We start from the raw sequence: 57,671 nt of genomic DNA on the forward strand, positions 1-57,671 counted from the left end.
CAGTAGTTGAAGTATATTTTGCTGTTTCTTCATCGTGGCTTCATAGATGGTCACGCTTTTTCGCTCACATAAGTCCCGTATGATTCTTCCGATACTTACTTTGTATCTACCGTAAATGAGCTGACGACGATACTTGGGGGACGAAAACAATATGATATTACAATTCCACTTGGTATATGATAAGCTTTCATTAGCCTCTCTCATGGACTACCTCTTTTGTGATAGTTAGTAGTGGCAGGAAAACCACTTCTATCTTAGCATTTTAGGAGGTTCTTTTCTTACCACGATAAAAGCTATCCGGAACTACTAGCACAGCTAGTGGTTTGCAAGAGACAATAATGCAAGAGAGGACGAAGTTCGTCCTCTCTTGATGTTAACTGATATCAAACTTACTACAGTTGACAATGAGCCATTTTTGTATTTTAAACTTATTCTGGCTTTTGCTCTTCCATTTGGGATTTCACTTCATCATAACTCAAAGCATGCGAAGAACTTACACTTGGTTCATCAGGCATTTCGCCAGTTTCATACAATGATTTAATTTGATGACTATCAAGTGTTTCGTATTTAAGAAGAGCTTCTGCAATCAATTTATGCTTTTCACGATTGGATTGGATAATTTCTGCTGCTTTGTTGCGCGCTTCATTAAGCAAATTACGTACTTCCTCATCAATTTCATATGCAGTCTGCTCGGAAATTGATTTTTGTGGACTTGCAGCACCAAACATTGCATGGTTTCCTTCATATTGAACTGGACCGAGTTTTTCACTCATACCATACTCTGTTACCATGGCACGTGCCATTTGTGTAGCTTGCTCAAAGTCATTTGAAGCACCTGTAGTTTGGACATTGAAAATAATTTCCTCAGCAACACGTCCTCCCATCAATCCTGCAAGTTGTTCCTTCATATCTTCTTTAGATAAAAGAGTTTGATCTTCTTTCGGGAGAGCAATCATATATCCACCCGCACGACCACGAGGTACAATAGTTACCTTGTGCACAACACGTGCATTTGATAAAACAAGCCCAACAATTGTATGTCCTGCTTCATGATACGCAACAATTTGACGATCACGTTGTGAAACTGTCTTATCTTTTTTGGACGGTCCTGCGATAACTCGGTCCTCTGCTTCATCAATATCAGAAGCATCAATAACTTTTTTATTCCGACGTGCTGCAACAAGAGCCGCTTCATTTAAGACATTTTCCAAGTCAGCACCAACAAAACCAGGCGTTTGTTGAGCAACTAGTTTTAAGTCAACATCTTCTGCAAGAGGTTTATTTCTAGCATGAACACGCAGAATAGCTTCACGACCCTTCACATCTGGTTGACCAACAAGAACCTTACGATCAAAACGACCAGGACGCAAAAGAGCTGGATCCAAAACGTCACTTCGGTTAGTAGCAGCTATGACGATAATCCCTTCATTCCCCTCAAAACCATCCATCTCAATCAAGAGTTGGTTAAGAGTTTGTTCACGTTCATCATTACCTCCACCAAGACCAACACCACGTTGGCGACCGACAGCATCGATTTCATCAATAAAAATAATAGCTGGAGCTGCCTTTTTGGCATCTTCAAAAAGTGAGCGAACGCGGCTAGCACCAACACCAACAAACATTTCAACAAAATCGGAACCTGAAATACTAAAGAATGGAACACCTGCTTCTCCAGCAACAGCTTTAGCAAGAAGGGTTTTACCAGTTCCTGGAGGACCTTCAAGAAGAACACCAGCTGGTATACGAGCCCCTAGTTTTGTATAACGTTTAGGATCTTTTAAAAATTCAACAACTTCAACTAATTCTTGTTTTTCTTCTTCCGCACCTGCTACATCAGAAAAGCGAACCTTTATATCTTCTTTATTTGTCGCACGAGCTTTATTACGTCCAAAACTCATAGCTCCACGCGCTCCGCCGCCTCCGCCTTGGTTCATCATAGAAAACAGGAAGAAAGCAAAGATAGCAAATGGCACCAGAGTAGTCAACACCTGAATCCACACACCACTTGAACTTTCACGTTTAATAGTGATTTCAGTTCCCTTAGCTGAAGCTAATTTTTGTAATTCAGATACTGTTAAATCTGAAGGCAAAATAACACTAGTAAAGCGACTTACAGATGTAGAAGAGGGAGTAAAAAACTGAATACCCGTGTTATCTTTTACTTTCTTTTCTTTCTTATAAGTACCTGCAACTTCAATAACACTACCATTTGGTTGATAGCTAATATCCTTTACATTTCCATTTTTAATTTCTTTAACTAGCTCAGTATAGTTAATTTGTTGACTACGACCTACAGAACTTCCAGCTGAAAAATACTGAAAACCTGTAATAACAACAACAATAATTAAAATATATAAGAAAGGATTTTTTATAAAACCATTATTTTGTTTATTTTTCATCTATCTATCAATATACCTTTTTATTTTGTATAAACTTCTTCTTTTAAAACACCTACATAGGGAAGATTCCGATAATTTTCATCAAAATCAAGACCATAGCCGACTACAAATTCATTTGGAATCGTAAAGCATGTGTAATCTGCTTCAATATTAACTTTTCGCCCTTCAGGCTTATCCAAAAGTGTGGCAATTTTAACAGATGCAGCCTTTTTTTCTTTAAATAATTCACAAAGACTTTTCAATGTTTTTCCTGTATCGATAATATCCTCAACAAAAAGAATATGACGTCCAGTAACATCTTGATCAATGTCTTTTATGATATTAATCACACCACTACTAGCAGTTCCGCCATGATAGCTTGACACTAACATAAAATCCATTTCAATGTGGGTATCAACATGCTTTATCAGTTCTGCCATAAAAGGAACAGAGCCCTTGAGAATTCCTACAAAAATAGGATTTTGCCCCTCATAATCACTAGTTAATTGAGCCCCTAGTTTTTGGGCTGCTGTTACGATCTCATCATGTGAAACCAAAACTTTCTTAATGTTTTGTTCTAGCATCTCTTTTACCTATCTAAATTTTGTATATAAAGTTTGTTATACATTATATCATTTTTTTGACTCTTACTCAAATCACTTGTTACGATTCCAGCAATTGCTAAAATTTTTCCATTTTGCTCAATAATAATAGCATTTTTTCTTTGATCTATAGGGATTTTTTGATTAATAAAATAACGACGAAGCTTTTTATGGTGTTGGTTCAAAATAATTTCATCTTGTTCTTTTCTATGTCGAAGTAAAACTTCTGTTTCACGTGAAACAAACACTTCTTGGATTTCTTTTCCACGAAGTTCTTTTCCAAAAGAAAAGCGATAATGACCATATTCCACAATGTCGTTATATTTTAACAAAATTGAATCTTCTTTTAAATCAGACTGTGGACTGATTTTACGAATCTCAAAATAATCATAATTTTTATATAATTCATAATCTGATTTAATCAATTGAGAATAGTTAGATTTTTTATTCAAAATAGTTAAAAGATCAGCAAACTGTGCTTTGCTTACTTGTAAATCAGGAAATTTCTTTAAATAAGTCTGTAGCAAAAAACTTTGTACACAATAAGGTTGGTATTGGAATTCCTTTACATTTGTTAATTCAATATTCTTCGTTAAATATGCTAATGCATCTTGCATTTGAGAAATCTCTGTTCCCAATTCTATTAAATGTTTTTTTAGTTGTGGATTTTCTTTTTCCAAAATTGGGAAATAATCGTTTCGAATCCGATTGCGCAAGTAATGATTCTCTTGATTTGTCCAATCTTCAAAGTGAAAAATAGTAGGGAAATCTGATTTTTGAAAAGAAAGCAACGGTCGTATCAATTCTCCATTTGCAAATTTTTGTTTTTCTTTCATTCCTGAAATATGAAATAAACGACTGCCACGCAAAATTCTCATAAAAATTGTTTCTGCTTGGTCATCAGCATGATGTGCTGTTACTAATGCCGTACATTGTTCCTCTTTCATGATTTTTTTGAAAAAAGTATACCGAAAGTCACGTGCTTTTTGTTCTGAAAATGGACCAGAAAAACTCGATGTAAAAATCTTTACACCAAGTTTCTTTGCTATTTTTTTTAGTTCTTCTTCCTCAAAATCAGATTCTTTTCTCACTCCATGATTAATATGAGCAAGTAAAATTTCTATTTCTAATTTTTCACGATACTTATAAAGCCAGTCAAACAAGGTCATAGAGTCTAGTCCACCAGAAATAGCAAGTAAAATTCTTCTATGATATTTAAAATAGCCTTTTTTTTGCACCAATTGAAAAAATCGTTGTTCCATCATTTCAAAACCTCATAAACATCATCTGCTATTTGAGAAATGGTATCATAATCAGAATGATTTGTAAAAATAGACAGAACAAAAGGAGAGCTGGCATAAACAAGAGCAACATCATGCTTAAAATCATAAGCATCCCCAATTTTATGGGCAACTTTTACATTTATATTTTTAGAAATACGCTGCTCATCAAAATTTGTTTGCGATAATGCATTGATAATATCACCATTTTGTTCATAGATAGCTTCCATCACATTTCCTGCCATCTTTGCTGAAGCATTGCGTTTTTCCACATCCCATTTTTTCCCAGCAATTTGCTTAATTGTTGTTTGATAAGTACTGTCTGATTGATTAGTAATATAATATCCTAAAATATTTGTAGCTGCATTATCTGATTCTTTTGCAATATGGTTCATCAAATCTTGAATGCTGTAGTCCTTATTATCTGATTTTTTAGAAATGCTTCCACTACCTTCGGTATCATAAGCACCTGAATAGTCATTTACAGCAGGGATATATTTTAAACCAGAGGATAGCCTATATTTTCCTTCATTTAATTGCTTCTGAGCATAATAAAGAATAAGAAGTTTTGCTACACTAGCAGAATACATTTCCACGTCTGGGTTAATACCAGCAGTTTTTCCAGAATTTAGTTGTTTTACATAGATAGAATAGTCTGTTTTATTGTACTTACTTCTTAAAATTTCTTGAACTTTATCCATACGATTGTCTGTATCAGACAGATATTTCATATCAATCCAACCTTTGCCTTCAACATAAGCATACTTTCCCGATGCTGTCTCAGCCAGTTGAGTAATTTTCACTGAATGATAAGGTAGCAGATTTGTCTTAACTTCTTTTGTTCCGTTTACAAAAGCTTGATTATAAACTACAAATGACGGCTTGAGCCACATTGTTTGAAAAACAGCTATGCTTGATTGAACAACATCATCATAAATCATTCGTTTATCAGCAGGAACGAATTTTCCATCAGCGAGTTTAAATACTGGAATACCTTGTTCATTGACCTGTAATTCAGAAAGTTTAATTGATGTATTCGGAGTTAAATTCCCAGCTACTTTTTCCAATTTTAATGATGTATAAGTTGGAATTTGCTCATAAACATTTGGATTTGTTGGAAGATCAGTATAATAGTTACTGTATATCGTACTAGTGATTTCATACTGTTGCTTTGCAGTCAGTTCTACATCTTGTTCTGTACTTACTACTATGTTTGCAGTGAAGAATGTCGGCAACAATAATAGAAATAATAACTTACGCATAATCTCCCCCTTCCTTTTTGAACTCTTCTAATTTCAAAGCTTGATTCTTTTTGGACAACTCTTCTAATTTTTCATCTGAAAACTCCAAAAATTGTTCAACTGTTTGTAATAAATTTTCCATTTTTACTGTGGCAACAATCCTGGGATTGTATAAACACGTTCTCCTTGCTTAGAATAATAGTATTTGGCGCGTGCATACTTAGCAGCATATTCTTCATCTTTTAATTTATTAGCAAAAGCTTTTTGAGATTCTTTTTCGTTACTTATTTCTTCATATTTCTTTTGCAAATGTGTCAATTGTGATCGACGTTCTAGTAAATTTTGATAACTTTGAATCAAATTAAATGTCGGTAAAATAAACAATAAGATGACTAAAATCAATACCCAACCCATAAAGCGATTCTGTTTTCTTCTTTCCTGCTCTAAATAACGGCGATGTTGATTTTCATCTCGTATATAGCGATTATTTAATTGAATAATATTTCTAGCCATCTACTTCTACCTTTGTTTCTTTTATAATGTCATACATTTTAGCGGCGTCTTCTTTTTTCGTGCTATCTTTCATTTCCAGAACACGGACTAATAAAATTTTATTTCCAAAACGAATCTCTATTTCATCATTGATTTTTAAATTTGCTGAACTTTTAGCTAAAATTCCATTTACTTTGATTCTTCCCTTATCGGCTACTTCTTTAGCGACAGGACGACGTTTTATAATACGGGATACTTTCAAATATTTATCTAATCTCATAAAGTTACCTCAATTTATTATTTTACCATTTTTTAAAAAAATATTATAGATGAAAGTGAAACTTTACAGAATTGTAAAGTTAGCAATCTTTCTTTTGATTTTTAATTTCTACTAATTTTTCAGAAAATTGCAGAAGTTCTTCTAAAATTTTATAATCTTTTTTATTTTTTACATTAAATATAACTTCAATCAATCCTTTATTTTCTGAAATTCTTGCTTGTAAATCTGTTACGGAAAGGGCTTCAAAATAATCTTGAGTTAAGAAAAAACGTTGAGAAATTTTTTCAAACCGAACCACTACAGATTGTTGTTTTCTCTCAATGAGTTGCACAAAAACTTGATCTAAATAAAATTTTATAAGACCAATTTCCAATAGAAAGGCAACAACATCTGGATATTCTCCAAAACGATCAATCAACTCATTCTGTAATTCTTCATAATTTACACGACTGTCAATCTCATGAATCCGTTTGTAAATTTCAATTTTTTGCCTTTCATCAGCAATATAATCACTAGGAAGATAGGCATCAATTTGTAAATTAATTTCAGCATTTCCTTTTTTCCTTTTTGTCTCTTTTCCTTGTCTCTTAGCAATAGCTTCCTCCAGCAATTGAGAATACATTTCAAATCCAACAGAATCAATAAAGCCAGATTGTGAACTTCCTAAAATATTTCCTGCACCACGAATGGATAAATCACGCATAGCAATTTTAAAACCAGAACCCAATTCTGTAAAACCTTTTATAGTTTCTAAACGTTTTTCAGAAACTTCTGTTAAAGACTTGTCAGGATGATACATGAGATAAGCATATGCAATACGATTACTACGACCAATACGCCCTCGCAATTGATATAAAGTTGATAATCCCATGTGATCTGCATTTTCAATAAAAAGAGTATTAACATTAGGAATATCAACACCAGTTTCAATAATCGTCGTTGTTACTAGAAGATCATATTCCCCATTGATAAAATCAAGTAAAGTACTTTCAAGAAGAATTTCACTCATTTGACCATGCACATATCCAATAGAAGCCTCTGGAATCAGTTCTTTCAATTCTGAAACTTTTTGCTCCATTGTGTCAACTTTATTGTAAAGATAGTAAATCTGCCCCCCTCGACCTATTTCTCTTAAAACTGCATCTCTAATGACTGTTACATTATTTTCTAAAACATAGGTTTGAACTGGATAGCGATTTGTTGGAGGAGTTTCAATAACTGATAAATCACGTATACCTAACATAGACATGTGAAGCGTACGAGGAATAGGGGTCGCCGTCAAGGTTAAAACATCAACTTTCGTTTTCAACTCTTTTAATTTTTCTTTATGTTTAACTCCAAAGCGTTGTTCCTCATCGATAACAATGAGTCCCAAATCAGCAAATACAATATCTTTTGACAGGAGGCGATGTGTTCCAATAATAATATCCACCTGCCCTTTTTTTAGTTTTTCTAAAATTATTGTTTGTTCTGATTTACTTTTAAAACGACTTAATACTTCAATATTAATAGGAAAATCATTGAAACGTTCCTTAAAATTCGTATAATGTTGTTGTGCTAAAACCGTAGTGGGAACTAAAATTGCCACTTGTTTATGATCGTTTACTGCTTTAAAAGCAGCTCTCATAGCTACTTCCGTCTTTCCAAAACCAACATCCCCCACTAAAAGACGATCCATAGGATGATCACTTTCCATATCTTTTTTAACTTCTTTTATAGAACGCAGTTGATCTTCTGTTTCTACATAAGGAAAATCATTATCAAATTCTTGCTGATAAATATCATCACTAGAAAACGCAAATCCCTTTAGTTGACTTCTTTCTGCGTAAAGTTTGATTAAATCCTCAGCAATATTTTCGACCTGATGTTGCACTCTCTGTTTATTTTTTTGAAAACGCCCATCATTTAATTTATTAAGCTTAGGCGCTTTACCATCACTCGCAACATATTTAGATAGTAAGTGAATCTGATCAACAGGAATAGAAATACGATCTGCATTTTGATATTGAATAGTAAGATAATCACGATGAATTCCTGAAATTTCAATCGTTTCAATTCCTAAATATCGACCGATTCCATGAACATTATGAACAACATAATCTCCTTTTTCCAGCTCATTATAATTTTTCAAACGTTCAGCATTAGAAATATTTTGCCTGCGAATTTTTCGTTTTACTTTTTTTTGCAGAATATCATATTCAGTGATCAAAACGATTTTTTCGTCTACAAAATTAAATCCTTGAATTAAACGTCCTTCTACTAATTGAACAGCATGTTTATGAATTTTAGTATCATTAACATAATCAAGTGGAATTTCATATTCTTGTAAATTTTTATGTAAACTTTGTAAAGTCAATAAAGAATTTGATTGTATAATAACTGTATAGTTAGATTTTTTATATCGACTAATTTCCTCTTTCAAAAGCTGAAATTGACTAAAAAATTCCTGCATAGGATACTCATTAAACTGATAAAGAGAATCAAATTTTAAATTTCCTAATCCTTTATGAAAATTTGAAAAGAGGGTAGCTGGTTTATACTTTCTAAATATTGAATATGTATCTGCAAAATAAGATTGATTTGCAACAGCTTTGCTTTTTTGTAAACTTTCTGTCAATAAATTTGTTGCTTCTAATTGAAATTGAGCATTCTTATTCATGATCTTTTGAAAGTCATCAAAGAAAATTGGGCTATGTTTTGGAAGATAATCAAGAATTGTCCATTCATTTTGATAAAAATAAGACAATAATTTTCTAATATCAGCATGTTGAGTCTGTTCTTTTATACTAGTTAAAATTTCCTCTAAATAGGATTTCAACGTCAAATCTACAGTTTTTTCTATAAGATTTTCTATTTTTTTCTGTGCATTTCTATAATTTACTTTAGTAAATATGATATCTGTAGCAGGATGAATACGCACATGTTCTACATTTTGAATAGAAATTTGATTTTCAGGATTAAATAGACGAATACCATCAACTTCATCACCAAAAAATTCAATTCGAAAAGGCATTTGACTAGAGCGCTCAAAAATATCTAAAATATCACCTCGAAGACTGAACTCTCCTTGATTCAATACTTGTGATACTTGTTTATAACCTGAATTTGACAATTGATGAATCAAATCTTTTAATTCATATTCACTTCCTATTTTCAAATTAATATAAGCCGAATTAAAGTTAATGGGATTAGGTAAAAATAGTTGACTAGCAGCCACATTAACTATTAAAAATCCTGATTGTTGAGAATCTAATAAGAAATCTAGAGCTTCTAGACGAGCAAAAATCTTTTCTTGAGAAGAGAAGACAAACTCAGCTAATGGAGTATCATCTGCAAGAAATGTATATACTTTTTCCTCTCCCAACAATTCAATCAAATCACTAGAAAGTTTCTCCGCTTCACTATAACTAGACGTTAAAATCAGAATTTTATGATTCTCCTCTACACAAGAGGCCATGGTGATAGCCTTACTTGAAGATGACAATCCCATCAATAGTTGTCGAGTTGATTTATTTAGATTTTTTTGCCAATCAGCTATTTGTTTATTTTGATTAAAAAACTCAATAATATCCATTTTTTATCCATTGTATTGTTGCATTGTTTGTTCAAAATCATTAGACTGTAAATAATACTTTACAGCATCGTCAACCTTGTCAAGTGTATTTAAAATTATAGCATAATCTTCTTTTGCAAATTTTCCTAACACATGGTGAATAATTGTCATATTATTTTTGGGACGACCAATACCAATTTTAATTCGTTTAAATTCTTGAGTTCCAATATGTTTAATAATTGATTTGATACCATTATGCCCACCAGCAGATCCTTTCGTCCTAAGTCGTATTTTTCCTACTTCCATATCTAAATCATCGTAGATAACTACTAAATCCTCAATATCTAATCCATAATAGGATAAAAGAGCATGAACAGCCCTTCCACTCTCATTCATAAAAGTTGTCGGTTTTACAAAATACACTTTCTCACCATTAAAAAAGGTAGAAGCTAGTTCTGCTTGAAAAATTTTATCAACTGTAAATGTTAATTGTTTTTCTTTACATAGTTTGTCAACCATCATAAATCCGATATTATGTTTTGTCTCAAAATATTTTTCTCCAGGATTTCCTAACCCTACAAACATCTTTACCATTTTTTACCTCCAAAAAGACCAAAAGGGCTGGAAAAGTTTTTCCAACCTTATTTATATTTAATTTACATTACTTTACACATTAAATCTAAATTCCATAATATCGCCATCTTGAACGATATATTCTTTTCCTTCTTCGCGTAGCCGTCCTGCTTCCTTGACTGCTTTTTCACTCCCATATTTTACTAAATCATCATAAGACATGGTTACAGCACGAATGAAGCCTTTCTCAAAGTCTGAGTGAATAATTCCAGCTGCTTGTGGTGCTTTTATGCCACGTTTAAATGTCCAAGCTCGAACTTCCTTTTCTCCTGCTGTAAAATAAGTTCCAAGTCCTAATAAATGATAAGCTGCTCTGGTTAATTTATCAACTCCAGATTCATCTAAGCCCATTGCTTCTAAAAATTCCACCCTATCTTCATCATCAAGTTCAGAAATTTCTTCTTCAGCACGCGCAGATATGACAACTACCTCTGCATTTTCAGTTGCTGCAAATTCGCGAATTTGTTGAACATAATCAATATTATCAGGATCTGCTACCTCATCTTCACCAACATTAGCAACATAAAGCACTGGTTTTGTGGTCAATAAAAATAATTTTTTGACAATCTTTTGTTCTTCCTCATCAAATTCAATGGTACGAGCTGATAAACCATTTTCCAAAACTGGCTTAATTTTTTGCAAAACATGAAACTCAGCTACTGAATCTTTATCTTTTTGGGTTCGAGCAACTTTTTCCACACGTGCATAGCGTTTGTTGATACTTTCCAAATCTGCTAAAATCAACTCAAGATTAATTGTTTCAATATCAGCCATTGGGTCAACAAAACTCGACTCACGTCCTTGCTCACGCATAACATTTTCATCATCAAAAGCCCGCACTACATGAACGATAGCATCTACTTCACGAATATTAGCTAAAAATTTATTACCAAGGCCTTCACCCTTCGACGCTCCCTTGACAATACCTGCAATATCTGTAAACTCAAACGTTGTTGGTACAGTCTTTTTAGGAACAATAAGTTCTGTCAACTTCTGTAAACGGACATCTGGTACTTCAACCATACCAACATTAGGGTCTATCGTCGCAAAGGGATAGTTAGCTGCTTCTGCTCCCGCTTTTGTAATTGCATTAAATAAAGTGGATTTTCCAACATTAGGCAATCCCACAATTCCTGCTGTTAAAGCCATTTCGCGCTTCCTTTCATCTTTTCAATTCAATAAATCATTATACCATATTTACAGCCATTTGACTTACAACTTAATCATTTTAATAAAATATTGCATTTACCTCATAAAAATATTATAATTTTATTAAGCTATAGGAGGTAAATACCATGAAAAAAAGTTATTTTAAACAATTGTTACTTGGCTTTGTTACAATTGTTTCACTAATTATCCTTGGAGCATGTGGAGCCCAAGAAAAAACAATGTCATTCCAAAGAATTGATCAAAATTTACAATATGACTTACGATTAACTTATTATTATAAAGGAGATATTGTCACAAAACAAACTACTGATTCATTTTGGTCTTATAAAACATTAGGAGCTACTAAAAAAGAAGATGTTAAAGATAGAATTGATAAAGCTTCACAAATGTATCAAAATATTAAGGGGATTAAAGAAAAAGTTGTTTATGAAGATAAAGGAGTTAGAGAAAGTTTAGAAATTAACTTCAATAAAGTAGACTTTGATAAATTAGTAAACTTACCTGGAATGTACACAGATAAAAATACAAGAAAATCTAAAAAAGTTAGCATGAAAGCTAGTAAAAAGTTCTTAACAAGTAAAGGTTTTAAAGAAGTTACAGATGGTAAATTTGAAAAATTAAAATAAAATCAAAACGGGTGGTTTATTTGTCTTGCACCTTACGGAGCGAGATGGACTGAAAGTCACATAATTATGAAAAAAGTTCTAGGAAATTAATTTCCTAGAACTTTTTTCAATTTTCGTCCAAAATCATATCGGCTCATCATCACAATATGTTGACAATTTGTACAGCGAATTTTAATATCTGCACCTACTCGAATAATTTCCCAACGATTTGCTTTTTTGCCTGTGGATTTAATGATACAAGCATGTGGTTTTTTCATTTCAACAAAATTTCCTACATTATACATTAATTTGTTCTCACTGGTGTAATCAATTGAATAAAGTTTTCTGTGTCATCATTTGGTACCAAAGTGAATGGGCGAACAGCTGAAATAAAGCTGATTGTAACTTTTTCACTGTCAATAGCTTTTAAAGAATCAATTAAATAAGTTGGATTGAAACTAATGGTTAAATCTTGACCTGAAATACTTTCAGTATCAATTTCTTCATTCACACGTCCAACTTCAGGGGAGTTAACATGTGCACTAACTACACCATTTATAATTTCTAATTTTACTGTTCCATTTTGAGTCGCATTTGAAAGAAGACGTGCACGTTCCATTGCATAACGAAGATTGTTAGTATCAAAAGTAATTATGTTATTAAAATCAGTTGGAATTAAACGATCGGTATCAGGATAGTTTCCTTCAAGAAGCCGTGTATAAAAGCTAATATTTTCACTTCTAAAGAGCAATTGATTATTTGTGAAGTAAATTTCTACTGTTTCAATATCATCCGTAAAAACGGCTGAAAATTCACGTAAAGAACGACTAGGAATAACAACATCAAAGTTATCTCCATTTTTTTCTAAAATAATTTGCTTTTGACTCATCCGATGAGAATCTGTTGCAACTGTCTTTAAATTTTTATTTTCTGTTAAGACAAAATGAACTCCTGTTAAAATCGGACGACTTTCTTGTGTACTAGCTGCAAAAGCTGTCTCATTAATGATATTTTTAAGAACACTTGTTTCAAGAACCAAGGGATTACTTGCTGAAATTTCTTGAATACGAGGATATTGATCTGCATCTTTTCCTTTTAAAGTGATTTCTGATTTTCCACTTGTTAGGACAATCTGCTTTTGATCAATTTCTTTAAAATCAAGTGTTATATCAGGAAGACTTGATACTACATTGATGAAAAAAGTTGCTTCAAGTAAAATAGAGCCCGAAGAAGTTACTAAAAGCCCTGCATTTTCGTTTTTAATTGAAATAAAATTTTCAATAGAAATTTGACCATTAGAGCCAATCAATGTAATCCCTTCATTTGTGACATCAATTTTTACTGTAGAAAGAATTGGTATAGCATTTTTGTGACTAATAGCCCGCTTGGTGGTATTTAAAGCTTGTAAAAATAAATTTTTATTGATTGAAAAGTTAATCATAGAAACTCCTTTTATTATTTTATGATTATTAAGTTAGTAGTAATAGTAGTTTGTGTGAAACTTGTGGAAAAGTTTTCAAATTAGTGTTCGAGTGCAGAAATAAACTTGTTTATAAATTGTGAATAACTTTAACTCTTTTTCTACGGTTATACACAATTATTTGATTTTATTCTTTATATTTTCTATTTCTAAGCGAAGATTATCATCTGTTTCGAGCATTGTTTTAATTTTTCCATGAGCATGTATAACTGTTGTATGATCTTTGCCGCCAAATTCTCTTCCAATTTTTGGAAGGCTATTATCAGTTAACTCACGAGCAAGATACATAGCTACTTGTCTAGCAAGAACAATATTTTGAATACGACGACTTCCTTTCATTTCTTTAACGCTAACGCCATAGAAATTTCCAACTTCTGTTTGGATTTTATCAATTGGAATAACTAACATTTGACTTGCATCTTGTTTTCGAGCTCGAATAGCTTCAGCAGCAACATCAATTGTAATTTCTTTAAGATTTTTCACTCTGGCCATGAGAGAAATATCATTTAAGGCACCTTCTAAATCTCGAACATTTGAATCAAATTGACCTGCTAAGTATTCCAAAGTATCATTTGGAAAAATATAGTCTAAATCTTCTATTTTATTGCGTAAAATGGCAACTCTTGTTTCGAAATCTGGTGGGGTAATATTTTGAGTTAATCCCCATTTAAAGCGCGTGACTAAACGTTCTTCGAGATTATCCAGATGGTCAGGACTACGGTCACTTGTGAGCACAATTTGTTTATTGTCCCCATGCAAAGCATTAAAAGTATTAAAAAATTCTTCTTGAGTGGAAACCTTCTTTCCTCCCAAAGACTGAATATCATCAATCAATAAGAGATCAAGGCTTCGATAAGTTCTCTTAAAGCTTTCCATTTCACCTAATCGAAGGTGTTCTAAAAAGTCGTTGATAAAAGTCTCAGCAGGAATGTATTTTACTCTGGCATCTGGTATATTTTCTAAAATTTGATTTCCAATTGCGTTTAGTAAATGGGTTTTTCCTAAGCCTGGACCACCATAAATAAATAACGGATTATAAGTTGTTGCCAAATTTTCAGAAACAGCAAGTGCAGCTGATAGTGCCCAAACATTTCCATCACCTTGAACAAAATTATCAAATGTATATTTTGTTTTTAAACCAGTTTCAATAGGAGGAAGGCTTGGTGTAATTACTGAATGATTTGTATTTGTTGACTGATTAACCTCATCCTTCTCTTCTTGAAAGATATAATGCATTGTAATTTGATTATTGTACACTTCAAAACCTGCAGTAATGATAACATCTGCTAAATTTTGTTCCCAAAATAATTGTTTGACTGTACTATCGAGAAGTATAGTAGCTTGAAAATTTTCAACTTTAATTAATCGAGCTCCTGCAACGAAATAATCATACGTATTTTTTTTGATTTGTTTTTGAGCTAATTCTAAAACACGCGCCCAAAAACTAGTTTCTTGTGCCATAGAAAACCTTCTTTGCTAATTCAGTTTTTTTGTCTTCTTTTAATAATCTATAAAAAATATTTTACCATAAACTGTAAAAGTTTTCCACAATCTGTGGAAATAAATTCACATTGTTCTTTCGAGTTTTCCACAGATTGTGAATAAAACAATTTTCCTGTGATTTATCAAGATTTTCTTATAAAATAATAGTGGATAATCCTGTGAGTTTAAAAAATAAAATTAACAGCCTTATTTAAAGCTATCAATAATTCTTTGATATTCTTCTTGACTTGAAAAGTGAATACAGATTTTTCCAGATTGCGATTGCTTAGAAAATTGGAGTGAGATTTCTGTACCGAATATCTTTTTTAATCTGTTTTCTTCTTCTTTGAGAAAAAGTTGGTACTTGTTTTTTGCTGAAGTCTTTTTTTGATGTGGATGCAATTGTTTTTCTAGCTGTCGAACTGAAAGTTCTTGAGATAGGATTTTAGTGAACCACTGATTTTGCTCTTTTTCTGATAAGTTGATAAGTAAACGAGCATGTCCTTGAGAAATTCTTCCTTCTTTTATCGCTTCCATAATATTAAGAGGTAAGTTTAATAAACGGACAGAATTTGTAATATAAGGACGTGATTTTCCCATTGTTTGAGCGATTTCTTTGTGTGTCAACCCTTTGTCAATTAAATATTGATAAGATTGTGCTTCTTCTATAGGATTTAAGTCTTCTCGTTGTAAATTTTCAATAATGGCTTGCTTCATCATTTCATCATCTGTTACTTCTTTTATAATAGCTGGTATATTAGTTAAGCCTGCTAATTTAGCAGCTCTAAAACGCCTTTCACCAGCTAATAATTCATAACCAATTATTGGAGATTTTCGTACAATGATGGGCTGAATAATCCCATGTTCTTTTATAGAATTAGCAAGTTCAGCAATTTTTTCTTCTGAAAATTCTTTTCTTGGTTGATAAGGATTTGTTTGGATGTCATTGAGTGTAATATATTGATATTTTTCCATGTTTATATAGAATAACACACCTTTACAATTCTGTAAAGATGTGTTAATAAAGTGTCAATTATTTGAATCTAAATCTTTTGTAGATTTTGTCAGCTTAATAGTAGTTGTTGTTTCTTTTCCATTACGATAAAATGTAATTTTTATATCATCACCAATTGAATGTTTGTATAAAGCAGATTGTAAATCACTTACTGAGGAAATGTCTTTGCCATCTACTTTTGTAATAACATCATATTTTTGAAGCTTTCCTGCTGCAGGCATCCCAGCTTGAGCTGAACGTACAACAACCCCACTAGTTACTTTGGATGGGAGTTTTAAGCGTGATAAATCTGAATTAGACAGATTAGTGATGTCGATCATTTGGATTCCTAGAGCTGGTCGTGTAACAGTTCCGTTTGCTTCTAATTGATTGATAATATTAATAACATCATTAGATGGAATGGCAAAACCTAATCCCTCAACAGAAGTTCCACCGTTGCTAGCAATTTTACTTGAAGTAATACCAATTACTTGTCCTTGGATATTTACAAGTGGACCACCAGAATTCCCTGGATTGATAGCTGTATCAGTTTGGATAGCTTGTGTTGAAATAGTTTGACCGCTTTCAGATTTTAAAGACACATTACGATTTAAGCTAGAAATAATTCCTTGTGTCACAGTATTAGCATAATTTGATCCGAGTGGACTTCCAATCGCAATAGCTGTTTCACCAACAGTTAATTTACTAGAATCTCCAAACTCAGCAACTGTTTTTACTTTATCAGCACTAATACGAACAACAGAGATATCAGAATAAGTATCTGAACCTATAATTTCTCCAGGAACTTTATTCCCATCAGCCAAACGAATATCAACTTTTTTAGCACCATTAATAACATGGGTATTGGTCACTAAGTAGGCGTATTTTCCGTCTTTTTTATAAATAACCCCAGATCCTTCACTAGCCACTTGTTGAGAATTATCGTTATTAGTATTTGAATCATCATTTCCAAAAACACTATTTTGAGAATTATTATTAGCATAGGTAATAACAGATACAACTGCATCCTTTACTTTGCTTACAGCTTGTGTTGTAGAATTTGTATTTTTATAAGCAGTAGTAACTTTGTTAACCTTAGTTGTTGTAGAACTATTTGTTGATAATTTTGATGAGGTTAAGTTTCCAAATAAACCACCAATAAAACCTATAGCTAAGACCATGAAAAGCCATAATAATTTTTTTGTAAAATTTGAAGAATTTTTCATATCTTCCTCCTAGTTATTTCAATTACTGAAAGTATAAATAATTTATCTTAATTATAACTTAAATGTTTAACCTTATCCACAAATTGTGGATAACTTTCAAAATCTGTGACTTTCTTAGTAATTTATAAGGTTTTTGAAAAAAAATTTAAAGTTTTATCTTGTGAATAAGATGTGAAATAACTGTGGATATGATAGAATAGAAATATGAAAATAAAACTTGTAACTGTTGGAAAATTAAAAGAAAAATATCTTAAAGATGGGATTGCAGAGTATGCAAAACGCTTAAAACATTTTACTAAATTTGAGTTGATTGAACTTTCAGATGAAAAAACACCTGATAAAGCAAGTCACTTAGAAAATCAGCAAATTCTGGAGAAAGAAGGGAATCGTATTTTATCGAAAATAACTGATAAGGAATTTGTGATTGCTTTAGCTATTGAAGGTCAACAATTTCCGTCAGAAGAATTTAGTAAGATATTGAGTGATATAACCATTCGTGGAATTTCAAATATTACTTTTGTGATTGGAGGAAGCCTTGGCTTATCTAATACTGTTAAAAAAAGAGCTAATCTATTGGTGAGTTTTGGAAAATTGACTCTTCCTCATCAATTGATGCGATTAGTTTTAGTAGAACAAATTTATCGAGCATTTATGATTCAACAAGGAAGTCCTTATCATAAGTAATCTTGACGTTGTGGACTTTTTTTGTTAAAATGATAAAGCATTGGTCTCATAGCTCAGCTGGATAGAGCATTCGCCTTCTAAGCGAACGGTCGCAGGTTCGAATCCTGCTGGGATCATATAAGTTTAAAGGCACGAGAGAAGCGTGCCTTTTTCTATATCTGTGTAAAAAGTCTTTTGAGATGTAAAAATGTATCGTTTAGAGATTTTTTTAATTTGGTTTTAAAAATTTTGTATAATTACTTTGTAAGATTTCTTACAAAAAACAAACATTAAGGAGAATTTATGAAAAAAATTTTTAGCAAAAAGGAAATAACTAAAGTGGAAGTTGAATCATTTAAAGAACTTACTGATGAACAGTTAAATAAAATTGTTGGTGGAGATAGAAGAGATCCTAGAGGAATAATTGGAATTGGAAAAAAATTATTTGGTTAGGAGATTTTATTGTTATGAATCTGGATAAAATATTTATAATTATTTCTTTTATTATCGGAATTTTATCTTTTTCAGTTGTTCATAAAAAAATTAGTAAAGTGAAAATTATAGATTTTCGCTTTACTTTATTGTGTTTATGTTTATTTTTATTTTCAGCCTTTATAAATTCAATAAATTCCTTATTAGCTTATTTATGTTTATTATTAGAGCCTATTATAATTTACTTTTATTTTTATCGTTTTAAGAGATATGAGAAGTATATATCAGTTTTTGCAACCTTTTTAATTTATTCATCTGTAACCACTTCTGAAACCTTCTTTTCAGTCATTATTTCTTCTGTCACAGGTGATGAGTTTGTTGATAGATACTGGGGATTGTTCTATATTTTTATCAATATTATTTCTTTAATTTTTATTTTAAAAACTATTGATTATTTTAAGTTTAATTTTAAATATTTTAAAAAGGTTGATTTCAAAGATAAGATTGTACAGTTAAATTTTTATCTATTATTCATTCATTTTTTATTAAATGTATCGCATTGGCTTAGCAATATAAAAAGTTTAAATAGTTTTTCTAGTATGATTGCGACGATTTGCTTTTTGATGTTTATGTCAATTTTATTCTACTTACAATCTATTCGTGAAAAATATGAAAAAGAGGAGCAAATTAAACAAAAAGAACGAGAACAGCTACAACTACAAAAGTATACAGATGAAATTGTGAGTCTTTACAATGAAATTCGAGGTTTTCGTCACGATTATGGTGGGATGTTGGCAAGTTTCCAATCTGCCATTCATACAGGTGATATAAAAGAAGTGGAGCGAATCTATCAGGAGGTTCTCGTAAATGCTAATTTACAGCTTCGTTCTGATAAATATACGTATTTTGATTTAAATAACATTGGGGATTCAGCACTTAGAAGTGTTATTATACAAACCTTGTTTAAGGCACGTGATTATAATATAGAATTAACATTTGAAGTAAAAGATTTTGTCAAGCCTTTGCCGATTAAATTATTAGATCTCGTTAGAATGACAAGTGTTCTTTTAAATAATGCCATAGAAGGAGCAGCAGAAAGTTATCAAAAAACAATGAATGTTTCTTTGGTAGATTTGGATACAGAAACGATCTTAGTCATTCAAAATTCACGTAAAAAAAGACAACTAGACTTAGAAATGATTTATCAAACCGATTTTTCAACAAAGGGCGAGGGACGAGGTTTAGGTTTAAGCAATATCAAAGAAATTATTAATAACTATGAAGGAATTATTCTTGATACAAACATTGAGGATGAATATTTTACACAAGTAATGAGAGTAAGGAAAGAAGGTCTATAATGAAAGTACTAATATTAGAAGATGAAATTACACATCAAGTTAGAATGGAAACAACATTGGCAGAAATAGCTAAGGAAATGGGGATTCCGATAAAAGTTAAAATAACTGGAAAAGTAAGAGAATTTAAAGAATATATTGAAAACGATGAAGTAAATCAATTATATTTTTTAGATATTGATATTAAAGGTGAAGAAACAAAAGGGTTAGAAATAGCCAAATTTATACGGCATCACAATCCTTATGCCATTATTGTTTTTGTTACAACAAAATCAGAATTTGCTACTATGACGTTTAAATATAAAGTATCTGCATTGGATTTTGTTGATAAAAATTTGAATGATGCTGCTTTTAAAAAACATATAAAAGACAGTATTGAGTATACAAAAGCAACGTTGATTGAAAATAAAGATATGGTTGATTATTTTGAATATAGTTTCCGTGGTGGCGAGGTTAGAATGCCTTTTAATGATATTTTATATATTGAAACGACAGGTTCTTCTCATAAATTAAGAATTGTTGGTAAAAACTTTTTTAAAGAATTTTATGGTACGATTGCAGATATTCAGGAAAAAGACGAGAAAACACAGCGCTTCTTTTCACCTCATAAATCTTATCTAGTTAATATTGGGAATATTAAAGGTTATGATAAAAAAACAAGAGAAATTATTTTTTATGAAGATCACCGTTGTCCGATTACTCGAATGAAAATTGGAAAGTTGAAATCCATTTTAGAGGAGTCAAAAGGATGAATAAAAACTAAATTTTTAAATAAAAACTATTGACAAAGTTTTCCAAACTGGTATAATAGTATATGTTCTGTGAAAGAGCATATATGGTCCGTTGGTCAAGGGGTTAAGACACCGCCTTTTCACGGCGGTAACACGGGTTCGAATCCCGTACGGACTATATTATCCGGCATAGCTCAGTTGGTAGTAGCGCATGACTGTTAATCATGATGTCGTAGGTTCGAGTCCTACTGCCGGAGCTACGAAGCATTCATAAAGGATGCTTTTTTATATTAGTAATATATAATAAAACCCAAACTGTCTTTTTGTTCAGTTTGGGTTTTTAATTATAACAATTTTTTCTTTCGTATCTTATTATAAATAATAAAGAACGAGATTCCAGATAAAAATGCTATACTACCTTCTTTTAGGCCATTCGGGATAAATGTCAATTTAATTTTTCCCTCTCCTTTTTTTACATTAACCTTCATAAAGCCATTCTGTGCTCTTGAAATTTTGATTGTTTTCCCATTTTGCGTTGCAGACCAACCTTTATCATAAGGAATGGTGAAGAATAAAGAACTATTTCGTTGAGCTTGATAATATGCTGTTATTGTATTATATTTTGTTGTTACTGATACTTTTTGTTGTTGAATCTTGTTTATTGCTTGTTGAAAACGATTTGTATCAAGAGTATAAAATTCAGGACTATCAAACGAAACTTTTGAATTATCTGGAAAAGTTACTTTTACAGTTATGGTTTGCTTTTGATTAAAGTATCCAAGATTAAAAAAAGGAAAGACATTATTAGTACCATAATGCATTTTTTGATTGTTGTTTACAGTTATGTCAACTGATTTTTGGTTGTCATTTGAGAAAGTTAAGTTTGGTAAAGTTAAATAAACTTGACTATTTGCTGGAACTTCTAAAGTATAAGAGACACTGGCAAAAGAATCATGACCATTTTTATCTACTTCTGCAACTATTCTATTTCCAACCTGTTTAACATTATGATTACTTGTAGGAGTTAATCGGTGATAGTATTTTAAATTTAATCCAGAAAGTTGATTGAGAAAACGAGTTTGATTATCTAACGTTAAATGATTAAACTTTACATCTTTGTAAATTGAATTTGTTAGAAATGCTAGTGAATTAGCATTTCTATTTTCATAGAGTGTTAAATTATCTTTAGTCTTAATAGACGAAAAACCATATTTCTGAGGATTATTTGTTGAAATATTGTATTTTACTCCTAATAAGCTATCCATAATAATACTATTATTTTGATAACGTAAATTTAAATTCGTTCCAGATGATTTGAAACCGAGTTTATCAAGAATAGAACTAGCTGCAGTATTACGAACAGAAGAAAATTGAGAGATACCATTATAATTGTACTTCATGCTGTCATTTCCAGTTTGAATAGATAATTTTTCGGTTCTAAAGAAATTTAAGTTTTTCTTTTTACTATATTTAACGAGTGAATCAATAGATGTTAAATCTTGTTCATAAGCATTCCTACTTGCAAAGATCCATTCCTTTGCAATTCCTTCCATTTGATAAAAGCTATTTAAACTAAGTTCAAAACAAACAAATAATAAAGTAGAAACTGTAAATATTTTAGAAGGGATATATTTTTTTGTATAAGCCCAAAAAATTAAAAGATAGGCGACTAAAAACTCTAATGTTAAGATAAAATTAACGGAACCTAAAAATTTGTAATGTTTCTTAAAAATAAAAGTAGAAATAAACCCAAATCCTAAGATAGAAAAACTAACTAGAATATTTGTTAGTTTAAATTCCTTTAGACGTTCTAAACTTTCTGCAGCTAAGAAGATAATGACAATGGAAAATGTCCAAGAATAACGATGTAGAAACATATTTGGCGCATGCATACCTTGCCAAAATAAATCTAACGGTTGTAAAGAAAAGCTAGCTACTAAAATTGTAATTAAAAGAAAATAAGCAAGTTTCACGTGAAACTTAATAGATCGTAATGTAAAAAATAGAACTGCTAACAATAATGGAATGAGACCAACATAAATCATAGGAATAGAGCCATATTTAGTTGTGTCAAAAGCTCCAATGAAGTTTTTGGCAAAAATATCTAAATACCAACTTTTTTCAGTCAGTAAGGTTGTCACTTTTGTTAATTTTTCACCATGAGTTTTTAAGTCTAGAAAAGTTGGTAAAATCATGATAAGACTCGTTATCCCAGCTAAAATTGATACAATTGTAAAGTCCAGGAAAGATTTAATCCTAGTTTTAAAATCCCATGAAATTTGAACAATATACCATAGAATAAGAAAGAGAACCATCATGTATCCAAAATAATAATTTTGAATGAAAAGAATTGACAGAGATGTAAAGTAAAGAACATAACCTTTTTGGAATATCAAATAATGTAAACCAAGTAAAATAAGCGGAATAATGATGAAAACATCTAACCAAGTTTTTATTTCAAGTTGACTAACTGCAAAACTCATTAAAGAATAGGATGTTGACAGCATTAAAATATAATAAGGACAAATTTTTTTGAATATATTTTTAATGCTTATGAAACAAGTCAATCCCATCAAACCAAACTTTATCAGAGTAAATAAATATACTGCATCTGGCATATTTTTTAAATTGAAAAAGTAAACTAAAGGTGATAAGAAACTTCCAAGATAATAGCTAGATAAAGCATAAAAATTTAATCCAAGTCCACTTGTAAACGTGTAAAAAATACTGTCTGTACCATGCAAAATATTTCTTAAAGTAACATCGAAAATGACATACTGATGAAAACCATCTCCCAAAAGTGGAGAAGTGTCACTTTTCCAATAAATTCCATTTATAAAATAAGTTAAAAACAGGATAAAAAATGGAATAAAAAAGGCAAACAGATAATAATGTTTAAGAAGTTTTTTGATTTTTTTCATAGGTTATGATAAATAATAAACTGCTAAAAATTAAGGAACTGAATCTTTTATCAGCTCCTACTGTCGAAAAGGTTTAATCTTTCCAAAGGTTCTTGACTTTTTCTTGTACTTCTTGATTTTCTAAAAATTCATCATAAGTTTCGTCAATACGATCAATGACACCATTTTTAGAAAGAACAATAATGTGATTAGCAAGTGTCTGGATAAATTCATGATCATGACTAGCAAAAATAATAGATTCTTTAAAGTTTTTCAGACCGTCATTTAGGCTAGAAATAGATTCTAAGTCTAAGTGGTTGGTTGGATCATCTAATATCAAAACGTTTGATTTGAGAAGCATGAGTTTTGACAGCATGACACGAACCTTTTCCCCACCTGACAAAACATTGACAGGTTTGTTAACTTCATCACCAGAGAAAAGCATACGCCCTAAGAACCCTCGAAGGAAAGTATTGTCATCTTCTTCTTTACTTGCAAATTGACGGAGCCAGTCAAGAATAGATTCCCCACTAGCAAAGTCTTTGCTGGTGTCTTTTGGTAGATAAGATTGACTAGTTGTAACGCCCCACTTTACAGTTCCTTCATAGTCAATATCTCCTATAATAGCTCGAATCAAAGCAGTTGTTTGAAGGTCGTTTTGTCCAATCAAGGCTGTCTTATCTCCAGGACGCAGAATGAAGCTGATATTATTAAGAATAATATCGCCGTCAATCTTGACAGAAAGATTTTCGACTGTCAAGAGGTCGTTTCCGATTTCACGTTCTGCTTTGAAGTTAATAAATGGATATTTACGGCTTGATGGGACAATTTCTTCCAATTCAATTTTGTCAAGCATTTTTTTACGAGAAGTTGCTTGCTTAGATTTTGAAGCATTAGCAGAGAAGCGAGCAACGAATTCTTGCAGTTGCTTGATTTTTTCCTCAGCTTTAGCATTGCGGTCTGCTAAGAGTTTAGCAGCTAATTCACTAGATTCTTTCCAGAAGTCATAATTACCAACATAAAGTTTGATTTTACCGAAGTCTAAATCAGCCATATGGGTACATACTTTATTAAGGAAGTGACGATCGTGAGATACAACAATAACGGTGTTTTCAAAATCAATCAAAAAATCTTCTAACCAAGAGATGGATTGGATATCAAGACCGTTTGTTGGTTCATCTAGTAACAGAACGTCTGGTTTACCAAATAGAGCTTTAGCAAGAAGAACTTTTACTTTATCTCCATTTGATAATTCGTTCATATTTTGGTAGTGGAGGGTTTCAGGAATATGAAGATTTTGTAGCAATTGAGAAGCTTCGGTTTCGGCTTCCCAGCCACCTAATTCAGCAAATTCACCTTCTAATTCAGCTGCTCGGACACCATCTTCATCAGAAAAATCAGGTTTCATATAAATGGTATCTTTTTCTTTCATAATATTATAAAGATGCTCATTCCCCATGATAACTACGTCAATAACTCGATTTTCTTCATAGTCAAAATGATTTTGTCGAAGGACTGAGAGACGTTCATCTGGTCCGAGTGAGATATTTCCAGTAGTTGGTTCGATATCGCCAGCTAAGATTTTTAAAAAAGTTGATTTTCCTGCACCATTAGCGCCGATTAAACCATAAGTATTTCCTTTTGTAAATTTGATATTCACATCATCAAATAATTTTCGATCACTAAATCGTAGTGAGACATCCGATACTGTAAGCAATATTTTTCTCCTAACTCTGTAATTAGTTTCATTTTACTAGAAAATTTGACTTTTTTCAAATGATTCAGGGATAAAATATTACATTTTAGAATATAGAGAAGTAAGAAAAAATAAATAGATTTATAATAAATTTATAAATTTTTAGGAGGAAAAAATGAAAATTTTATTAATAAATGGTTATCAAAAGCATGATTTCTGTAAAGGAGAATTAAATTTTAGTTTGTATAATGTTATGTTGGAAAATTTACGACACAAACATGATATTCAGTTATCGTCAGTTGAGGACTACAACGTAATAAACGAAAGAAATAAATTTTTGTGGGCAGATTTGATTATTTTTCAATTTCCTATTTATTGGTTTAATGTGCCTGGAAAGTTAAAGCTGTATATGGATGAAGTTTTTGAATATGGTCAATTTTATTCGTTTGCAGATACTTATGGTCAAGGTGGTTTAATGAAAAACAAGGAGTACATCTTATCCACAACTTGGAATGCACCAGAAGAAGCGTTTAATAATCCGACTACATTTTTTGATGGAAAAGATGTTGATGATATTTTGATTTCATTTCATAAGACCATGGAATTTTGTGGTTTAAAGAAAAGAAAAACACTATCTTTCCATAATGTTGTAAAAAATCCTCAATTTGAATCTTACAAACAAACAGTAGAAGATTATTTTTTAAAAGAATTGTAAATACGATGTAAAGGAATAGTAAAGTGTTAGTTGTTTTTAATTTTAAAAATCAGATGTCAATCAAGCAACAATTAGAATTGTTAGAGAAGTTCAATCAACCAATAAAAAAGCAGCATCAATTGATTATAGCTCCTATTATACCAAATTATGATGAGTATCATTTTGACATCGCAGTTCAAAATTTGTCAATTAAAGGAAGAAATGTAGGTGATTTATCACCTAAACATTTAAAACATTACAATATAAACTATGCTTTTGTAGGCCATTTAGAAAGGCAAAAGTGTTTAAATGAAACAACAAGAATTATTCGATCAAAGCTTGACAATGCTTTACAGAAAGATATTGTCCCTATTATTTGTGTAGGAAATCATGAAAATCCTATTTTTGAATGCGCAACATATTTAGATGGTTTGAATCTTCAGGATAAACATATTATCATAGCTTATGAAATATTAAGTGCAACATTAAAAGGAAAAAAGGATTATTCATTTACAAAAGTTGAAGAAAGTTTCCAAGATTTAAAAGATTATTTAGATAATTCAAGTGTAAAGCTTGGGTTTACATATCAATTGATTTTTGGTGGTGGTGTAAACTGTGAAGATATTGAACAGATTTTAACCATTGGATTTGATGGTATTCTTATCGGAGATAGAATTGAAAGTTTGGTTGAAACCTACCAATATTTACTAAAAGATACTCTTGTATTGATGTAGAAAGACAAGGAGAAGAAAAAATGAAATCAATTTTAGTAACAGGTGGAGCTGGATATATTGGCTCTCATACTGTAAAGGCACTTTTAGATGCTGATTATGATGTGCATGTTTTGGATAATCTAGCATCAGGTGTCAGGGATGCGGTGGATGTAAGAGCGCACTTTAAAGAACTAGATGTTTATGATGAGCTGGCATTAAAAGATTATTTACAATCTCATAAAATTGATGCTGTATTGCACTGTGCAGGGGAAATCGTTGTTAGTGAAAGTATTGAAAATCCTAGTAAATATTTTGCAGCTAATGTAGCAGGCATGAACCATGTTTTAAAAGTATTATCAGAAGTAGGCATCAATAAGATGATTTTTTCATCAACGGCTTCAGTTTATGGAAATAATTGTATGGATAAACCAGCAAATGAGGATACGCTATTAAATCCAGTAAATCCTTATGCAGAGACAAAACTGATGGGAGAACGTATGATTTATTGGATGGCCAATCGTTATAATTGGAAATATGTTATTTTTCGTTATTTTAATGTTGCTGGTGCTGCTATGGATGCTTCAAATGGTTTGAGAGTTAAAAATCCGACACATATCATCCCTAATATTAATAAAACGGCTCTGGGACAAAATGATGCTTTAAAAATTTTTGGCGATGATTATGAAACGAGAGATGGTTCATGCATCCGTGATTATATTCATGTTTTAGATTTAGCTCAGGCACATGTAAAGGGATTTGACTATTTGTTTACAGATTCGTCAACGTCACAGATTTTCAATCTAGGAACTGAACATGGTTACACTGTCAAGGAGATATACAATACTGCAGAGCAAATTTTACAGAAAAAAATTCCTCATGAAATTGTCGCACGTCGTGTCGGTGATCCAGCAAGTGTGTTAGCAGATACTGCTAAAGTAAGAGAATTTTTAAATTGGCAAGCCTGTTATTCTTTGAAAGATATTATATTATCTGATTATAATTGGCGTGTGAAAGCTGGCAATTCCGTTGTCGAATAATTTTTAGAAGTGTAGAAATAGTTTCTACACTTTTTTCTTGAAAATGGTATAATATTATCAAGAAAATTCAAGGAGAATGTGATGTCAAAACCTATTATTTTAACAGGAGATCGTCCAACAGGGAAGTTACATATTGGTCATTATGTAGGAAGTTTGCGAAATCGTGTTTTATTGCAAGATGAAGGGAAATATGAATTATTTGTATTTTTAGCTGATCAACAAGCTTTGACGGATCACGCTAAGGATCCTAAGACAATTGTGGAGTCAATCGGGAATGTGGCATTAGACTATTTAGCTGCTGGCTTAGATCCTGAAAAGACAACTATTTTTATTCAAAGTCAAATCCCAGAGTTGTCAGAACTGTCAATGTATTATATGAATCTGGTATCACTAGCTCGTTTAGAACGTAACCCAACTGTCAAGTCAGAGATTGCTCAAAAAGGATTTGGTGAAAGTATCCCGACTGGTTTTTTAGTTTATCCAATTGCACAAGCAGCAGATATCACTGCTTTTAAAGCAAATTATGTTCCAGTAGGTAATGATCAAAAACCAATGATTGAACAGACTCGTGAAATTGTGCGTTCTTTTAATCATACTTATAGTTGTGATGTCTTGGTAGAGCCTGAAGGCATTTATCCTCAAAATGAAGCTGCAGGGCGTTTACCAGGGCTTGACGGGAATGCAAAAATGTCTAAATCTTTAAATAATGGTATCTATTTATCTGATGATATGGATACTCTACAAAAGAAAGTGATGAGCATGTATACGGATTCTGACCATATCAAGATTGAAGATCCTGGTAAAATTGACGGTAATATGGTTTTTCATTATTTAGATGTATTTGGTCGTCCAGAAGATATGCGAGAAATTACAATAATGAAAGAACACTATCAACAAGGTGGACTGGGAGACGTGAAAACAAAACGCTATTTATTAGAAATTTTAGAGCGTGAATTAGGTCCAATTCGTGAACGTCGTGTTGAATTTTCAAAAGATATGGGAGAAGTCTATACTATGTTACAAAAAGGTAGTGATAGAGCACGGCAAGTAGCTAGTCAAACACTTTTTGAGGTAAAGTCTGCTATGGGAATTAACTATTTTCAATAAAAATGAGCAAAACTATCACCTAACGTGATGGTTTTTACTTTTTATAAAATAGAGATTGACAAATACAGATAGAATGGTATCATATTAACAATAAATACGAGCTATGCTCAATAAATAAAGAAAAGAGGAATTTGTGGATGTCTAACTGGGACGTTAAATTTTTGAAAAAAGGTTTTACTTTTGATGATGTATTACTCATTCCTGCTGAGAGTCATGTTTTGCCAAATGATGCTAATTTACAAACAAAATTGGCTCAAAATTTGACACTCAATATTCCAATTATCACTGCAGCAATGGATACTGTTACAGAAAGTAAAATGGCCATTGCTATTGCTCGTGCTGGAGGTCTTGGTGTTATTCACAAAAATATGTCTATTGAGCAACAAGCAGATGAAGTTCGGAAAGTTAAACGTTCGGAAAATGGAGTTATCATTGATCCATTCTTCTTGACTCCGACTCATACGGTATCAGATGCAGAAGAATTGATGGAGCGTTATCGTATCAGTGGAGTTCCTGTTGTTGAAACTCTTGAAAATAGGAAGCTAGTTGGGATTATTACAAATCGTGATATGAGATTTATTATGGATTATAATCAACCTATCTCTGCGCATATGACGAGTAAAAATCTTGTGACAGCTCCTGTTGGAACAGATCTTGAAACGGCAGAACGGATACTTCATGAACATCGCATTGAAAAATTGCCGTTAGTTGATGACTATGGTCGTTTGTCCGGTTTGATTACAATTAAAGATATTGAAAAAGTAATTGAATTTCCAAATGCAGCCAAAGATGAGTATGGTCGTCTTTTGGTTGCTGGTGCAGTAGGAGTTACTTCTGATACATTTGAGCGTGCAGAAGCTTTATTTGAAGCAGGGGCAGATGCCATTGTCATTGATACAGCACACGGACATTCAGCGGGAGTACTTCGGAAAATTGCTGAGATTCGTGCACATTTTCCAGAACGAACGTTGATTGCAGGAAATATTGCCACTGCAGAAGGTGCGCGTGCGTTATACGATGCTGGAGTTGATGTTGTGAAAGTTGGAATTGGTCCAGGTTCAATTTGTACCACTCGTGTCATTGCTGGAGTTGGTGTACCTCAAGTGACTGCGATTTATGATGCTGCACAAGTTGCCCGTGAATACGGGAAAACAATTATCGCAGACGGTGGCATCAAATATTCTGGAGATATTGTAAAAGCTCTGGCTGCGGGAGGTAATGCAGTCATGCTTGGTTCAATGTTTGCTGGCACAGACGAAGCACCAGGTGAAACGGAAATTTTCCAAGGTCGTAAGTTCAAAACTTATCGTGGAATGGGTTCCATTGCTGCTATGAAGAAAGGCTCAAGTGATCGTTATTTCCAAGGTTCTGTCAATGAGGCAAATAAGTTAGTTCCAGAAGGAATTGAAGGTCGTGTAGCTTATAAAGGCGCAGCAGCAGATATCGTTTTCCAAATGATTGGGGGGGTTCGTTCTGGTATGGGCTACTGTGGAGCAGCTAATCTTCAAGAACTACATGATAAAGCACAATTTATCGAAATGAGCGGAGCTGGTTTGAAAGAAAGTCACCCTCATGATGTTCAAATAACGAATGAAGCTCCAAACTATTCTGTTCAATAAAATTATAAAAGCTCTGCACTATATGATGTAGAGCTTTTATAATTAACTAAGTTGACATCGTTGTAAATTTTAATAACATACACTTTACATGTTTTTTTTTGTTAAATTTCCTTCGTGAATTGAGAAAATTTTAATATCAGAAGGCATGTTTTGTAAATGTTCTAGAGTTGTTGTGGTGATAAATGTTTGGATGTTTTGGGAAATAGATTCAAGTAGATTAAGTTGACGGTTATTGTCAAGTTCACTCATGACATCGTCAAGTAGAAGAATTGGTTTTTCTTTAGTAACAGTTTCCATAAGCTCAATTTCTGCCAGTTTGAGAGATAAGACTACGCTTCGATGTTGTCCTTGACTACCAAAATTAGCATTCATATCATTGATATAAAAAGCAATATCATCTCGATGGGGACCAACTCCAGTAGTTTTTTTAAATAAATCTCTGCTACGACTTTGTTTTAATGCAATTCGAAAAGCTTCTTCTAGTTTATTGAAATCTGAAAGTCGAATAGAAGAGCAGTATTTAATAGTTAAATTTTCTAAATTATTTGAGAGTTCCAAATGTTTTTGCTGACCAAAGTATTCTAATTTTTTGAGAAATTCTATTCGATGCTGCATAATGCGGCAACCAAACTCTACTAACTGATCATCCAAGACAGTTAAAAAAGTCTCATCTATTGTTTTTGCTGTCTTTAAATAAGTATTTCTCTGTTTTAGAACATGATGATAATGTGATAAATCAGATAAATAAATTGGTTTAATTTGCCCCAACTCTATATCAACAAATTTGCGTCTAAGGGCTGGAGCTCCTTTAATCAATTGTAAATCTTCTGGAGCAAACAAAACAATATTCATATTTCCAATGTAATCTGATAATTTGCTTTGTTTTAGATGATTAACCTTTGTAATCCTTCCTTTTGGTGTCAAGTCAATCTCTAAAGAAATCTTTCCAGTTTGCTTGACAAGTTGTCCAGATACTTTTAAGGTGTCTTTAGAAAAATAAATTAAATCTTTATCTGAACGAGTTCGATGACTCCGTGTCAATGCAAGAAAATAGATAGCTTCTAAAATATTTGTTTTTCCTTGAGCATTTTGACCTAGAAAAATGTTGAGTCCAGGATGAAAGTCTATTTCAGTTAGCTCGTAATTGCGAAAATGTTGAATTTGTAAGTTTTTTAACCACATATTTAAATACCTGGGAAGCGGATAGGAGTTTTTTTATTAGATTTATTGGCTTTTTTATTTACTGTTGCTGGTTTACTTTTTTTGATACTTTTGTTCATTTCTTTTACAAGAGCGCCGACTCGTCTTTTTTCTAAAAGCTCTTTTTCGTGCTCAATTCTTTCCTCCTCATTTGGTGCAGTCAATAGTATTTCTAATTTTTGATTTGGAAGAGTGATGATATCGCCAATACGAATTTTCTTTCCGCGACGAGTTTCGAGATCTCCATTAAAATAAACTTGATTTTCTTGAAGAAAACTTTTAATAGCACCACCACTTTGAATGATTCCAACTTCTTTTAATAATGCTTGTAAAGTAATATATTCATCAAATAATTTGTATTTCATAATTCACCTCAATCTTTGTCATTATATCATAATTGGGTGAAAAGATGATATTAAAATTATTCAAACGTATCATGAAGAAAACGTTTTAAGATGAAAGAATAATACTTGAATGAGAAATTAAGCACTGTTTCGTGATATAATAGAGGTCAATAAAAAAAGAAGATGAGGGACGATATGGAGTTGGTTTCTGGAGTAGATCTCCATTTTATAACATCCAAAAAATTTAAAACCAATCGAATAAAAATAAGATTTTCAGCTCCAATGTCTATGGATACGATAGCGGGACGCGTACTGGCTGCAAATATGCTCGAAACAGCTAACGAAATTTATCCCACGTCACAGATCTTTCGTGAGCGATTAGCAAATCTTTATGGTGCGAACTTTTCAACAAGACTATCACGAAGAGGACTCATTCATTATGTAGATTTAGATATCTCCTTTGTTAGTGATGCATTTTTAAGTCGTAAAAATACATTAACAGGAGAGATACTTAATTTTTTAAAAGATAGCTTGTTAAAACCTTTAGTAGATGGAAGGGCTTTTAATCGAACTGTTTTTGAAGTTGAAAAGAAGAATGTACTTAACGATTTAAAAGCTGAAATTGAGGATCACTTTTATCACGCTCATCAAGAACTGAATAAATTATTTTATACAAAGCAAGACATGCAAATTCCTCATTTTGCCACATTAGATTTGGTTGAAAAAGAAACTCCAGAAAGTAGCTTTGCAGTTTTTCAAGACATGATTCAAAATGATAAGATTGACATATTTTTTATAGGTGATTTTAATGAGATTGAAGTCTGTGAACATTTAAAAATGTTTGGTTTACACCCTCGTCAACCTGAGTTACACTTGCATTATCATCAAGAATTTTCGAATGTTTTGAAAGAGGGATTGAAACAAAATGATGCTCATCAATCCATTATTGAATTAGGATATCATTTTTCAGTTCAATATGGAGATAGGAATCATATCCCTCTTGTTGTATTGAATGGACTTTTAGGTGGTTTTGCTCATTCAAAATTATTTGTTAATATTCGTGAGAAAGAAAGTTTAGCTTACACGATTTCAAGTAGTATTGATATTTTTTCAGGTATGATGCGTATTTACGCTGGGATTGACAGGAAAAATAGGACTAAAACAGTCAGTTTAATTTATCGACAAATTGCAGATTTGAAAAAGGGACGTTTTACAGATGAAGACTTAAATCAGACTAAAAAAATGCTTCGAAATACGATGCTCCTTTCTTTAGATAGGCAAAATACATTGATAGAACGAGCTTACATGGCGTCTGTTTTGCAGAAAAGATTTATGTCAATTGATGTTTGGTTAAATGCTTTAGAAACAGTCACTAGAGAAGATATTATCGTCATTGCAAAACAACTCAGACTACAAGCAGTTTATTTCATGGAAGGAAAATAATGCAAATTTTAAAAATGGAGAGAAAGGATTATCCGGCAGTTGGGGAAGTAGTCTATCAAACTACTTTGCAAAATGGTTTAAGAGTGTTTCTTTTACCCAAACAAGACTTCAATGAAACTTATGGGATTATGACAGCAAATTTTGGGTCAATTGATACTTGTTTTATTCCACGCGGTTCTAATCAAGTTGTTCAATATCCTGCAGGAGTTGCTCATTTTTTAGAACATAAATTATTTGAAGATGAAAATGGCCAGGATATTTTACAACAGTTTGTTAAGTTAGGAGCTGAGAGCAATGCCTTTACAAGTTTTACTAAGACCAGCTATCTTTTTTCAGCGACGGACAATATTTTAGAAAATGTGAGATTGTTGCAAAGTTTACTAGAAAATGCTTATTTTACCGAAGAGTCGGTTCAACGTGAACAGAGAATTATTCAACAAGAAATTAGCATGTATCAAGATAATCCAGATTATTGTTTGTTTTTTCATACTTTAGCAAATCTTTATCCAGACACTTCATTAGCAGAAGATATTGCAGGAAGCATTGAATCAGTTGCGGAAATAACAGTTGAGGATTTGAATGAAAATTTTGAAACCTTTTATCATCCATCCAATATGAGCCTATTGTTGATTGGCAATTTTGACTTAGAAAAGACTATTACTGTTATTCAAGAGCAACAAGAACATCTGGATTCTTTTGCTAAACAAGGACTCATTCAACGCTCTTCTCTTACGTTAAATCCTATTATTGCTACTGGAAGTGTACGAATGGAAGTGGCAAGTTCTAAGCTAGCAATCGGGTTACGTGGAAATCAATCGTTAGCGGAAGTTGATTTATTTCGTTATAAAATTGGTTTAAAACTGCTATTTGCAATGATGTTTGGCTGGACATCTAAAAGATTTCAAGCGCTTTACGAAGTTGGAAAAATAGACAACTCTCTATCGTTAGAAGTTGAGGTAGAAAAAGATTTTCACTTTGTGATGTTGACAATGGATACTAGTGAACCAGTTACTCTATCTCACCAATTTCGTTCGGCAATTCGGGATTTTGAAAAAGATCCTGATGTGACAGAAGAACATCTTGATACTATAAAAAGTGAAATGTTTGGTGATTTTTTGCATGGGCTCAATTCGCTAGAGTATATTGCAACTCAATATAAAACCTTTTCAGAAGGTGAGAATTTATTTGATTTACCCAAAATATTGCAGACAATTAGTTTAGTTGATGTGATTGAGATAGGACATTATTTTATTGATTCTTGTGACATGATTGATTTTACTATTTTTCCAAAATGATTTCATGTTTTAGTGAAATTTGGTAAAATAGTGTTTAATAGAAAGAAGGCTGAGGCGTATGAGAAAAAAAACAATTGGTGAAGTCCTGAGATTGGCTCGTATCAATCAAGGGATGAGCTTAGAAGATTTACAAAAGAAAACAGATATTCAGTTGGAGTTACTAGAAGCTATGGAAACTGATGATTTTGATCGTCTCCCTAGTCCTTTCTATGCTCGTTCTTTTCTAAGAAAATATGCTTGGGCTGTTGATTTAGATGAGCGAATTGTTCTTGATGCTTATGAAGAAGGAAGCATGATTACTTATGATGAAGTGGACATTGATGAGGAAGAGAATTTTAGAAGCCGAAGAACGAAAAGGCAGCGAACTTCTTTTTTGCCATTATTCTACTTAACCATTCTAGCATTAGCTATTTTAGTCTTTGTTAGTTATTATGTTTGGACATATGTTCGTCATAATTCGTTAACCACAAATCCTTCATCAAGTTATAGTGTTGTAAATAAACAAACAACTACTTCATCTAGCTCAAATGATGGATCTACTTCTAGTGAATCTTCTAACAGTTCCAAAACAAATTTGACTGTATCGGGAAACGGCAGTAACTTGACAGCGATATTGACAGGAGCAGTCAAACCTGTCAATTTAAAACTATCTGTTAATGATACAACTAGCTGGGTAAGTGTTACAGGTACAGACTTAGAAGGTGGTGCAACATTAAGCCCTGAAAATCAAAGTGTGTCAACCACTATTTCACCAGGAACTACATCAACAATTACTCTTGGTGTGGTTCAAGGTGTGACAATTACAATAGATAATCAGCAGATTGATACATCAGGCTTGACAAGTTTGACAGGTACAATTACACTTATAATAAATAATTAAGGAAATGAAAATGAAAAAAGAAAATATTCCCAATGCTTTAACTTTGTTACGGATTGCTTTAATTCCAATTTTTATTTTAGTTCTATCCTTAAGTTACTCTGTTGGAATGCATGTTTTTGCAGCGATTATTTTTGCAGTAGCTAGTATTACAGATTATTTAGATGGCTATTTAGCTCGTAAATGGAAAGTTGTAACAAACTTTGGGAAATTTGCTGATCCTATGGCAGATAAGTTATTAGTAATGTCAGCTTTTATTATGTTAATTGAAATGAATATGACACCTGCTTGGGTTGTTGCAATTATCATCTGCAGAGAGTTAGCTGTGACAGGTTTGCGGTTATTATTGGTTGAAACTGGGGGGACAGTCTTAGCTGCTGCTATGCCAGGAAAAATAAAAACATTTACGCAGATGTTTTCCATTATTTTTTTGTTATTGCACTGGACATTGCTAGGACAAATTTTGCTATATATTGCATTGATTTTTACGATTTATTCGGGTTATGACTATTTCAAAGGAAGTGCCTATCTCTTTAAAGATACATTTAGATAATATGAAAAATATCATTGAAGTTCAGCATTTAAAGTATAAATACGATAATCATGTAGATGATTATATTCTCAAGGATGTGACGTTTCACGTGAAACAAGGAGAGTGGTTGTCTATTGTAGGTCATAATGGCAGTGGCAAATCTACGACAATTCGTTTAATAGATGGTCTGTTAGAAGCAGAAAGTGGCGAGATTATCATTGATGGAGATGAATTAACTCTTGAAAATGTATGGGAAAAGCGCCGGCATATTGGGATGGTTTTTCAAAATCCAGACAATCAATTTGTGGGAGCAACCGTTGAGGATGACGTCGCTTTTGGTTTGGAAAACCAAGGGATGGATTACCAAACGATGTTTGACAGAGTTCAAGAAGCGTTAGATATTGTTGGGATGCAAGACTTTAAAGAACGTGAACCTGCAAGACTTTCTGGTGGGCAAAAGCAGCGTGTGGCTATTGCTGGTGTGGTTGCTTTACGTCCTGACATCATTATTTTAGATGAAGCAACTAGTATGTTGGACCCAGAAGGGCGTTTAGAGTTGATTCAGACAGTTAAAAAGATTAAAGATCGACATGGTATGACTGTTATTTCTATCACACATGATTTGGATGAAGTAGCTCTTAGTGATCGAGTTTTGGTGATGAAAGAAGGACAGGTAGAATCGACTAGTACACCAAGTGAGCTTTTCTCGCGAGTGGATTTAGAGGATTTAGGTTTAGATGAACCTTTTACAAATCAAGTAAAAGCAACTTTGCTGGACTCAGACTTTCAATTGCCAGAGCGCTATTTAACAGAAAAAGAATTGCAGGATTATTTATGGGAATCACTTTAGAAAATGTAAGTTATACTTATCAAGCAGGCACTCCTTTTGAGAGTCCTGCCCTTTTTGAAGTCAATTTAGAAATAAAAGATGGCTCATATACTGCTTTGGTTGGTCATACAGGTAGTGGAAAATCAACTATTTTACAATTGCTGAATGGGCTTTTAGTGCCAACTGAAGGAAGTGTCGTGATTGATGATGTCAAAATTACTTCCACATCTGTAAATAAAGATATTAAACAAGTACGTAAAAAGGTAGGATTGGTTTTTCAATTTGCTGAAAGTCAGATTTTTGATGAGAGCGTTTTAAAAGATGTTGCTTTCGGTCCACAAAATTTTGGAGTATCAAAGGAAGACGCTGAACGTGTAGCACGTGAAAAATTAACTCTTGTTGGAATTTCAGAAGAATTATTTGAACGTAGCCCATTTGAACTGTCTGGGGGACAAATGCGTCGAGTAGCCATAGCTGGTATTCTAGCGATGGAGCCAGAAATTCTTGTATTGGATGAGCCAACGGCAGGTTTAGATCCTGCTGGACGAAAAGAGTTGATGAGTTTATTTAAGCGATTACATGAAGCAGGAATGACCATTGTTTTGGTAACGCATTTGATGGATGATGTCGCTAATTTTGCAGACACCGTCTATGTGATGGAAAAAGGAAGATTAGTCAAAAGCGGAAAGCCTCGGCAAGTTTTTCAAGCTGTAGCATTTATGGAAAGTATTCAACTAGGAGTTCCTAAAATTACAAAATTTGCACAAGAATTAAAAAATAGAGGGCTAACTCTTCCGTATTTACCTATCACCATAGAAGAATTTAAGGAGTTACTACATGGATAGTATGATTTTGGGGCGATATGTTTCTGGAAATTCAATCATTCATCGACTAGATCCTCGCAGCAAACTTTTGTCAATGTTTTTCTTTATTTTAATTATCTTTTTAGCAAATAATATTGTGACCAATGGACTATTGTTCATCTTTGCAATATTACTAGTTGGGCTTTCAAAGATTCCTTTAGTTTTTTTCCTTAAAGGATTAAGATCTATGGTCTTTTTGATTGCTTTTACTACTTTATTCCAACTATTTTTTACATCTGGTGGCTCGTTGTTATTTCAATTTGGCTTTATAAGAATCACAGAGGTAGGTTTAGCTCAGTCAGGCATCATTTTTAGCCGCTTTCTTTTAATTATTATTTTTTCTACCCTATTAACTTTAACAACCATACCACTTAGTTTGGCAGACGCAGTTGAATCATTATTGCGGCCTTTAGCAGTATTAAAGGTACCCGTTCATGAAATAGGGTTGATGTTGTCAATGAGTTTACGCTTCGTCCCTACTTTGATGGATGACACAACACGGATTATGAATGCTCAAAGGGCGCGTGGGGTTGATTTTGGTGAAGGAAGTGTTGTTCAAAAGGTAAAATCAATTATTCCTATTTTGATTCCGTTATTTGCTTCTAGCTTTAAACGTGCAGATGCTTTGGCAACTGCTATGGAAGCGAGAGGTTATCAAGGTGGTGTAGGAAGAAGCCGTTACCGTCAGTTGAGGTGGAAAAAAGAAGACACACTTTCTATTTTTACTATGTTTGTCTTAGGTTTGATGTTATTTTTCTTAAAAAGTTAAAAAACTTATATTATTGTTAGCAAAAAAACGCCTTTTAAAGCGTTTTTTGCGTATAAAATCAATATTTCTGTAATCTTTGTAATACAATTATAAGATTAGAGTAATATTTTATGTGTAATATAGTATTATACGAAAAAAGGAGAAATTGATATATACATGAAATCAATGAAATTAACGTTATCAGGACTTCTTACTGCAGTTGCTTTTTTTGCAACAGGAACTATTGCAAGTGCTGAATCTTATACTGTTAAATCAGGCGATACTTTATCAGAAATTGCTAAAGAAAAAAATACATCAGTTGAAAAGTTAGTTGAGCTCAATAAAATTAAAAATCCGGACTTGATTAAAGTTGGACAAATTTTAGAGCTTGATGAAGAGAATCTTTCAGCAGGTTCGACAGAGGCTGCAACAGAAGAAGCTGTAACTTATGAAGATGTGACGTATAATGCACCTGCTGCTTCAACTACTTATTCGCAACCAGCTACAGCAAATCATTCTTCAAATGTTGTTCTTTCTAATGGTAATACAGCAGGAGCGACAGGTGCTTATGCAGCTGCTCGTATGGCAGAATTAACAGGTGTTCCAGCGTCAACTTGGGAACAGATTATTGCTCGTGAGTCAAACGGACAAGTTAATGCTTATAACCCATCAGGAGCTAGTGGCCTTTTTCAAACAATGCCAGGTTGGGGTTCAACAGCTACAGTAGATGATCAAATTCAGGCTGCTTATCGTGCATATAGTGCACAAGGGTTATCAGCTTGGAATTACTAAGTGGAATAACAAGAACGGATTAATTAAAAGATGAATAAATCAAGTAAAGATTTATTCATCTTTTTTGTATATCGTAAATATAGTTTACAACTTATGTAAAGTATTGTTTATCAACGCTGTTAAAAGATTTTGTGGTGAATTTGAGATAAAATCTGCTCCATTGTTAATTAATTCATCTCGATATCCAAATCCCCACAAAACTCCTAGAGTGTTCATTCCAACGGATTTTCCACCTATCATATCAAATTTGGTATCTCCGATGATAACAGATTGGTTAAGATTGGCATGAGAATAGTTTAAAGCGCGTGTTAAAACATCGGCTTTATGGTAAGAATTCGGAAGTGAGCCAAAGATGCCATTGAAATGCTTATCAATTTTTAGGTATTGTGCCATTTTATTAGCCATCACTTCATTTTTACTAGTGGTGATATAGATATGATAATCTGAATTTTCTAATTCTAATAAAAGTTCCTTTACACCATGGTAAAGCTGAGTTTCAAACACACCTTTATTTTTATAATATTCTCTAAATAAAGCAATAGCATGATTGATATCAGCTTCTGGAACAACAGAAGCAAAGCTTACTTCTAAAGGTGGTCCAATGAAGGCATCTAACTCTTTGCTATCAGGGGTTTTGATATTTAACGAGGTGAATGCATAGTGGAAAGCATTTTTGATTCCTGCTGAACTATCAACAAGTGTTCCATCTAAATCGAAAAAAATATACTTAAAATTTTGCATAGTCTGTATTTTTATAAGGGAGACAGTCTGGAAGACTGTTGAGGTCGCGAATGAAGAAAAAGAAGGTTTTGTTAAAAGTACTCTTCTCAACTTGAAAAGTGAACAGTGATAAGATTTGTCTTGCAAATCTTATCAGCTTCAAAGCGCTACTTTGAGCAACAGTTATTGCAGCGTTGGTGTCTTATACAGTGTACTTTGAAGCTGGAGGTTGTTATCCCAGCTTTTTTGTATAAAAAGAGATCAATCTCCAAAAATTTCTTTAGACAGTTTACGACCAGTAGGTGTAGTTGCTAAACCACCTTCAGCAGTTTCGCGAAAAGCAGTTGGCATGCTAACCCCGACCTGATACATAGCATCAATCACTTCATCAACGGGAATTTTAGATTCAATTCCTGCTAAAGCCATGTCGGCTGCAATGAAAGCATAACTAGCTCCCATAGCGTTTCGCTTGACACAGGGAACCTCTACCAAACCTGCAACGGGATCACAGATTAATCCAAGCATATTTTTAATGACAAAACAAATTGCTTGACTGGCTTGAAATGGTGTGCCCCCAGCTGCTAGAACAAGTGCTGCTGCACTCATGGCTGCTGCTGACCCGACTTCAGCTTGACAGCCTCCTTCGGCTCCTGAAATGGATGCATTATTAGCGATAACTAGACCAAAAGCTCCAGCAGTTAATAGAAAGTCTAGTTGTTGTTTTTCAGTAAGTTCTAATTTTTCAATAGCTGATGTAAGAACGGCAGGTAAACAACCAGCACTTCCAGCTGTTGGTGTTGCACAAACTAGCCCCATTTTAGCATTATATTCATTGACAGCAATAGCATTTTTTGCTGCCGTTAAGACAGTGTAATCTGAAAGTGCTTTTCCTGATTGAATATATTTGTGGAGTTTGGCTGCATCACCACCTGTTAAACCACTCCGAGATTTACTTTCATCTAATCCCATAACGACAGAAGCTTTCATAACTTCTAGATTTCTAGTCATCAAGCGTAAGACTTCATCTCGTTCACGCCCTGTCAGTTCGTATTCAGTAGCAATCATAAGTTCGGCAACGCTGCCTTGAAAGTCTAAATCAGCTTGTTCTACTAATTCTTTGATTGAATAAAACATAAGTTCTCCTATTTGAAGAAATTGACATTGTGGAGATGAGGAATTTTGCGAATTTCTTCTATTGCTTCCTCGCAACTGCGATTGTCAACTTCTATAATCATAATTGCTTTTTCACCAGCTTTTTCTCTTGTGACATTCATTTGTGCAATATTGATGTTGTAACGAGAAAGTGCTTCAGTAACATGAGCAATCATTCCAGGTATATCTTGATGAACGATAATGATGGTCGGAGTGTTCATACTGAGCGAAACAGAGAAACCATTTAATTCAGTCACTTGGATATTTCCACCACCAATAGAAATACCAGTAACGCTAATCGTTTTCCGATCATTTTTAACGGTTATTTTAGTTGTATTTGGATGTGGAGCATTGCTATCTTTTTGAATCGTCCAGACAATTTTAATACCTCTTTTATGAGCAATCTCAAGGCTGTTTGGAATTTCAGGATCATCTGTGTCCATCCCAAGAATCCCAGCCACCAGAGCTAGGTCTGTACCATGTCCCCGATAAGTTTTTGCAAAAGAATTAAATAGTTGAAATTCAACTTCTGTTGGCTCGTCATCAAAAATTGATGAAACAATTTTTCCAATACGAACAGCACCTGCTGTATGACTGCTAGACGGACCAATCATAACAGGTCCAATAATATCAAAAACAGATTGAAATTTTAGTGAGTTCATCGTAACTCCTTATAAGTTCATTGTCTTCATTATATCAAAGTTCAGTATATTTTTCTGCCTTTTTAATTGATAAAATGGATGTGACCCAACTTCTAGACTTGCTTCAATGTAACTTTTCTTATAGTAACCTTAAAGCAAAGAAATATAGGGTGGATTTTAGTCTTTCTTCAATTTGTTTGTAATATTTTTAATGAAAGGAAAAACCAAGAGTAATAATTAAGGTATATGATAGTTCTATCATAGAAAAGGAGAATTTAAATGATGTTGAATTTAAATAGCACAAATAAAAAAACAAAAGTAGGTTTAATGAGTTTAGCAGCAACAGCGCTGTTCTTTCTTCCTACATTTGCAAATGCAGATAGCTATACAGTAAAATCTGGAGATACTCTTTCAGCTATCGCTGCATCACATAATACAACAGTTGATCACATTGCTCAGAAAAATAAGATTAGCAATATTCATCTGATTAGTGTTGGGCAAGTATTAGAGTTAGATGATACCACTACAACTACTACGGCATCAAGCAATTCTACAACTACTACATCTGGTCTGAGTGCTGAAGATGCAGCAGCAAAAGAATGGATTGCACAAAAAGAATCAAGTGGTAGTTACACAGCACAAAATGGACAATATTATGGTCGTTACCAATTGAGTTTGTCTTACTTAAATGGTGACTTATCAGCAGAAAATCAAGAAAAAGTAGCAGACGCTTATGTAGCAGGTCGTTATGGTTCTTGGTCAGCTGCTAAGGCTTTCTGGCTAGCAAATGGTTGGTATTGATGAATACGAGAAATAATTGAGGTTGGGACAAAATGTTCCAGCCTGTTTTTTACGATAGAAGTTGCAAAGTCATTCACTAGATTCCAAGAAACTCTTTTGATGGAGTATCCATTGTTCAATCACTGTCTCAATAGTTGTTATCTACCACATTTTTAGTTTACAGCGGTGTAAAGGTAGAACTATTTGGCTGTTGAAATTTGTTCTTAAACTTATTTCATGTTATAATAAACCTTGCTCTAAGCGACCTTCAATCGTTGAAAGCACAGCACGACCTTCAATCGTGAAATAACGAAAAGATGGGAGAATACAATGAGTGATAACTCTAAAATTCGTGTCGTTGTTGGTATGAGCGGAGGTGTTGATTCATCAGTAACTGCTTTGCTCTTGAAAGAGCAAGGTTATGATGTGATTGGCATCTTCATGAAAAACTGGGACGATACAAATGAATTTGGTGTCTGCACAGCCACAGAAGACTACAAGGATGTAGCAGCTGTTGCAGATCAGATTGGTATTCCTTACTACTCTGTCAACTTTGAAAAGGAGTACTGGGATCGCGTTTTTGAATATTTCTTGGCAGAATACCAAGCTGGTAGGACTCCAAATCCAGATGTCATGTGTAACAAGGAAATCAAGTTTAAAGCCTTCCTTGACTATGCTTTGACACTGGGAGCAGATTATGTTGCAACTGGTCATTATGCTCAGGTGAAGAGAGATGAAGATGGCCTAGTCCACATGCTGAGAGGTAAGGACAATAATAAGGATCAGACTTACTTCCTAAGTCAACTGTCTCAGGAACAACTTCAGAAGACCATGTTTCCTCTGGGGCATCTAGAAAAGCCAGAAGTTCGAGCAATTGCTGAAAAAGCAGGTTTAGCCACTGCTAAGAAAAAAGACTCAACTGGTATTTGCTTCATTGGCGAAAAGAATTTTAAAGAATTTCTAAGCCAATACTTACCTGCCCAACCTGGTCGCATGATGACCTTTGAAGGTCGAGATATGGGCCAGCATGCAGGCTTAATGTATTATACTATTGGCCAGCGAGGTGGTCTTGGAATTGGTGGTCAGCATGGTGGTGATAATGAACCTTGGTTCGTTGTTGGAAAAGATCTCAGTCAAAATATTCTTTATGTTGGTCAGGGCTTTTATCATGACAACTTAATGTCAACTAACCTTGACGCTAGTCAGGTTCATTTCACAAAAGAAATGCCAGAAGAATTTACTATGGAATGTACTGCTAAGTTTCGTTATCGTCAGCCAGATTCTAAGGTGACAGTTGCTGTAAAGGGTGACAAGGCAACTGTCAACTTTGCAGAACCTCAACGTGCTATTACACCTGGACAAGCTGTTGTTTTTTATGATGGAGAAGAATGTTTGGGTGGTGGTTTGATTGATAATGCCTATAAAAATGGTAAGCTTCAACAGTATATTTAGATTGACATATTTTAGCAATCTGCTAAAATAGATGTAGCAATAACTATGATGGTCAAAGCTCATGGATGTTGCAGGCTTTTTGTCCTGCACTTCTAGAGGTTTGACTTTTTTGGTGAAAAAATAAGGAAAGAAAAGATGACATACAATTTTACTGAAAGTTATGATATTGTCGTAATTGGAGCAGGGCATGCAGGTGTTGAGGCTTCACTAGCAGCCAGCCGGATGGGCTGTAAAGTTTTACTTGCGACAATCAATATTGAAATGTTAGCCTTTATGCCTTGTAATCCTTCTATTGGAGGTTCTGCTAAGGGAATTGTTGTACGGGAAGTGGATGCTCTAGGCGGAGAGATGGCTAAGAATATAGATAAAACTTATATTCAGATGAAGATGCTTAATACTGGGAAAGGACCTGCTGTTCGTGCTCTTCGTGCGCAAGCAGATAAAGAACTCTATTCCAGAGAAATGCGTAAGACGGTTCAACACCAAGAAAATCTGACTTTGCGTCAAACTGTTATAGATGAGATTCTAGTTGAGAATGGGAAAGTTATTGGTGTGAAAACAGCTACGCATCAAGAGTTTGCTGCAAAGGCAGTTGTTGTAACGACCGGTACAGCCCTGCGTGGAGAAATTATTATTGGGGATTTGAAGTATTCTTCTGGTCCTAATCATAGTTTAGCTGCAATTAACTTAGCAGATAATTTACGTGACTTAGGGTTTGAAATTGGACGTTTTAAAACAGGAACGCCACCACGTGTAAAGGCGGTGTCAATTGATTATGATAAAACAGAAATTCAGCCAGGAGATAAGAAGGCAAACCATTTCTCTTACACTTCTAGAGATGAAGATTATATTAAGGATCAGATTCCTTGTTGGTTGACTTATACTAATGCAGAGAGTCATGAAATTATTCAAAACAATCTTTATCGTGCACCAATGTTTTCAGGAATGGTGAAGGGTGTTGGTCCACGTTACTGCCCGTCAATTGAGGACAAAATTGTTCGTTTTGCAGATAAAGAACGCCACCAACTTTTCTTGGAACCGGAAGGACGAGGTACAGAAGAAGTTTATATTCAGGGGCTTTCAACGAGTTTGCCAGAAGATGTTCAAAAAGACTTAGTGCATTCTATTAAGGGACTTGAAAATGCTGAATTGATGCGAACTGGCTATGCGATTGAATATGATATGATTATGCCACATCAGCTTCGTGCTACTCTAGAAACTAAGAAAATCTCAGGTTTGTTTACAGCTGGGCAAACGAATGGGACGTCTGGTTATGAAGAAGCAGCGGGACAAGGCATTGTTGCAGGAATCAATGCAGCTCTAAAAGTTCAAGGAAAACCGGAACTGATTTTGAAACGCAGTGATGGTTATATTGGGGTCATGATTGATGACTTGGTCACTAAGGGAACGGTAGAGCCATATCGTCTTTTGACTAGTCGAGCCGAATATCGTCTCATTTTACGTCATGACAATGCGGATATGCGATTGACTGAAACTGGACGTAAAGTAGGATTGGTTGATGATGAGCGCTGGCTGCGTTTTGAAATTAAGAAACATCAATATGAAACTGAAATGAAGCGTTTGAATTCTATTAAATTAAAGCCAATTAAAGAAACGAATGAAATGGTTGAAAAATTAGGCTTTAAACCATTGACAGATGCAGTTACAGCGAAAGAATTTTTGCGTCGTCCAGAAGTTTCATATCAAGATGTTGTCAATTTTATCGGCTCAGCAGCGGAAGATTTAGATGAAAAAATTATTGAATTGATTGAGACCGAAGTCAAATACGAGGGTTATATCTCTAAAGCGCTGGATCAAGTTGAGAAGATGAAGCGCATGGAAGAAAAACGTATTCCGGCAACTATAGATTGGGATGATATTGATTCCATTGCGACAGAAGCTCGTCAGAAGTTTAAGAAAATTAATCCAGAAACTATTGGGCAAGCGAGCCGGATTTCTGGTGTCAATCCTGCAGATATTTCTATTTTGATGGTTTATTTGGAAGGTAAATCACGAAGTATTTCGAAAAACCAGGAAAAAACAAAAAAATAATGATGAAGATACTTGTTCATACTATTGAACAAGTATCTTTTTCGTGAAAAATGTTTGACAAGTTTGTAAACTATTGAGTTAGTAAAGTTGAGAAAACAGTGACAGAACTTGTTTTTCCTTGTAAAGTAGATCAAGTAGTAATAGAAAGATTGATGTCTAACAATATATTTGGCTTGCTTTATACAGGGAAAGCTCGCTTTTTTAGAGCTTTTATGGTAAAATGGCGGTTAAGAGGTTTATGATGGAAAAATTTCGTTTTACTCCAATCCATTTTGTAATCATGGGTGTTATTTCCTTTGGAATTTTAGCTATTTTATTAAGAGTTCTTGGTAGCGGCATTTTGATGTTAGTTGTGCTTTTTTTGGTGCTGGCTATTTTGATTTTTCTATTGATTTTCCAACAAAAAAGTTATGAACTTAATGAAGTAGAACAAATCCAGTATGTAAACAATCAAGCAGAAAACAGTTTGGCGTCATTACTTGAAAGGATGCCAGTTGGTGTTGTGAAAGTAGACCAAGCATCTGGAAATGTTGAATGGTTTAATCCCTATGCAGAGTTGGTTCTCACCAATGAAGATGGTGAGTTTGATATGGATTTACTGCAAAAAATCACTAAAATACCATTTGAAAATACAGGATCGTATGCAACGATTGGTGATACCAAATATTCAGTGTATCTGGATCAGGCTTCAAGTGTATTTTACTTTTTTGATGCGTCTAGCGAATATGAAGCAACTACAGAACTTGTGACGACAAGACCAGTTATCGGCATTGTTTCAGTTGATAATTATGATGATCTGGAGGATGTTGTGTCAGATTCAGATATTAGTCATATTAATAGTTTCATCGCAAAGTTTGTTGCTGAATTTGCCGAAAAATACGCCATGTTTTCTCGTCGTGTGGGGATGGATCGTTTTTATATTTTTACAGATTACACAGTTTTGGATCAGTTAATGCAAGATAAGTTCACAGTGATTGATCAGTTTAGGGAAGAGGCGAAAAAGCGGGAAATTCCTCTTACTTTGAGTATGGGATTTTCGTATGGAGATAGCAATCATGAACAGATTGGTAAAGTAGCTCTGTTAAACTTGAACCTTGCTGAAGTTCGTGGTGGTGATCAGGCTGTTGTAAAAGAAAATGATGAGTCAAAGAATCCAGTTTATTTTGGTGGTGGGTCAGCTGCATCTGTGAAACGGACGCGTACTCGCACGCGCGCTATGATGACTGCTATTTCAGATAAGATTAAAAGTGTGGACCAAGTTTTTGTGGTTGGGCATAGAAATTTGGATATGGATGCACTGGGCTCTGCTGTTGGAATGCAAGTATTTGCTAGCAATATTATTGATCAGACCTATGCTGTCTATGATCCTCATCAAATGGCTGCTGATATTGAGCGAGCAGTTCATAGATTGCAAGATGAAGGAGAGACCAATCTTCTTTCGGTCGCTGATGCGATGACAATGGTAACGAATCGCTCTTTACTAATCATGGTGGATCATTCAAAAACAGCTCTGACCTTATCAAAGGAATTTTATGATTTATTTCATCAAATTATCGTCATTGACCACCATAGAAGAGACCAGGATTTTCCAGAAAATGCCATTATTAGCTACATTGAAAGTGGAGCAAGCAGTGCTTGTGAATTAGTGACAGAATTGATTCAATTCCAAAATTCTAAGCATCGACGTTTGAGTAAAATGCAAGCTAGTGTATTGATGGCTGGAATTATGCTGGATACGAAGAAATTTTCTTCGCGTGTCACTAGTCGAACATTTGATGTAGCAAGTTATTTGCGCACGCGTGGAAGTGACAGTGTAGCCATTCAGGATATTTCTGCCACAGACTTTGATGAGTACCGTGAGGTGAATGAGCTAATTTTAAATGGTAAGAAAATCTTGCCAAATGTACTTGTAGCCACTGGAGCAGAAGAAAAATGCTATGATACAGTTGTTATTAGTAAAGCTGCAGATGCTATGCTAGCTATGTCGGGAATTGAAGCGAGTTTTGTTGTCAGCAAAAATAAACAAAATAGTATATCGATATCTGCTCGTAGTCGTAGTAAAATCAATGTACAGCGGATTATGGAAGAGCTTGGCGGAGGCGGTCATTTTAATTTGGCAGCAGCGCAAATTTCTGACCAGACAATCGCACAAATCATCCAACGGTTGAATAAAATTATTGTTCATGAAGTACTAAAAGATAAGGAGTTAAAGAAATGAAAGTAATTTTTTTAGCAGATGTTAAAGGAAAAGGAAAAAAAGGCGAGATTAAAGAGGTGCCAACTGGTTATGCACAGAACTTTTTGATTAAAAAAAATCTTGCAAAGGAAGCAACTGCTGCAGCTATTGGTGAACTTCGTGGTAAACAAAAATCAGAAGAAAAAGCGCATGCAGAAATGTTAGCTGAAGCACAAGCCATTAAGGAAAAGCTGGAAGAAGAAAATACAATTGTTGAATTTACTGAAAAAGTAGGACCAGATGGACGTACTTTTGGTTCTATTACCAATAAAAAAATTGCTGAAGAATTGCAAAAGCAATTTGGAATTAGGATTGATAAACGATTGATTCAAGTCAAGAATCCTATTCGTTCTGTTGGCTTGATTGATGTGCCAGTGAAAATTTATCAAGATGTGACTAGCGTTATCAATTTACGTGTAAAAGAAGGTTAATAAAGAAGATTATTTTTTGAGAGAGGAGGTCTTATGGCAGATATTGATGAATTGCGAGTACAGCCGCAAGACATTTTGGCAGAACAATCTGTTTTAGGTGCGATTTTTATTGATGAGAGTAAGCTAGTTTTTGTTCGTGAATATATCGAGCCAAACGACTTCTTTAAATATGCTAATCGCTTAATTTTTAAAGCGATGATTGATTTGGCAGATCGAGGTGATGCCATTGATGCAACGACTGTTCGTAATATTTTAGACAGTCAGGGTGATTTGCAAAACATTGGTGGTTTGTCTTACTTGGTTGAAGTTGTAAATTCAGTGCCGACTTCTGCCAATGCTGAGTATTATGCTAAAATTGTAGCAGAGAAGGCTGTTTTGCGGCGGTTAATTTCACGTTTGACAGACTCTATCAACCTAGCTTATGATGGTGCTAGTCCTGCAGATGAAATCATTGCTGGAGCGGAAAAAGCGTTAATTGATGTTAGTGAAAATGCTAGTCGAAGTGGTTTTAAAAATATCAAAGAGATTTTGAATCTTAATTTCGGTAGTTTGGAAACACGCTCCCAACAAACTTCTGATATTACAGGGATTGCGACAGGTTATCAAGATTTAGATCATATGACGACTGGTCTCCATGAAGAAGAGCTCATCATTGTGGCAGCTCGTCCTGCGGTTGGTAAGACTGCTTTTGCCCTCAATATTGCACAAAATATTGGAACCAAGCTAGATAAAACAGTTGCTATTTTTTCTCTAGAAATGGGTGCCGAGAGCTTAGTAGACCGGATGTTGGCGGCTGAGGGTTTGATTGAATCGCATTCAATCCGAACGGGACAATTGACAGATGAAGAATGGAGCAAGTATGCGATTGCACAAGGAAATTTAGCAGAAGCTAGCATTTACATTGACGATACACCAGGAATTCGGATTACAGAGATTCGTTCACGTGCTCGAAAATTAGCGCAAGAAACAGGAAATCTTGGCTTGATTTTAATTGATTACTTGCAATTAATTACAGGGACTGGTCGAGAAAATCGTCAACAGGAAGTTTCTGAAATTTCTCGTCAATTAAAGATTTTAGCAAAAGAGTTGAAAGTGCCTGTTATTGCGCTGAGCCAGCTTTCGCGTAGTGTGGAGCAACGTCAGGATAAGAGACCAGTTTTGTCAGATATTCGTGAGTCTGGTTCAATTGAGCAGGATGCAGATATTGTAGCTTTTCTTTACCGCGATGACTATTATGAACGGGGCGGTGAAGAAACTGAAGGGATTCCAAACAACAAAGTCGAAGTGATTATCGAAAAGAACCGTAGCGGTGCACGTGGTACGGTGGAATTGATTTTTCAAAAAGAATACAATAAGTTTTCAAGTATTTCTAAGAGAGAGGAATAGATAATGAGTGATGCATTTACAGATGTTGCAAAAATGAGAAAAATTAAAGAAGAAATCAAGGCTCATGAAGGAAAAATGGTAGAAATGACTCTTGAAAACGGTCGTAAACGTCAAAAAAATAAGCAAGGTCGTTTAATCGAAGTCTATCCTTCTTTGTTTATCGTTGAATATACCAACAATAGTAGTAATCCAGGTGAGATTGAAAATACTTACGTCGAATCCTATACTTATTCGGATATTTTAACAGAGAAAAACTTGATTCGGTATTTAGATTAAGATAAATTTATTTTAATGTAATGCGGCTGGAGTAAGAAATGATTAAAAATCTAATTTTTGATTTTGGCAATGTTTTAATTGAATGGAACCCTGCTAAGATTTTAGCTGCTCTCGTAGAAGATGAAGAAGATTGTAAGCGTGTCAAAACTGCTGTTTTTGACTCAGGAATTTGGGCTCAGACGGATATTGGAGAATTAAGCTTGAAACAAGCCATTCGGAAAGCTCAAAAATTGCTAGACGGTTCGTATGCTCCTACTGTTGAAGCTGTTTTTACTCGTTGGTATGAGGTAATAGATAGCTATTATCAGCTACAAGAGAAAATTTTTGAATGGGTTCAGATGGGGTATAGTATTTATATTTTATCTACTACCAGTGAGATCTTTTATATAGTTGAAAATGCCGGTTTATTACCAATGACAAAAGTATTGACGGGGAAAATCCTTTCTTACGAAGTAGGATGTGCAAAACCAGATAAAAGTATCTATCAAAAATTACTGACCCAGTATACATTGCAAGCTAGTCAATGTGTATTTATAGATGATCTACAGGTTAATCTAGATACTGCTAAAAGTCTGGGGTTTGAAACTATTTTAGCAACATCTGAACAGCAAAATATAATTGCAATAGAGGAATTATTGAAAAAGAAAGGTTGCTTCCATAGAAAGAAATAATCTGACAAAATCCGTCTTTACAGATAGGATTTTTTTTGATATAATAGCATTCGTGTGAAATAGCAGCAGGAGAGCATGAAGCTCGTCAACAGAACATTAGCTATAAAAAGTAACCTTGGCTGTTTAGGCGAAAATGTTCTGCACGAATCAGGGCTTTCTAAGTGACTATTTCCTCAAATTATTATTTTTACAGGAGGACATATTTATGTCACGTTATACAGGACCTTCTTGGAAACAAGCTCGTCGTTTGGGTCTTTCTCTTACTGGTACAGGTAAAGAATTGGCACGTCGTAACTACGTACCAGGTCAACATGGACCAAACAACCGTAGCAAATTGTCAGAATATGGTTTGCAATTGGCTGAAAAACAAAAACTTCGTTTTACTTACGGCGTAGGTGAAAAGCAATTCCGTAATTTGTTCGTACAAGCAACTAAAATCAAAGGTGGAATCCTTGGTTTCAACTTCATGCTTCTTTTGGAACGTCGCTTGGATAATGTTGTTTACCGTCTTGGTCTTGCAACTACTCGTCGTCAAGCTCGTCAATTCGTAAACCACGGTCATATCCTTGTTGATGGAAAACGCGTTGATATCCCATCATACCGCGTAACTCCAGGTCAAGTGATTTCAGTTCGTGAAAAATCATTAAAAGTACCTGCAATTCTTGAAGCGGTTGAAGCAACTCTTGGACGTCCAGCATTCGTATCATTTGATGCTGAAAAATTAGAAGGTTCATTAACTCGCTTGCCAGAGCGCGATGAAATCAACCCAGAAATCAACGAAGCGCTTGTCGTTGAATACTACAACAAACAACTTTAATCTAAGACTTATCCGAAGTTGGGAAGACTCCCAGCTTCTTTTTTATGACTCATTGAAAATATCAAAAAAGAGAAAACAAATGTACTGACCCCAAAAAAGTTAGATTTTTTCTGTCTAACTTTTGGGGTGCAGTTCAAATTCGTTTTCTCTTTTCTAGTTTTAAAAGTGATGAGCATTTTTGTCTTGAAGTTTTTCTCATTTTAACACTAAATGGCTTTATTCGTTAATATTTGAATAATCTTGGTAGTAGCAAAATAGAATTACCTTCTAATCCAACATTTTTAAAAGAAAATCTGCCATTTGTTCAGGGCTTTCTTTTTTTCCTCTAGCAATCCACATTTGACAAACTCCAAAAAAGGCGTTTGTCAGGTAAACATGGCTGTATTCTTTCTCCACTTGACTTAGTAGTTTACTACTAAAGCGCTCTTGTAGGTCTTCAGCCAGCATGATTTGGAATTTATGACGTAAAAATGTTTGGATTTCTTTTGTTCCGTTTTCTGTCAATAAAGCAGAAAGGAGGGATTCGCGTGTAAGGAAATCAAAAACTTCTATAATCGCGCTATGCTTGTCTTGAGCATACTTCTCAAAAATGTATTCTAACTTATGGAAAAGTTTCTGTTGATAATGCTCAATCATATCATATTTATCTTTATAGTGTGTATAAAAACTGCTGCGACTGATACCGGCCGTTTTTGTCAACTTGACAGTGCTAATCTGATCGAATGATTCGTGTTTAAGCAGATCGACCATTGCATTTTCAATAATCATTTTCGTTTTTTGGCGCTTGTTACTTTCTGCCATATTAGTTTTCCTCTTTTGAACAAATTTATACAACATGTCTAAAATTGAATTTTTTCTCTTGTGAAAAATTTCAGAAACTGTATAATCTATTATATCAAATATTTAGACAATGTGTATAAAAATATTTCAAAAATTAAAATTTTTATACAGAGTGTCTAAGATAGAGGAGAAAAAATGTTCAACGAATGGAAAGCAATTTTTAAAAAACCACTCTTCATTATTGTCATGATTGGTGTTTCCTTGATTCCGGCTCTTTATAATGTTATTTTTTTGAGCTCAATGTGGAATCCTTATGGAAAAGTATCGGAATTACCAGTAGCAGTGGTGAATAAGGATCAACATGCAAGATTTAACAGTAACACGTTGTCTGTTGGGGATGATATGGTGAAAAGCCTTAAAAAGAATGATGCTTTAGATTTTCATTTTGTATCTGAAGTAAAGGCAAAGAAAGGTTTGGAGAAGGGTGATTATTATATGATTATCACGCTTCCGAGTGATTTATCCCAAAAGGCAGCTAGTATTCTGGATAATAAACCACAAAAAATGCAGATTGATTATCAAACGTCTAGTGGACATAGCTTTATTGCTAGTAAGATGAGTGATTCGGCTATGACGCGACTTCAACAAACTGTCGCAAACAATGTGACCAATACGTATATGACTTCTCTTTTTAAGAGTATGAATAAATTGAGAAAAGGTATGACAACAGCTGCTTCTGGTAGTGGTCAACTCGCTTCTGGTGGTCAACAATTGAAAGATGGTAGCCAAACTTTGACAGATAATTTACAGACTTTATCTAGTTCTAGTATGACGTTTGCGGATGGTGCTAATACATTAACGACAGGTTTGGGAACGTATACTCTTGGTGTGCGTCAGTTGTCAGACGGGATTGGTACCTTGTCAACACGCCTTTCAGCTTATACATCAGGTGTCGGTCAATTAGCTTCTGGCTCAACAACATTATCAAAAGGGTTGACAGATTATACAAATGCTGTTGGTCAGTTGGCGGACGGTTCAGAACAATTTTCAGATGGCTTAAGCGACTATACTAATAGTGTGGCAAATCTTGCAGGTGGTGCCAATCAATTAAATGACCAATCAAAAAATTTATTGGCAGGGGTCAATCAATTGGCGGCTTCTAATGAGGAAATTCAAAAATTATCAAGCGGTGCGCATCAACTAGCTACGGGTCTGAACACTTTGATGGCGACTGTTAAACAATCTGGTATGACAGCTGAGCAAGTTCAAAAACTACAAGCTTTGCAAACAGGTTTAACTGCTGTTCAAACTGCTCTGTCAACAGGTTCAGACTTGTCAGCTGCTAAAGCGAGCATGACAACTGCTTTGAATGATATGGAAACAACTGCAAATATGCTTGTCAATAGTGTTGCGACAGATAAGGCTACGATTACAAATAACGTAGCTGCTACAGCTGCTTATCAAAAATTAAGTGCTAGTGAACAAGCAGAAATCAATACCGCTATTTCACAAGCTCCAAGCCAAACTTCTACAGCCGTGACAAAGATGTTGACAACGATTCAAGCGCTCAAGGCGCAAGTGGAAAATTTGCCAGATCAATCTTCTAACCAACAAAGCATCGCTGTCATCGAACAAGCCAAAGGTGCTCTTTCAAGTCTCCAAACGAGTGCACAACAATCTCAAGAAAGCATTCTTGCGGCATTACAACAATCGACTACGGGTGCTAGTCAAGTGGCAGCAGGAGTTGACCAATTGCAAACGAGCTTGGCAACGGGTGCTGGTCGATTGGTGAAAGGTGTGACAGACTATACAAATGGAGTGGCTCAAATTATGGCAGGAGCTAACACCTTATCTAGTCATAACGAGCAACTAACATCTAGCATGGCGAAAATTAGTTCAGGTTCTAAGGTTTTAGCTAGTAAAAACAGTCAATTGACATCTGGAATGGCAAAGGTTGCTTCTGGAGCCAATCAATTAGCTGGTAATAATGGTCAAATTGACGCAGGCTTGGCAAAATTGGCAGCAGGAGCCAATCAATTAGTTAGCAATTCTGCGGCACTAGTGTCAGGAGTAGGTAAGTTGTCTGATGGTGCTGGTAAAATAGCAGATGGTTCTACGAAGCTGGCGGATGGTAGTTCAATGATGACGTCTAATTTGGGAAGGCTTGTGTCGGGTGTGGACACCTTGACAGCAGGTTTGACAGATGCCAAAAATCAATTATCTATGGTGACAACCAATAAAGCCAATGCTAAAGCTCTCGCAAATCCATTGACAACGAAGAAAATAGATAAAGACCATGTTGGTAAAAATGGTATTGGTATGGCTCCATATATGATTTCTGTGGCACTTTTTGTAGCAGCGATTTCAACCAATATCATTTTTAACACGTTGCCTTCTGGTAAGAAACCTGAGACACGTATGGAATGGCTGAAAGCACGTATTCAGGTCAATGGCGTTATTTCTCTCTTGGCAGGTTTATTAGTGTATGGTGCAGTGCACATGATTGGCTTGACTGCCAATCATGAATGGGCGACGCTTGGAATCATTCTTTTAACGAGCATGTGCTTCATGGCGGTGGTGACGGCTCTGGTAACGTGGAACACTAAGCTTGGTGCTTTCACTTCTTTGATTTTGTTATTGTTGCAACTAGCCTCTAGTGCAGGGACTTACCCACTTCCGTTGACGGACAAGATTTTCCAAAATATCAATCCTTGGTTGCCAATGAGTTACTCTGTTTCGGCTTTGCGTCAAACAATTTCGATAACAGGGAAAGTCGGTGGACAAGTTGCCTTCATGACAGTTGTTCTGCTGCTCTTTGTCGGTCTTGGTTTCTTGGTCTACAATCCGAATAAAAAAGAATTAGTCTAATCTAAAAGCTCTTGTATCTCGAATACAGGAGCTTCTTTTTAAATTAAACCAAAGTGAGCAAGGGCGTGTGGAATGCCATTTTCATCATTAGAGCGCGTGATGAAAGTGGCTGCTTCTTTGACGGTTGCTTGGCTATTGCCCATTGCAATTGAATAATCCACTCTTTCAAACATTGATAGGTCATTGAGTCCGTCTCCGAATGCGTAAGTTGGTGCTTCATCTGCTAATAGGGTCAGTAGGTGCTGAATTCCAGAGCCTTTATTACAACCGTGCGGCGTGCTGTCTATCGAATAAGGGCTGTTACGGAAAAAGTGCAGTTCAGGGACTTCTGTCTGATACTGGGTGTCTTTTTCAGGCTCCTCACTAAAAATGAGCAACATCTGACAAGGCTGGTTTTGATAAATGGTCGGACCGACTTGGGGCAGGTCTTGATGAAAATAGCGGAAATTCCGCTGAACGGTCAGACTGAGCGCCGTCACACGCATTTCTCCTTGCGAATAAAAACCTAGGTCATGCTCATTTTCCTTTGCCAGTTGCAGGAGCTTGAGAATGCTGTTTTGTGCAATTCGTCCTTCAAACAGGAATTGCTTCTCATGGAGAATTTCCATTCCGTTTAGCAAAATGGCAGAATGAATCCCAGCGTCTTCCAGAACCGTTCCCATTTCTCCGCGGCCACGTCCGGTACAGACAATGGGAAGAAAGCCATTGGCTCGTAGTTGAGCAATGGCTCTTTTATTTTCTATCGGAACTTGTCCCTGACTATTTACTAAAGTACCATCAATATCAAAAAATACAAATCCGTTGTAAGTCATTTACTTCTCCGTTTCTATTGAAGTGGTTGAAATTCCATGTGAAATATGAGAGAAATAGGAAGCACGATATTGTTTGACTTCTTCTTTCAAGTTTTCGAGCAAGGTCGTTTCTTCTGTCAGCTCAAGCAACTGGAGCCCCTTCTGGATAAGGGCGTCGTCTCCTTGGCAAATACCCAGGCGAACCTGAGCAAAGCCTAGTTTGTCGTATCGTTTTGTTTGCTTGGCGAGCGGTAAGATCATCTCGGTGATACGCTGGCAATCGTCAAGGCGGTTATTGAGAAAATAAACGGTGGAAAGATTGAATAAAATAGAGGTTTGAGTTCCTTTGATGTTTTTATAATCATTATATTTTTCAAGATTGGTGAGAATTTTTTCGGTAATCTCCTGAATGGTTTCAATTGGAAAGAAGAAGAGAATAACACCTAACAGACGAAAGTCACTTTCGTACCAGACATCTCGCTTTTCTAAGGCTGTCCAAATTTGCTCTGCCAATTGTTTTGCTTTATCGCTAAAGTTATGCTCTCGTACTTCCATAATAATATTGATTGTGAAGAGAATATTTTGGATTGGCAAATCATGTTTGACTTTTTTAAGATGTTCTTCGCATAGATGAGCAATTTTTTTAAGTTCTGTATTATTAACAATAGATAAGTGGTTTGACATTTGATTGATAATCACTTGTCTTGTCCGCGGTTTATAGTAATCACAAATATATTCAAATTCCCCAAAGCTCATGTCAATCTGGTGGAGCAGAAATTCCATGGTTTCATAGCTGGGAACGGATTGGTTGCTTTCAAACTTGGAAAGATTGGAGCGCGAAATCCAATCCCCGCAAATCTCTTGCTGGGTGATTCCCTTTGCTTTTCGAATCGTCTTGTAAACTGTGCCAATATCCCAATGCATAGGCGACTCCTTGTGTTAAATATGAAATGTGAAAATAGTGGACATTTTGTGAATGCCTTTTCATAATATTATATCATAAGGATAAATAAAGACAAGGAGATGAAAATATATGAAAAAATTTAGATTTTTCTCAATACTATCTTTTATTACTGCAATAATTGGTACATTTCCATGGTGGCCACCATTTGGTATATAGTGCTACAATTTAAAGAAAGGGAGGAGTGAAACCAATGTACTATAAGTATTGATGTAATTAGTATTGTTTTTTAAAAAGTATTTGTCTTTATAAAGAAAAAGGTATATACTATGAAAAAATTATATAAAATTTTCCTTACGATTGCAGCAGCTTTTATGATCGGTGCAACAGTTATACCGTCCTCAACTTCTGTTATTTATGCGAATAGTATG

Annotated in this window: 55 protein-coding genes and 3 tRNA genes (1 of these 58 running past the window's edge); 32 read left to right on the plus strand and 26 right to left on the minus strand. The window is 34.2% G+C overall.

The annotated features are described in order from the left end of the window. From HMPREF2542_RS08315 to ychF, 11 genes are all read right to left on the minus strand, one after another. Positions 1 to 204, minus strand: a 204-nt coding sequence (locus HMPREF2542_RS08315; RefSeq protein WP_398578086.1) for a transposase, incomplete at its 3' end; no start/stop codon positions are given. 224 nt (positions 205 to 428) lie between these two features. Beyond that, positions 429 to 2,399: an ATP-dependent zinc metalloprotease FtsH gene (ftsH, locus tag HMPREF2542_RS08320; RefSeq protein ID WP_003071681.1), complete on the minus strand. Its 1,971-nt coding sequence runs from the start codon at positions 2,397 to 2,399 to the stop codon at positions 429 to 431. Positions 2,400 to 2,419: 20 nt separating this feature from the next. Next, positions 2,420 to 2,962, minus strand: coding sequence for a hypoxanthine phosphoribosyltransferase (hpt, locus tag HMPREF2542_RS08325; RefSeq protein WP_003071680.1), 543 nt, complete (start codon positions 2,960 to 2,962; stop codon positions 2,420 to 2,422). A 5-nt stretch (positions 2,963 to 2,967) separates the two neighbouring features. After that, a complete protein-coding gene (gene tilS, locus HMPREF2542_RS08330; protein ID WP_058670004.1) occupies positions 2,968 to 4,245 on the minus strand; it encodes a tRNA lysidine(34) synthetase TilS in 1,278 nt (425 codons plus the stop codon). Then, on the minus strand, positions 4,242 to 5,522 hold the full coding sequence (locus HMPREF2542_RS08335; protein ID WP_058670003.1) for a serine hydrolase: 1,281 nt from the start codon (positions 5,520 to 5,522) through the stop codon (positions 4,242 to 4,244). The genes tilS and HMPREF2542_RS08335 overlap by 4 nt, the downstream gene beginning before the upstream one ends. Further along, positions 5,515 to 5,643 carry an SP_0009 family protein gene (locus HMPREF2542_RS10210; RefSeq protein WP_261674405.1) on the minus strand — a complete coding sequence of 43 codons (129 nt, stop codon included), beginning with the start codon at positions 5,641 to 5,643 and terminating at the stop codon, positions 5,515 to 5,517. Before HMPREF2542_RS10210 ends, HMPREF2542_RS08335 begins: the two co-directional genes overlap by 8 nt. A 2-nt stretch (positions 5,644 to 5,645) precedes the next feature. Next, positions 5,646 to 6,014 carry a septum formation initiator family protein gene (locus HMPREF2542_RS08340; protein WP_003071674.1) on the minus strand — a complete coding sequence of 123 codons (369 nt, stop codon included), beginning with the start codon at positions 6,012 to 6,014 and terminating at the stop codon, positions 5,646 to 5,648. After that, positions 6,007 to 6,273 (minus strand): RNA-binding S4 domain-containing protein, encoded by a 267-nt coding sequence (locus HMPREF2542_RS08345; protein WP_049476378.1) that lies wholly within the window; start codon positions 6,271 to 6,273, stop codon positions 6,007 to 6,009. The genes HMPREF2542_RS08340 and HMPREF2542_RS08345 overlap by 8 nt, the downstream gene beginning before the upstream one ends. 79 nt (positions 6,274 to 6,352) lie before the next feature. Beyond that, positions 6,353 to 9,847 carry a transcription-repair coupling factor gene (gene mfd, locus HMPREF2542_RS08350; protein ID WP_058670002.1) on the minus strand — a complete coding sequence of 1,165 codons (3,495 nt, stop codon included), beginning with the start codon at positions 9,845 to 9,847 and terminating at the stop codon, positions 6,353 to 6,355. Between the two features lie 3 nt (positions 9,848 to 9,850). Further along, positions 9,851 to 10,420, minus strand: coding sequence for an aminoacyl-tRNA hydrolase (gene pth, locus HMPREF2542_RS08355; RefSeq protein WP_003071667.1), 570 nt, complete (start codon positions 10,418 to 10,420; stop codon positions 9,851 to 9,853). 72 nt (positions 10,421 to 10,492) lie between these two features. After that, on the minus strand, positions 10,493 to 11,608 hold the full coding sequence (gene ychF, locus HMPREF2542_RS08360) for a redox-regulated ATPase YchF (RefSeq protein WP_006270350.1): 1,116 nt from the start codon (positions 11,606 to 11,608) through the stop codon (positions 10,493 to 10,495). Positions 11,609 to 11,754: 146 nt separating this feature from the next. Between ychF and HMPREF2542_RS08365 the strand changes: the two genes are divergently transcribed. Further along, on the plus strand, positions 11,755 to 12,255 hold the full coding sequence (locus HMPREF2542_RS08365; RefSeq protein WP_003071664.1) for a YehR family lipoprotein: 501 nt from the start codon (positions 11,755 to 11,757) through the stop codon (positions 12,253 to 12,255). Positions 12,256 to 12,341: 86 nt separating this feature from the next. On the opposite strand, the gene HMPREF2542_RS08370 is transcribed toward HMPREF2542_RS08365, so the two are convergent. From HMPREF2542_RS08370 to HMPREF2542_RS08390, 5 genes are all read right to left on the minus strand, one after another. Next, on the minus strand, positions 12,342 to 12,539 hold the full coding sequence (locus tag HMPREF2542_RS08370) for a DUF951 domain-containing protein (RefSeq protein ID WP_003071662.1): 198 nt from the start codon (positions 12,537 to 12,539) through the stop codon (positions 12,342 to 12,344). Further along, entirely contained in the window at positions 12,539 to 13,675 is a 1,137-nt protein-coding gene (dnaN, locus tag HMPREF2542_RS08375) for a DNA polymerase III subunit beta (RefSeq protein ID WP_006268813.1), read from the minus strand. The genes HMPREF2542_RS08370 and dnaN overlap by 1 nt, the downstream gene beginning before the upstream one ends. 156 nt (positions 13,676 to 13,831) lie before the next feature. Beyond that, on the minus strand, positions 13,832 to 15,175 hold the full coding sequence (dnaA, locus tag HMPREF2542_RS08380; protein WP_006270358.1) for a chromosomal replication initiator protein DnaA: 1,344 nt from the start codon (positions 15,173 to 15,175) through the stop codon (positions 13,832 to 13,834). 228 nt (positions 15,176 to 15,403) lie between these two features. After that, a complete protein-coding gene (locus tag HMPREF2542_RS08385; RefSeq protein WP_003071657.1) occupies positions 15,404 to 16,171 on the minus strand; it encodes a ParB/RepB/Spo0J family partition protein in 768 nt (255 codons plus the stop codon). A 54-nt stretch (positions 16,172 to 16,225) separates the two neighbouring features. Further along, a complete protein-coding gene (locus tag HMPREF2542_RS08390) occupies positions 16,226 to 17,416 on the minus strand; it encodes a serine protease HtrA (protein ID WP_006270334.1) in 1,191 nt (396 codons plus the stop codon). Between the two features lie 204 nt (positions 17,417 to 17,620). Here HMPREF2542_RS08390 and rlmH point away from each other — a divergent pair, with 204 nt between their 5' ends. The 7 genes from rlmH to HMPREF2542_RS08420 all read left to right on the plus strand — a co-directional run bounded on the left by rlmH (position 17,621) and on the right by HMPREF2542_RS08420 (position 20,854). Then, positions 17,621 to 18,100, plus strand: coding sequence for a 23S rRNA (pseudouridine(1915)-N(3))-methyltransferase RlmH (gene rlmH / locus HMPREF2542_RS08395; RefSeq protein ID WP_058670001.1), 480 nt, complete (start codon positions 17,621 to 17,623; stop codon positions 18,098 to 18,100). A 42-nt stretch (positions 18,101 to 18,142) separates the two neighbouring features. Next, positions 18,143 to 18,216 (plus strand) — tRNA-Arg (locus HMPREF2542_RS08400). Between the two features lie 166 nt (positions 18,217 to 18,382). Then, positions 18,383 to 18,532: a ComC/BlpC family leader-containing pheromone/bacteriocin gene (locus HMPREF2542_RS09645; protein ID WP_080983098.1), complete on the plus strand. Its 150-nt coding sequence runs from the start codon at positions 18,383 to 18,385 to the stop codon at positions 18,530 to 18,532. 14 nt (positions 18,533 to 18,546) lie between these two features. Further along, positions 18,547 to 19,869, plus strand: a complete 1,323-nt coding sequence (locus HMPREF2542_RS08405) for a sensor histidine kinase (RefSeq protein WP_058670000.1) — start codon at positions 18,547 to 18,549, stop codon at positions 19,867 to 19,869. Further along, entirely contained in the window at positions 19,869 to 20,618 is a 750-nt protein-coding gene (gene comE / locus HMPREF2542_RS08410; protein ID WP_003071650.1) for a competence system response regulator transcription factor ComE, read from the plus strand. Before HMPREF2542_RS08405 ends, comE begins: the two co-directional genes overlap by 1 nt. 85 nt (positions 20,619 to 20,703) lie before the next feature. Further along, positions 20,704 to 20,775 (plus strand) — tRNA-Glu (locus HMPREF2542_RS08415). A gap of 5 nt (positions 20,776 to 20,780) precedes the next feature. After that, positions 20,781 to 20,854: transfer RNA gene (locus HMPREF2542_RS08420), tRNA-Asn, on the plus strand. Positions 20,855 to 20,941: 87 nt separating this feature from the next. Here the strand turns inward: HMPREF2542_RS08420 and HMPREF2542_RS08425 are convergent. Further along, entirely contained in the window at positions 20,942 to 23,518 is a 2,577-nt protein-coding gene (locus HMPREF2542_RS08425) for a YfhO family protein (protein ID WP_058669999.1), read from the minus strand. A gap of 73 nt (positions 23,519 to 23,591) precedes the next feature. Beyond that, the gene (locus HMPREF2542_RS08430; RefSeq protein ID WP_003071648.1) at positions 23,592 to 25,214 is read right to left on the minus strand and encodes an ATP-binding cassette domain-containing protein; all 1,623 of its coding nucleotides are present in this window, start codon (positions 25,212 to 25,214) and stop codon (positions 23,592 to 23,594) included. 154 nt (positions 25,215 to 25,368) lie between these two features. Here HMPREF2542_RS08430 and HMPREF2542_RS08435 point away from each other — a divergent pair, with 154 nt between their 5' ends. The 5 genes from HMPREF2542_RS08435 (at position 25,369) to guaB (ending at position 30,363) form a co-directional block, all read left to right on the plus strand. Continuing rightward, positions 25,369 to 25,908 carry an NAD(P)H-dependent oxidoreductase gene (locus tag HMPREF2542_RS08435; RefSeq protein ID WP_006270338.1) on the plus strand — a complete coding sequence of 180 codons (540 nt, stop codon included), beginning with the start codon at positions 25,369 to 25,371 and terminating at the stop codon, positions 25,906 to 25,908. A 23-nt stretch (positions 25,909 to 25,931) separates the two neighbouring features. Next, a complete protein-coding gene (locus tag HMPREF2542_RS08440) occupies positions 25,932 to 26,621 on the plus strand; it encodes a triose-phosphate isomerase (RefSeq protein WP_049476385.1) in 690 nt (229 codons plus the stop codon). Positions 26,622 to 26,641: 20 nt separating this feature from the next. Next, positions 26,642 to 27,637, plus strand: coding sequence for a UDP-glucose 4-epimerase GalE (gene galE / locus HMPREF2542_RS08445; RefSeq protein WP_065428350.1), 996 nt, complete (start codon positions 26,642 to 26,644; stop codon positions 27,635 to 27,637). 81 nt (positions 27,638 to 27,718) lie between these two features. Further along, positions 27,719 to 28,744: a tryptophan--tRNA ligase gene (gene trpS, locus HMPREF2542_RS08450; protein WP_070484706.1), complete on the plus strand. Its 1,026-nt coding sequence runs from the start codon at positions 27,719 to 27,721 to the stop codon at positions 28,742 to 28,744. Positions 28,745 to 28,881: 137 nt separating this feature from the next. Beyond that, positions 28,882 to 30,363, plus strand: a complete 1,482-nt coding sequence (gene guaB / locus HMPREF2542_RS08455; protein WP_003071643.1) for an IMP dehydrogenase — start codon at positions 28,882 to 28,884, stop codon at positions 30,361 to 30,363. 84 nt (positions 30,364 to 30,447) lie between these two features. Here guaB and recF read toward each other — a convergent pair whose 3' ends face one another. Further along, positions 30,448 to 31,545 carry a DNA replication/repair protein RecF gene (gene recF / locus HMPREF2542_RS08460; RefSeq protein ID WP_049481244.1) on the minus strand — a complete coding sequence of 366 codons (1,098 nt, stop codon included), beginning with the start codon at positions 31,543 to 31,545 and terminating at the stop codon, positions 30,448 to 30,450. 2 nt (positions 31,546 to 31,547) lie between these two features. Further along, complete coding sequence (yaaA, locus tag HMPREF2542_RS08465; RefSeq protein ID WP_049481246.1) at positions 31,548 to 31,928, minus strand: S4 domain-containing protein YaaA; 381 nt, start codon at positions 31,926 to 31,928, stop codon at positions 31,548 to 31,550. A 174-nt stretch (positions 31,929 to 32,102) separates the two neighbouring features. Between yaaA and yfmF the strand changes: the two genes are divergently transcribed. From yfmF to HMPREF2542_RS08505, 8 genes are all read left to right on the plus strand, one after another. Further along, complete coding sequence (gene yfmF / locus HMPREF2542_RS08470) at positions 32,103 to 33,350, plus strand: EF-P 5-aminopentanol modification-associated protein YfmF (RefSeq protein ID WP_058669998.1); 1,248 nt, start codon at positions 32,103 to 32,105, stop codon at positions 33,348 to 33,350. Next, positions 33,350 to 34,645 (plus strand): EF-P 5-aminopentanol modification-associated protein YfmH, encoded by a 1,296-nt coding sequence (gene yfmH, locus HMPREF2542_RS08475; RefSeq protein ID WP_058669997.1) that lies wholly within the window; start codon positions 33,350 to 33,352, stop codon positions 34,643 to 34,645. The genes yfmF and yfmH overlap by 1 nt, the downstream gene beginning before the upstream one ends. Positions 34,646 to 34,703: 58 nt before the next feature. Further along, positions 34,704 to 35,525 (plus strand): cytoskeleton protein RodZ, encoded by an 822-nt coding sequence (gene rodZ / locus HMPREF2542_RS08480; protein WP_058669996.1) that lies wholly within the window; start codon positions 34,704 to 34,706, stop codon positions 35,523 to 35,525. A 10-nt stretch (positions 35,526 to 35,535) separates the two neighbouring features. Beyond that, the gene (pgsA, locus tag HMPREF2542_RS08485; protein ID WP_006270330.1) at positions 35,536 to 36,075 is read left to right on the plus strand and encodes a CDP-diacylglycerol--glycerol-3-phosphate 3-phosphatidyltransferase; all 540 of its coding nucleotides are present in this window, start codon (positions 35,536 to 35,538) and stop codon (positions 36,073 to 36,075) included. Position 36,076: 1 nt separating this feature from the next. Continuing rightward, a complete protein-coding gene (locus HMPREF2542_RS08490) occupies positions 36,077 to 36,904 on the plus strand; it encodes an energy-coupling factor ABC transporter ATP-binding protein (RefSeq protein WP_049476391.1) in 828 nt (275 codons plus the stop codon). After that, positions 36,889 to 37,728: an energy-coupling factor transporter ATPase gene (locus HMPREF2542_RS08495; protein ID WP_058669995.1), complete on the plus strand. Its 840-nt coding sequence runs from the start codon at positions 36,889 to 36,891 to the stop codon at positions 37,726 to 37,728. The genes HMPREF2542_RS08490 and HMPREF2542_RS08495 overlap by 16 nt, the downstream gene beginning before the upstream one ends. Then, a complete protein-coding gene (locus HMPREF2542_RS08500; protein ID WP_058669994.1) occupies positions 37,721 to 38,515 on the plus strand; it encodes an energy-coupling factor transporter transmembrane component T family protein in 795 nt (264 codons plus the stop codon). The genes HMPREF2542_RS08495 and HMPREF2542_RS08500 overlap by 8 nt, the downstream gene beginning before the upstream one ends. A 156-nt stretch (positions 38,516 to 38,671) precedes the next feature. After that, entirely contained in the window at positions 38,672 to 39,286 is a 615-nt protein-coding gene (locus HMPREF2542_RS08505; protein ID WP_003038249.1) for a LysM peptidoglycan-binding domain-containing protein, read from the plus strand. An 84-nt stretch (positions 39,287 to 39,370) separates the two neighbouring features. On the opposite strand, the gene HMPREF2542_RS08510 is transcribed toward HMPREF2542_RS08505, so the two are convergent. The 3 genes from HMPREF2542_RS08510 to sdaAB all read right to left on the minus strand — a co-directional run bounded on the left by HMPREF2542_RS08510 (position 39,371) and on the right by sdaAB (position 41,820). Continuing rightward, a complete protein-coding gene (locus HMPREF2542_RS08510) occupies positions 39,371 to 40,027 on the minus strand; it encodes an HAD hydrolase-like protein (RefSeq protein ID WP_049481255.1) in 657 nt (218 codons plus the stop codon). A 240-nt stretch (positions 40,028 to 40,267) separates the two neighbouring features. Continuing rightward, complete coding sequence (gene sdaAA / locus HMPREF2542_RS08515; protein WP_058669993.1) at positions 40,268 to 41,140, minus strand: L-serine ammonia-lyase, iron-sulfur-dependent, subunit alpha; 873 nt, start codon at positions 41,138 to 41,140, stop codon at positions 40,268 to 40,270. An 8-nt stretch (positions 41,141 to 41,148) separates the two neighbouring features. Continuing rightward, positions 41,149 to 41,820 carry an L-serine ammonia-lyase, iron-sulfur-dependent subunit beta gene (sdaAB, locus tag HMPREF2542_RS08520; protein ID WP_003071619.1) on the minus strand — a complete coding sequence of 224 codons (672 nt, stop codon included), beginning with the start codon at positions 41,818 to 41,820 and terminating at the stop codon, positions 41,149 to 41,151. A 258-nt stretch (positions 41,821 to 42,078) separates the two neighbouring features. On the opposite strand from sdaAB, the gene HMPREF2542_RS08525 reads away from it, so the two are divergent. The 9 genes from HMPREF2542_RS08525 (at position 42,079) to rpsD (ending at position 51,900) form a co-directional block, all read left to right on the plus strand. Continuing rightward, positions 42,079 to 42,600 carry an aggregation-promoting factor gene (locus tag HMPREF2542_RS08525; protein ID WP_049476395.1) on the plus strand — a complete coding sequence of 174 codons (522 nt, stop codon included), beginning with the start codon at positions 42,079 to 42,081 and terminating at the stop codon, positions 42,598 to 42,600. A gap of 309 nt (positions 42,601 to 42,909) precedes the next feature. After that, complete coding sequence (gene mnmA / locus HMPREF2542_RS08530) at positions 42,910 to 44,031, plus strand: tRNA 2-thiouridine(34) synthase MnmA (protein WP_058669992.1); 1,122 nt, start codon at positions 42,910 to 42,912, stop codon at positions 44,029 to 44,031. Positions 44,032 to 44,166: 135 nt separating this feature from the next. After that, positions 44,167 to 46,083: a tRNA uridine-5-carboxymethylaminomethyl(34) synthesis enzyme MnmG gene (mnmG, locus tag HMPREF2542_RS08535; protein WP_058669991.1), complete on the plus strand. Its 1,917-nt coding sequence runs from the start codon at positions 44,167 to 44,169 to the stop codon at positions 46,081 to 46,083. Positions 46,084 to 46,324: 241 nt separating this feature from the next. After that, positions 46,325 to 48,301, plus strand: a complete 1,977-nt coding sequence (locus HMPREF2542_RS08540) for a DHH family phosphoesterase (RefSeq protein WP_058669990.1) — start codon at positions 46,325 to 46,327, stop codon at positions 48,299 to 48,301. Beyond that, the gene (rplI, locus tag HMPREF2542_RS08545) at positions 48,298 to 48,750 is read left to right on the plus strand and encodes a 50S ribosomal protein L9 (protein ID WP_037598290.1); all 453 of its coding nucleotides are present in this window, start codon (positions 48,298 to 48,300) and stop codon (positions 48,748 to 48,750) included. Before HMPREF2542_RS08540 ends, rplI begins: the two co-directional genes overlap by 4 nt. Positions 48,751 to 48,783: 33 nt before the next feature. After that, positions 48,784 to 50,136, plus strand: coding sequence for a replicative DNA helicase (gene dnaB, locus HMPREF2542_RS08550; protein WP_003071605.1), 1,353 nt, complete (start codon positions 48,784 to 48,786; stop codon positions 50,134 to 50,136). Positions 50,137 to 50,139: 3 nt separating this feature from the next. Beyond that, complete coding sequence (locus HMPREF2542_RS08555; RefSeq protein WP_003071603.1) at positions 50,140 to 50,412, plus strand: Veg family protein; 273 nt, start codon at positions 50,140 to 50,142, stop codon at positions 50,410 to 50,412. A 38-nt stretch (positions 50,413 to 50,450) separates the two neighbouring features. Continuing rightward, positions 50,451 to 51,083 carry an HAD family hydrolase gene (locus HMPREF2542_RS08560; RefSeq protein ID WP_070484708.1) on the plus strand — a complete coding sequence of 211 codons (633 nt, stop codon included), beginning with the start codon at positions 50,451 to 50,453 and terminating at the stop codon, positions 51,081 to 51,083. A 205-nt stretch (positions 51,084 to 51,288) separates the two neighbouring features. Then, positions 51,289 to 51,900 (plus strand): 30S ribosomal protein S4, encoded by a 612-nt coding sequence (gene rpsD, locus HMPREF2542_RS08565; RefSeq protein ID WP_070484710.1) that lies wholly within the window; start codon positions 51,289 to 51,291, stop codon positions 51,898 to 51,900. 267 nt (positions 51,901 to 52,167) lie between these two features. On the opposite strand, the gene HMPREF2542_RS08570 is transcribed toward rpsD, so the two are convergent. Beyond that, positions 52,168 to 52,701: a TetR/AcrR family transcriptional regulator gene (locus HMPREF2542_RS08570; protein ID WP_049476401.1), complete on the minus strand. Its 534-nt coding sequence runs from the start codon at positions 52,699 to 52,701 to the stop codon at positions 52,168 to 52,170. Positions 52,702 to 52,875: 174 nt separating this feature from the next. Here HMPREF2542_RS08570 and HMPREF2542_RS08575 point away from each other — a divergent pair, with 174 nt between their 5' ends. Continuing rightward, entirely contained in the window at positions 52,876 to 55,548 is a 2,673-nt protein-coding gene (locus HMPREF2542_RS08575) for a YhgE/Pip domain-containing protein (protein WP_070484713.1), read from the plus strand. A gap of 38 nt (positions 55,549 to 55,586) precedes the next feature. On the opposite strand, the gene HMPREF2542_RS08580 is transcribed toward HMPREF2542_RS08575, so the two are convergent. After that, on the minus strand, positions 55,587 to 56,360 hold the full coding sequence (locus HMPREF2542_RS08580) for a Cof-type HAD-IIB family hydrolase (RefSeq protein ID WP_058669987.1): 774 nt from the start codon (positions 56,358 to 56,360) through the stop codon (positions 55,587 to 55,589). Continuing rightward, the gene (locus HMPREF2542_RS08585; protein ID WP_058669986.1) at positions 56,361 to 57,263 is read right to left on the minus strand and encodes a helix-turn-helix domain-containing protein; all 903 of its coding nucleotides are present in this window, start codon (positions 57,261 to 57,263) and stop codon (positions 56,361 to 56,363) included. 306 nt (positions 57,264 to 57,569) lie between these two features. Between HMPREF2542_RS08585 and HMPREF2542_RS08590 the strand changes: the two genes are divergently transcribed. After that, positions 57,570 to 57,671: the start of a hypothetical protein gene (locus HMPREF2542_RS08590; protein WP_003071588.1), read on the plus strand. The gene runs 234 nt beyond the window's last position; the window shows 102 of its 336 coding nt (coding positions 1-102); it begins with the start codon at positions 57,570 to 57,572; the stop codon falls past the right edge of the window.

The sequence above is a fragment of the Streptococcus sp. HMSC034B05 genome, assembly GCF_001809055.1.
GTDB lineage: Bacteria > Bacillota > Bacilli > Lactobacillales > Streptococcaceae > Streptococcus > Streptococcus constellatus.

Bases quoted from the DNA above. Each gene is read 5' to 3' on its own strand.
- tilS (WP_058670004.1), bottom strand. From the start codon at position 4,245: ATGATGGAACAACGATTTTTTCAATTGGTGCAAAAAAAAGGCTATTTT.
- ftsH (WP_003071681.1), bottom strand. From the start codon at position 2,399: ATGAAAAATAAACAAAATAATGGTTTTATAAAAAATCCTTTCTTATAT.
- rpsD (WP_070484710.1), top strand. From the start codon at position 51,289: ATGTCACGTTATACAGGACCTTCTTGGAAACAAGCTCGTCGTTTGGGT.
- yfmF (WP_058669998.1), top strand. From the start codon at position 32,103: ATGGAGTTGGTTTCTGGAGTAGATCTCCATTTTATAACATCCAAAAAA.
- HMPREF2542_RS08525 (WP_049476395.1), top strand. From the start codon at position 42,079: ATGATGTTGAATTTAAATAGCACAAATAAAAAAACAAAAGTAGGTTTA.
- HMPREF2542_RS08490 (WP_049476391.1), top strand. From the start codon at position 36,077: ATGAAAAATATCATTGAAGTTCAGCATTTAAAGTATAAATACGATAAT.
- HMPREF2542_RS08425 (WP_058669999.1), bottom strand. From the start codon at position 23,518: ATGAAAAAAATCAAAAAACTTCTTAAACATTATTATCTGTTTGCCTTT.
- trpS (WP_070484706.1), top strand. From the start codon at position 27,719: ATGTCAAAACCTATTATTTTAACAGGAGATCGTCCAACAGGGAAGTTA.
- HMPREF2542_RS08510 (WP_049481255.1), bottom strand. From the start codon at position 40,027: ATGCAAAATTTTAAGTATATTTTTTTCGATTTAGATGGAACACTTGTT.
- HMPREF2542_RS08575 (WP_070484713.1), top strand. From the start codon at position 52,876: ATGTTCAACGAATGGAAAGCAATTTTTAAAAAACCACTCTTCATTATT.
- guaB (WP_003071643.1), top strand. From the start codon at position 28,882: ATGTCTAACTGGGACGTTAAATTTTTGAAAAAAGGTTTTACTTTTGAT.
- HMPREF2542_RS08570 (WP_049476401.1), bottom strand. From the start codon at position 52,701: ATGGCAGAAAGTAACAAGCGCCAAAAAACGAAAATGATTATTGAAAAT.
- dnaB (WP_003071605.1), top strand. From the start codon at position 48,784: ATGGCAGATATTGATGAATTGCGAGTACAGCCGCAAGACATTTTGGCA.
- HMPREF2542_RS08390 (WP_006270334.1), bottom strand. From the start codon at position 17,416: ATGAAAAATTCTTCAAATTTTACAAAAAAATTATTATGGCTTTTCATG.
- galE (WP_065428350.1), top strand. From the start codon at position 26,642: ATGAAATCAATTTTAGTAACAGGTGGAGCTGGATATATTGGCTCTCAT.
- mfd (WP_058670002.1), bottom strand. From the start codon at position 9,847: ATGGATATTATTGAGTTTTTTAATCAAAATAAACAAATAGCTGATTGG.
- HMPREF2542_RS08340 (WP_003071674.1), bottom strand. From the start codon at position 6,014: ATGGCTAGAAATATTATTCAATTAAATAATCGCTATATACGAGATGAA.
- dnaN (WP_006268813.1), bottom strand. From the start codon at position 13,675: ATGATTAACTTTTCAATCAATAAAAATTTATTTTTACAAGCTTTAAAT.
- HMPREF2542_RS10210 (WP_261674405.1), bottom strand. From the start codon at position 5,643: ATGGAAAATTTATTACAAACAGTTGAACAATTTTTGGAGTTTTCAGAT.
- yfmH (WP_058669997.1), top strand. From the start codon at position 33,350: ATGCAAATTTTAAAAATGGAGAGAAAGGATTATCCGGCAGTTGGGGAA.
- recF (WP_049481244.1), bottom strand. From the start codon at position 31,545: ATGTGGTTAAAAAACTTACAAATTCAACATTTTCGCAATTACGAGCTA.
- HMPREF2542_RS08435 (WP_006270338.1), top strand. From the start codon at position 25,369: ATGAAAATTTTATTAATAAATGGTTATCAAAAGCATGATTTCTGTAAA.
- HMPREF2542_RS08585 (WP_058669986.1), bottom strand. From the start codon at position 57,263: ATGCATTGGGATATTGGCACAGTTTACAAGACGATTCGAAAAGCAAAG.
- HMPREF2542_RS08370 (WP_003071662.1), bottom strand. From the start codon at position 12,539: ATGTATAATGTAGGAAATTTTGTTGAAATGAAAAAACCACATGCTTGT.
- HMPREF2542_RS08365 (WP_003071664.1), top strand. From the start codon at position 11,755: ATGAAAAAAAGTTATTTTAAACAATTGTTACTTGGCTTTGTTACAATT.
- yaaA (WP_049481246.1), bottom strand. From the start codon at position 31,928: ATGAAATACAAATTATTTGATGAATATATTACTTTACAAGCATTATTA.
- rlmH (WP_058670001.1), top strand. From the start codon at position 17,621: ATGAAAATAAAACTTGTAACTGTTGGAAAATTAAAAGAAAAATATCTT.
- mnmG (WP_058669991.1), top strand. From the start codon at position 44,167: ATGACATACAATTTTACTGAAAGTTATGATATTGTCGTAATTGGAGCA.
- HMPREF2542_RS08580 (WP_058669987.1), bottom strand. From the start codon at position 56,360: ATGACTTACAACGGATTTGTATTTTTTGATATTGATGGTACTTTAGTA.
- HMPREF2542_RS08385 (WP_003071657.1), bottom strand. From the start codon at position 16,171: ATGGAAAAATATCAATATATTACACTCAATGACATCCAAACAAATCCT.
- HMPREF2542_RS08335 (WP_058670003.1), bottom strand. From the start codon at position 5,522: ATGCGTAAGTTATTATTTCTATTATTGTTGCCGACATTCTTCACTGCA.
- pth (WP_003071667.1), bottom strand. From the start codon at position 10,420: ATGGTAAAGATGTTTGTAGGGTTAGGAAATCCTGGAGAAAAATATTTT.
- sdaAA (WP_058669993.1), bottom strand. From the start codon at position 41,140: ATGTTTTATTCAATCAAAGAATTAGTAGAACAAGCTGATTTAGACTTT.
- HMPREF2542_RS08405 (WP_058670000.1), top strand. From the start codon at position 18,547: ATGAATCTGGATAAAATATTTATAATTATTTCTTTTATTATCGGAATT.
- pgsA (WP_006270330.1), top strand. From the start codon at position 35,536: ATGAAAAAAGAAAATATTCCCAATGCTTTAACTTTGTTACGGATTGCT.
- HMPREF2542_RS08345 (WP_049476378.1), bottom strand. From the start codon at position 6,273: ATGAGATTAGATAAATATTTGAAAGTATCCCGTATTATAAAACGTCGT.
- HMPREF2542_RS08495 (WP_058669995.1), top strand. From the start codon at position 36,889: ATGGGAATCACTTTAGAAAATGTAAGTTATACTTATCAAGCAGGCACT.
- rodZ (WP_058669996.1), top strand. From the start codon at position 34,704: ATGAGAAAAAAAACAATTGGTGAAGTCCTGAGATTGGCTCGTATCAAT.
- sdaAB (WP_003071619.1), bottom strand. From the start codon at position 41,820: ATGAACTCACTAAAATTTCAATCTGTTTTTGATATTATTGGACCTGTT.
- dnaA (WP_006270358.1), bottom strand. From the start codon at position 15,175: ATGGCACAAGAAACTAGTTTTTGGGCGCGTGTTTTAGAATTAGCTCAA.
- comE (WP_003071650.1), top strand. From the start codon at position 19,869: ATGAAAGTACTAATATTAGAAGATGAAATTACACATCAAGTTAGAATG.
- rplI (WP_037598290.1), top strand. From the start codon at position 48,298: ATGAAAGTAATTTTTTTAGCAGATGTTAAAGGAAAAGGAAAAAAAGGC.
- HMPREF2542_RS08560 (WP_070484708.1), top strand. From the start codon at position 50,451: ATGATTAAAAATCTAATTTTTGATTTTGGCAATGTTTTAATTGAATGG.
- HMPREF2542_RS09645 (WP_080983098.1), top strand. From the start codon at position 18,383: ATGAAAAAAATTTTTAGCAAAAAGGAAATAACTAAAGTGGAAGTTGAA.
- hpt (WP_003071680.1), bottom strand. From the start codon at position 2,962: ATGCTAGAACAAAACATTAAGAAAGTTTTGGTTTCACATGATGAGATC.
- HMPREF2542_RS08555 (WP_003071603.1), top strand. From the start codon at position 50,140: ATGAGTGATGCATTTACAGATGTTGCAAAAATGAGAAAAATTAAAGAA.
- mnmA (WP_058669992.1), top strand. From the start codon at position 42,910: ATGAGTGATAACTCTAAAATTCGTGTCGTTGTTGGTATGAGCGGAGGT.
- ychF (WP_006270350.1), bottom strand. From the start codon at position 11,608: ATGGCTTTAACAGCAGGAATTGTGGGATTGCCTAATGTTGGAAAATCC.
- HMPREF2542_RS08500 (WP_058669994.1), top strand. From the start codon at position 37,721: ATGGATAGTATGATTTTGGGGCGATATGTTTCTGGAAATTCAATCATT.
- HMPREF2542_RS08540 (WP_058669990.1), top strand. From the start codon at position 46,325: ATGGAAAAATTTCGTTTTACTCCAATCCATTTTGTAATCATGGGTGTT.
- HMPREF2542_RS08505 (WP_003038249.1), top strand. From the start codon at position 38,672: ATGAAATCAATGAAATTAACGTTATCAGGACTTCTTACTGCAGTTGCT.